The organism is Desulfobacter latus (assembly GCF_013389365.1).
GTDB classification, from domain to species: domain Bacteria; phylum Desulfobacterota; class Desulfobacteria; order Desulfobacterales; family Desulfobacteraceae; genus Desulfobacter; species Desulfobacter latus.
Genome location: NZ_JACADJ010000005.1, coordinates 57,672 through 115,342, shown reverse-complemented (window position 1 = coordinate 115,342; position 57,671 = coordinate 57,672). Strand labels below are relative to the sequence as shown.

46 protein-coding genes and 2 CRISPR repeat arrays (2 of these 48 cut by a window edge) are annotated in these 57,671 nt (G+C 48.1%); of the genes, 41 read left to right on the top strand and 5 right to left on the bottom strand.

Annotation, left to right across the window (positions count from 1 at the left end):
• The 6 genes in view from HXW94_RS02695 to HXW94_RS02670 are tightly spaced (at most 15 nt apart) and all read left to right on the top strand, a layout consistent with a single transcriptional unit that may run on beyond the window.
• Window positions 1–1,293: the 3' portion of a BREX system ATP-binding domain-containing protein gene (locus HXW94_RS02695; protein WP_178365365.1), read on the top strand. The gene continues 21 nt to the left of window position 1, outside the view; the window shows 1,293 of its 1,314 coding nt (coding positions 22–1,314); the start codon falls outside the window, past its left edge; its stop codon occupies window positions 1,291–1,293.
• A gap of 15 nt (window positions 1,294–1,308) precedes the next feature.
• Window positions 1,309–2,565, top strand: coding sequence for a BREX system ATP-binding domain-containing protein (locus HXW94_RS02690; RefSeq protein WP_178365364.1), 1,257 nt, complete (start codon window positions 1,309–1,311; stop codon window positions 2,563–2,565).
• 5 nt (window positions 2,566–2,570) lie between these two features.
• Window positions 2,571–8,390: a DEAD/DEAH box helicase gene (locus tag HXW94_RS02685; RefSeq protein WP_178365363.1), complete on the top strand. Its 5,820-nt coding sequence runs from the start codon at window positions 2,571–2,573 to the stop codon at window positions 8,388–8,390.
• Window positions 8,387–10,537 carry an FAD-dependent oxidoreductase gene (locus tag HXW94_RS02680; protein ID WP_178365362.1) on the top strand — a complete coding sequence of 717 codons (2,151 nt, stop codon included), beginning with the start codon at window positions 8,387–8,389 and terminating at the stop codon, window positions 10,535–10,537. The genes HXW94_RS02685 and HXW94_RS02680 overlap by 4 nt, the downstream gene beginning before the upstream one ends.
• Entirely contained in the window at window positions 10,534–11,202 is a 669-nt protein-coding gene (locus HXW94_RS02675) for a TIGR04282 family arsenosugar biosynthesis glycosyltransferase (protein ID WP_178365361.1), read from the top strand. The genes HXW94_RS02680 and HXW94_RS02675 overlap by 4 nt, the downstream gene beginning before the upstream one ends.
• Window positions 11,199–11,903 carry a TIGR04283 family arsenosugar biosynthesis glycosyltransferase gene (locus HXW94_RS02670; RefSeq protein ID WP_178365360.1) on the top strand — a complete coding sequence of 235 codons (705 nt, stop codon included), beginning with the start codon at window positions 11,199–11,201 and terminating at the stop codon, window positions 11,901–11,903. Before HXW94_RS02675 ends, HXW94_RS02670 begins: the two co-directional genes overlap by 4 nt.
• 205 nt (window positions 11,904–12,108) lie before the next feature.
• Here the strand turns inward: HXW94_RS02670 and HXW94_RS02665 are convergent, their stop codons facing one another.
• Window positions 12,109–12,648, bottom strand: coding sequence for a nitroreductase family protein (locus HXW94_RS02665; RefSeq protein WP_178365359.1), 540 nt, complete (start codon window positions 12,646–12,648; stop codon window positions 12,109–12,111).
• Window positions 12,649–13,027: 379 nt separating this feature from the next.
• Between HXW94_RS02665 and HXW94_RS02660 the strand changes: the two genes are divergently transcribed.
• On the top strand, window positions 13,028–13,645 hold the full coding sequence (locus tag HXW94_RS02660) for a hypothetical protein (RefSeq protein ID WP_178365358.1): 618 nt from the start codon (window positions 13,028–13,030) through the stop codon (window positions 13,643–13,645).
• Between the two features lie 190 nt (window positions 13,646–13,835).
• Window positions 13,836–14,459, top strand: a complete 624-nt coding sequence (locus HXW94_RS02655) for a phosphoesterase (RefSeq protein WP_178365357.1) — start codon at window positions 13,836–13,838, stop codon at window positions 14,457–14,459.
• Here the strand turns inward: HXW94_RS02655 and HXW94_RS02650 are convergent.
• Genes HXW94_RS02650 through purB form a run of 3 tightly spaced genes read right to left on the bottom strand, consistent with a single transcriptional unit; the run spans window position 14,434 to window position 16,709 of the window.
• Complete coding sequence (locus HXW94_RS02650; protein ID WP_178365356.1) at window positions 14,434–14,700, bottom strand: Trp family transcriptional regulator; 267 nt, start codon at window positions 14,698–14,700, stop codon at window positions 14,434–14,436. The two genes, HXW94_RS02655 and HXW94_RS02650, sit on opposite strands and share 26 nt — an antisense overlap.
• Before the next feature lie 32 nt (window positions 14,701–14,732).
• The gene (gene amrA, locus HXW94_RS02645; protein WP_178365355.1) at window positions 14,733–15,296 is read right to left on the bottom strand and encodes an AmmeMemoRadiSam system protein A; all 564 of its coding nucleotides are present in this window, start codon (window positions 15,294–15,296) and stop codon (window positions 14,733–14,735) included.
• Between the two features lie 30 nt (window positions 15,297–15,326).
• Window positions 15,327–16,709, bottom strand: a complete 1,383-nt coding sequence (gene purB, locus HXW94_RS02640; protein ID WP_178365354.1) for an adenylosuccinate lyase — start codon at window positions 16,707–16,709, stop codon at window positions 15,327–15,329.
• Window positions 16,710–16,881: 172 nt separating this feature from the next.
• On the opposite strand from purB, the gene HXW94_RS02635 reads away from it, so the two are divergent.
• The 4 genes from HXW94_RS02635 (at window position 16,882) to HXW94_RS02620 (ending at window position 20,853) form a co-directional block, all read left to right on the top strand.
• Window positions 16,882–17,172 (top strand): integration host factor subunit alpha, encoded by a 291-nt coding sequence (locus HXW94_RS02635; RefSeq protein WP_178365353.1) that lies wholly within the window; start codon window positions 16,882–16,884, stop codon window positions 17,170–17,172.
• Between the two features lie 4 nt (window positions 17,173–17,176).
• Window positions 17,177–18,433: a M48 family metallopeptidase gene (locus HXW94_RS02630; RefSeq protein WP_178365352.1), complete on the top strand. Its 1,257-nt coding sequence runs from the start codon at window positions 17,177–17,179 to the stop codon at window positions 18,431–18,433.
• The gene (locus HXW94_RS02625) at window positions 18,417–18,956 is read left to right on the top strand and encodes a metallophosphoesterase family protein (protein WP_246293703.1); all 540 of its coding nucleotides are present in this window, start codon (window positions 18,417–18,419) and stop codon (window positions 18,954–18,956) included. Before HXW94_RS02630 ends, HXW94_RS02625 begins: the two co-directional genes overlap by 17 nt.
• A 238-nt stretch (window positions 18,957–19,194) precedes the next feature.
• A complete protein-coding gene (locus HXW94_RS02620) occupies window positions 19,195–20,853 on the top strand; it encodes a glutamate synthase-related protein (RefSeq protein WP_281357789.1) in 1,659 nt (552 codons plus the stop codon).
• 107 nt (window positions 20,854–20,960) lie between these two features.
• Here the strand turns inward: HXW94_RS02620 and HXW94_RS02615 are convergent, their stop codons facing one another.
• On the bottom strand, window positions 20,961–22,262 hold the full coding sequence (locus HXW94_RS02615) for a helix-turn-helix domain-containing protein (RefSeq protein ID WP_178365350.1): 1,302 nt from the start codon (window positions 22,260–22,262) through the stop codon (window positions 20,961–20,963).
• 224 nt (window positions 22,263–22,486) lie between these two features.
• On the opposite strand from HXW94_RS02615, the gene HXW94_RS02610 reads away from it, so the two are divergent.
• The 29 genes from HXW94_RS02610 to dnaX form a co-directional block, all read left to right on the top strand.
• Window positions 22,487–24,277, top strand: a complete 1,791-nt coding sequence (locus HXW94_RS02610) for an ARMT1-like domain-containing protein (RefSeq protein ID WP_178365349.1) — start codon at window positions 22,487–22,489, stop codon at window positions 24,275–24,277.
• Window positions 24,278–24,298: 21 nt separating this feature from the next.
• The gene (locus HXW94_RS02605) at window positions 24,299–24,769 is read left to right on the top strand and encodes a PilZ domain-containing protein (protein ID WP_178365348.1); all 471 of its coding nucleotides are present in this window, start codon (window positions 24,299–24,301) and stop codon (window positions 24,767–24,769) included.
• A gap of 14 nt (window positions 24,770–24,783) precedes the next feature.
• Window positions 24,784–26,124, top strand: coding sequence for a M48 family metalloprotease (locus HXW94_RS02600; RefSeq protein WP_178365347.1), 1,341 nt, complete (start codon window positions 24,784–24,786; stop codon window positions 26,122–26,124).
• Between the two features lie 599 nt (window positions 26,125–26,723).
• A CRISPR array of direct repeats spans window positions 26,724–27,942; the repeat unit is 36 nt; unit sequence GTTGGAATGAGCACCGCTTATGAAGGTGATTGAGAC.
• 174 nt (window positions 27,943–28,116) lie between these two features.
• Complete coding sequence (locus tag HXW94_RS02595) at window positions 28,117–30,696, top strand: AAA family ATPase (RefSeq protein ID WP_178365346.1); 2,580 nt, start codon at window positions 28,117–28,119, stop codon at window positions 30,694–30,696.
• A 9-nt stretch (window positions 30,697–30,705) separates the two neighbouring features.
• Window positions 30,706–31,326 (top strand): coiled-coil domain-containing protein, encoded by a 621-nt coding sequence (locus HXW94_RS02590; protein ID WP_178365345.1) that lies wholly within the window; start codon window positions 30,706–30,708, stop codon window positions 31,324–31,326.
• A gap of 7 nt (window positions 31,327–31,333) precedes the next feature.
• On the top strand, window positions 31,334–32,986 hold the full coding sequence (locus tag HXW94_RS02585; protein WP_218576536.1) for a PP2C family protein-serine/threonine phosphatase: 1,653 nt from the start codon (window positions 31,334–31,336) through the stop codon (window positions 32,984–32,986).
• 3 nt (window positions 32,987–32,989) lie between these two features.
• On the top strand, window positions 32,990–34,315 hold the full coding sequence (locus tag HXW94_RS02580; protein ID WP_178365343.1) for a vWA domain-containing protein: 1,326 nt from the start codon (window positions 32,990–32,992) through the stop codon (window positions 34,313–34,315).
• Window positions 34,316–34,332: 17 nt separating this feature from the next.
• A complete protein-coding gene (locus HXW94_RS02575) occupies window positions 34,333–35,214 on the top strand; it encodes a hypothetical protein (protein WP_178365342.1) in 882 nt (293 codons plus the stop codon).
• Between the two features lie 2 nt (window positions 35,215–35,216).
• Window positions 35,217–36,209, top strand: a complete 993-nt coding sequence (locus HXW94_RS02570) for a protein kinase domain-containing protein (RefSeq protein WP_178365341.1) — start codon at window positions 35,217–35,219, stop codon at window positions 36,207–36,209.
• A 27-nt stretch (window positions 36,210–36,236) separates the two neighbouring features.
• The gene (locus HXW94_RS02565) at window positions 36,237–37,220 is read left to right on the top strand and encodes a hypothetical protein (protein WP_178365340.1); all 984 of its coding nucleotides are present in this window, start codon (window positions 36,237–36,239) and stop codon (window positions 37,218–37,220) included.
• A 1-nt stretch (window position 37,221) separates the two neighbouring features.
• Window positions 37,222–38,571 (top strand): ATP-binding protein, encoded by a 1,350-nt coding sequence (locus tag HXW94_RS02560; RefSeq protein ID WP_178365339.1) that lies wholly within the window; start codon window positions 37,222–37,224, stop codon window positions 38,569–38,571.
• Window positions 38,572–38,589: 18 nt separating this feature from the next.
• Complete coding sequence (locus HXW94_RS02555; RefSeq protein ID WP_178365338.1) at window positions 38,590–39,609, top strand: response regulator; 1,020 nt, start codon at window positions 38,590–38,592, stop codon at window positions 39,607–39,609.
• Entirely contained in the window at window positions 39,596–40,297 is a 702-nt protein-coding gene (locus HXW94_RS02550) for a PIN domain-containing protein (protein WP_178365337.1), read from the top strand. Before HXW94_RS02555 ends, HXW94_RS02550 begins: the two co-directional genes overlap by 14 nt.
• Before the next feature lie 29 nt (window positions 40,298–40,326).
• A complete protein-coding gene (locus HXW94_RS02545; RefSeq protein ID WP_178365336.1) occupies window positions 40,327–41,904 on the top strand; it encodes a hypothetical protein in 1,578 nt (525 codons plus the stop codon).
• On the top strand, window positions 41,882–42,541 hold the full coding sequence (locus tag HXW94_RS02540) for a 4Fe-4S single cluster domain-containing protein (RefSeq protein ID WP_178365335.1): 660 nt from the start codon (window positions 41,882–41,884) through the stop codon (window positions 42,539–42,541). The genes HXW94_RS02545 and HXW94_RS02540 overlap by 23 nt, the downstream gene beginning before the upstream one ends.
• Window positions 42,520–43,818: a hypothetical protein gene (locus HXW94_RS02535; protein ID WP_178365334.1), complete on the top strand. Its 1,299-nt coding sequence runs from the start codon at window positions 42,520–42,522 to the stop codon at window positions 43,816–43,818. Before HXW94_RS02540 ends, HXW94_RS02535 begins: the two co-directional genes overlap by 22 nt.
• Window positions 43,819–43,911: 93 nt before the next feature.
• Window positions 43,912–45,333 (top strand): Cas10/Cmr2 second palm domain-containing protein, encoded by a 1,422-nt coding sequence (locus HXW94_RS02530; protein ID WP_178365333.1) that lies wholly within the window; start codon window positions 43,912–43,914, stop codon window positions 45,331–45,333.
• 2 nt (window positions 45,334–45,335) lie between these two features.
• Window positions 45,336–45,908, top strand: coding sequence for an RAMP superfamily CRISPR-associated protein (locus HXW94_RS02525; RefSeq protein WP_178365332.1), 573 nt, complete (start codon window positions 45,336–45,338; stop codon window positions 45,906–45,908).
• Complete coding sequence (locus tag HXW94_RS02520) at window positions 45,905–47,476, top strand: hypothetical protein (RefSeq protein WP_178365331.1); 1,572 nt, start codon at window positions 45,905–45,907, stop codon at window positions 47,474–47,476. The genes HXW94_RS02525 and HXW94_RS02520 overlap by 4 nt, the downstream gene beginning before the upstream one ends.
• Window positions 47,418–48,788, top strand: a complete 1,371-nt coding sequence (locus HXW94_RS02515) for an RAMP superfamily CRISPR-associated protein (RefSeq protein WP_178365330.1) — start codon at window positions 47,418–47,420, stop codon at window positions 48,786–48,788. The genes HXW94_RS02520 and HXW94_RS02515 overlap by 59 nt, the downstream gene beginning before the upstream one ends.
• Complete coding sequence (locus tag HXW94_RS02510; RefSeq protein WP_178365329.1) at window positions 48,788–49,231, top strand: TIGR04423 family type III CRISPR-associated protein; 444 nt, start codon at window positions 48,788–48,790, stop codon at window positions 49,229–49,231. The genes HXW94_RS02515 and HXW94_RS02510 overlap by 1 nt, the downstream gene beginning before the upstream one ends.
• Window positions 49,224–51,476 carry a TIGR03986 family type III CRISPR-associated RAMP protein gene (locus HXW94_RS02505; RefSeq protein ID WP_178365328.1) on the top strand — a complete coding sequence of 751 codons (2,253 nt, stop codon included), beginning with the start codon at window positions 49,224–49,226 and terminating at the stop codon, window positions 51,474–51,476. The genes HXW94_RS02510 and HXW94_RS02505 overlap by 8 nt, the downstream gene beginning before the upstream one ends.
• Window positions 51,473–51,862, top strand: a complete 390-nt coding sequence (gene csx20, locus HXW94_RS02500; RefSeq protein ID WP_178365327.1) for a CRISPR-associated protein Csx20 — start codon at window positions 51,473–51,475, stop codon at window positions 51,860–51,862. Before HXW94_RS02505 ends, csx20 begins: the two co-directional genes overlap by 4 nt.
• A gap of 33 nt (window positions 51,863–51,895) precedes the next feature.
• Window positions 51,896–52,903, top strand: coding sequence for a CRISPR-associated endonuclease Cas1 (gene cas1 / locus HXW94_RS02495; RefSeq protein ID WP_178365326.1), 1,008 nt, complete (start codon window positions 51,896–51,898; stop codon window positions 52,901–52,903).
• Window positions 52,904–53,341: 438 nt separating this feature from the next.
• A CRISPR array of direct repeats spans window positions 53,342–53,796; the repeat unit is 36 nt; unit sequence GTTGGAATGAGCACCGCTTATGAAGGTGATTGAGAC.
• A 53-nt stretch (window positions 53,797–53,849) separates the two neighbouring features.
• Complete coding sequence (gene cas2, locus HXW94_RS02490) at window positions 53,850–54,137, top strand: CRISPR-associated endonuclease Cas2 (protein ID WP_178365325.1); 288 nt, start codon at window positions 53,850–53,852, stop codon at window positions 54,135–54,137.
• Window positions 54,138–54,152: 15 nt separating this feature from the next.
• Window positions 54,153–54,494, top strand: a complete 342-nt coding sequence (gene cas2, locus HXW94_RS02485; RefSeq protein WP_178365324.1) for a CRISPR-associated endonuclease Cas2 — start codon at window positions 54,153–54,155, stop codon at window positions 54,492–54,494.
• A gap of 4 nt (window positions 54,495–54,498) precedes the next feature.
• Window positions 54,499–55,335: a reverse transcriptase domain-containing protein gene (locus tag HXW94_RS02480; protein ID WP_178365323.1), complete on the top strand. Its 837-nt coding sequence runs from the start codon at window positions 54,499–54,501 to the stop codon at window positions 55,333–55,335.
• A gap of 14 nt (window positions 55,336–55,349) precedes the next feature.
• Window positions 55,350–56,372: a CRISPR system precrRNA processing endoribonuclease RAMP protein Cas6 gene (cas6, locus tag HXW94_RS02475; RefSeq protein WP_178365322.1), complete on the top strand. Its 1,023-nt coding sequence runs from the start codon at window positions 55,350–55,352 to the stop codon at window positions 56,370–56,372.
• A gap of 396 nt (window positions 56,373–56,768) precedes the next feature.
• Window positions 56,769–57,671: the 5' portion of a DNA polymerase III subunit gamma/tau gene (gene dnaX / locus HXW94_RS02470; RefSeq protein ID WP_178365321.1), read on the top strand. It continues 867 nt past the right edge of the window; only the first 903 of its 1,770 coding nucleotides appear in the window; its start codon is at window positions 56,769–56,771; its stop codon lies off the right edge, out of view.

The window sequence follows — 57,671 nt, the reverse complement described above, 5'->3', positions numbered from 1 at the left end:
AAAGAACTCAAACCCTTCCAGGCCAGAGCCATCATCGAAGAGCTGCGCAAGGGCAGCGTGCCTGTGGAATATGTGCCGGTATTTACCGTGGGCCGACAGAAATGGCTCGCCTATATCGAAGATGACCTGGAAAACTACATTGCTGAAGGCGGGGCCAAGGTACGGTTCATCAGCGGAGATTACGGAGACGGTAAAACCCATTTCATGTCCGTTATCCGGCATCTGGCCATGGAAAAAGGATTTGGCGTCTCCTTTGTAGTCCTGACCCGGGATGTGCCCATCCACAAATTTGAAACCGTTTACCAGTCCATTGTCCGGCAGCTCCAGGGCAATTTTGACGGTGTGGGCATCCGGAATCTGCTGACCGCCTGGCTGGAGTCCCTGTCACCGGAATTCCAAGACGCCAAAGCAGCGGCCGTCACAGAAAAATGTACAGCCCTGGCCGAAGAACTCAGGGATATCCCGGACATGGATATCAATTTTGCCAATGCCCTGGCCGCCCTGGTAAGCAACCGGTTTGCCCCCCTGGCGGAAGGGGAGGATGAGGAACGCCGCAAGGCGGACCGGGAAATCCTCATGCACTGGTTTGAGGGCGGCAAGGTCACCAAACGGGAACTCAAGCCCTTCCAGATTTACGAATACCTGACCAAGGTCAATGCCCGGCAGCTGATGAATTCCCTGATCCTGTTTTTGCGGCGGTTTGGGCACCAGGGTTTGATCCTGCTTATGGATGAAATGGAGACGGTGGTGGCCATGAGTGCCTCGGTGCGCAATGCGGCTTACGAAAATGTCCGTCTCTTCATCGACAACAGCGAGACCGCCCAATACCTCCACATTTTCTTTTCCATCATCCCGGACGTGCTGGTATCGGAAAAGGGCTTTAAATCCTACGACGCCCTGTGGAGCCGGGTGCGGTCCATCGGGACATCAATGGGCGACGCCAAACGTCTCAATTACCGGGGCGTGCTTGTGGATATCCACCAGACGCCGCTTCAAACCGAAGAGCTGGCAGACCTGGGCCGGTGCCTGCTCTCCCTGCACGGCGTTGCTTACCGCTGGTCCCCGGAAGAGATGGTTACGGATAAGGTCATACAGGATATCTGCGAGAACCAGAAAAGGATGGGTGTCATCAGCGAGGTGCGGCTTTTCATCAAGCAGCTCATCGGTGTCCTGGACCTGGCCGAACAGGGTGAGTCTCCGGAGGAGATGGACATGGCCCGGCAGATGGTCGAGACCCGAAAAGAGATGGAAGCGGAAAAAATGAAGCAGATGGAGCCCACCTGGGATGATTAAATCGGAATAAACACCATGGATGAAAAGGCATTTAACGCACAGATCAACGGCGCCAAAAATTTCCATCTCCGCAGGGCGGTGGAGCGCCTCAGGGAGGGCCTGTTTGATCCCCTGGGGGTCCAATGGCTCACCTCAGGGGAAGACAAGCTCAATCAACTCTTTGACCAGGGGGTTACAGCCCTGGACAAGGGCATGCCTTACCACCTCTGTGTCTGCGGCGCATACGGCCAGGGCAAATCCCACAGCCTCACCTATTTGAAACAGCGGGCCCTGGAAAATAATTTTGTGGTCAGCTATATCAACCTGGACCCCCGGCAAATTCCCTTTCACGACTTTCAAGCGGTTTACCGGGCTTTGATGGGGGCCATGGTTTTTCCCAATGAAGAAAACAACCTGGTAAACGTATGGAAGGAAGCAGCCGCCCAATGGCCGGCCCGGCCGGAAAATAAGAATAAGGTCATCAGTGATTTTATTCCCGGTGACATGCCCCACCGCTTCCGGGCCATCCTGGCGGCCATGGCCCACAAAAACATGGAGATTCCGGCCAACAAGCGACACTTAAAAAAACATGCCCGGTTTCAACCCCGATCCTTTGCCTGGACCCTGAAAAATGCGCTCATGGGCAAAGAGATCCCGGCCCATAAGCTTGCTGCGGCCTTCCATTACCGGGAAGTGCCCTTTTACAAGGGCCACTCCCTGGTCTGCCGGGAACCCAAAGAATATCTGGCCATGGTAAAAGGGCTGGCCCGGTTGATCAAGGAGATGGGATACGGGGGCTGGGTCCTGCTTTTTGACGAAGGGGAATCCATCGGCCAGACCCGCATCACCAGCCGCAGCAAAAGCTATGATCTTCTCCATGAAATCTTCTGCCCGGAACGCCCGGCACAGGGATTTTACCCGGTATTTGCCTTTACTCATGATTTTTTCAGCCTGGTTGAAACCGAGCCCTGGGACCGGACCCGCAAACCCCGCGGACGGCAGAAAACCGACCAGCCGACCGACGACATTCCCTGCTTTGCCCGCAATTACCACAAGGCCTGGAAAAAGATCAATATCCATTCTCTCCAGGACCTGTCATCCGGTGAATGGAAGAGACTCTCGGACAAGCTTAAAATCCTCCATGGCCGGGCTTACGGGTGGGCGCCGGAAAGCCCTGAACTGGACCGGGAAATGAAGCAGGTCCTCTCCCGAAACAAAGGGGCTGAATCCAGGATGAAATTAAGGCTCCTGGTCAACCAGCTGGATCTGGAACAGCAGAAAGCGCCCTGCTGAACTCCATGATCCAGGGCCCCCCCGACCCCCTTTTAAGGCTCCCCAACACCTTCCGCCCCTTTTACGGGGCCTTTGCCGGTCTGCGGCCGATCCAGATTGAGGCCATTGACCCCATCCTTGAAGGCCGGGACCTCATCGTCCAGGCCGCCACCGGATCGGGTAAAAGCGAGGCTGTAATGGCCCCGGCCCTGGAACGGGTCATCACCTCGGGCCGGGCCCACGGCGTGTTATACATCATTCCCACCCGGGCCCTGGCCAAGGATCTCATGCGCCGGTTTGACCCCATCATCACCGAGCGGCTGAACCTGATCCTAGCCATCCGGACCGGGGACATCAAAAAGGGGGGAACCCAGCGGCCGGACATCATGTTCACCACCCCGGAATCCCTGGATGTAATGCTGGGCAGCAGCAACACCAGCCTCAAAGCCTTTTTGGCCCGGGTGGGCACCGTGATTGTCGATGAAATCCATCCCCTGGTCCATCAGTACCGGGGCCGGCACCTGGTCTATCTATTCACCCGCCTGGAACGCAGAACCGGCGCGCCCATACAGAAAATCGCCATGTCCGCGACCATTGCCGGTATCTCCGAAGTCATGGATTTTCTTAATTTCAGGCCTGACGGCACCGCCATCTCGGCCAGTGCGGACCGGCAGATTCAGGCCCGCCTGCTCCATCTGAAAAAAGAAGAGACCGAGCTGCCCGCCCTGCTCAATGATTTGTACCGGGAATGGGGCTATCGAAAAATTCTCATTTTCTGCAACAGCCGGTCGGCCTGCGACCGGCTGTCCGGCATTGTCCGGCGCAACGGGGTGTTCAGGGAAGTCACCGAGCTGCACTACGCCAACCTCAAGGCAAAGGAAAGAAAAAAAGCGGAAGACCGGTTCCGTAAAAATCCCCATGCCCTGTGCATTGCCACCTCTACCCTGGAACTGGGCATTGATGTGGGGGATGTGGATGCGGTACTCCTTTACCAACCCCCGGGATCGGTGTCGGCCTTTCTCCAGCGCATCGGCCGGTCCAACCGCCGGGGGCAGTCCATTAATTTCTGGGGCATCACCGCCGGGGAGTCCGCCGGCAACCAGGTGATCCGCTTTCTTGCCCTGCTGGAACTGGGCCGCCAGGGAAAAATCGAGGCCCCGATCCCCAAAACCCTGCCCAGTGTGTTGAGCCAGCAGGTCATCTCCTGTCTTTACGAAAAAAAAGAAATTTCCCTCAATGCCCTGAAGGCCCTGTTTCCGGCCCACAAAAGCCTGCTGCCGGATATTTTCAAGTCCCTTGAAAAAAAAGGCTGGTTGAGACGGACCAAGCGGCCCGGCCTGCTCCGGGGCGGCTGGCAGTACCGGAACCATTTTATGGAATATAAAATCTGGGGAAACTTTCCGGAAAGCGAAAAGGAATACATCCTTGAAGTGAACATGGAATCCATTGCCGATATCCCCCAGTCCATTGTGGACCAGATGGCGGTGGGGGACCGGGTCTATCTTTCGGGCCGACGTCTTAAAATCCTGAAAATTGAAGAAAATGATCCCGGTAAAGTCACGGCCCGGCCGGCCATGAAAAAGAGTGATAAGGAGCTGGTCTGGGTCGGCTTGGGTGCCCATGTCTCCTGGGAAACGGCCCAGGCCATGGGGCGTATCCTGGAGAGCGGCGCCCTGCCCCGGGACAGCGGCCTCATGAGCCGGACCCAAAAATTATTCCACCATGAACTGTCATATTCTGAAAAGCGGGTGACGCTGGCCAACGGCATTGATGTGGTGCCGGGGACCCGGGCAAGGTTCCATTTCCGTACTTTTCTGGGGTCCGCCGGCAACCTGGTGCTGGAATGGGCTGTCCGGGACCATTTTCAGGATGATGACCTGGCAGTGGCCGCCAGCGAAACCGGTGTGGAATGTGCCTGCTGGATTGACTTTCAAAAACTGAACCTGCCCGTTACAAACAAAGCATTCCACACCTGGGTCTCGGCCCATTTCAGGGTGCTGCGCAACCTGATTCCCTTGAGTATTTTCTGGCGGACCCTGCCCCAAAAACAGATGATGGAAGAGGTGGCGGATTTCCTCTTTGATCAACGGGTGGCAGATACCTTTGCCCGGTATCTGCAATTAGGTTCGGATATTGTTTCCGGGGATATGGCCGACCTTGCCGAACCGTTGCCCATGGCTGCCGATGAATCGCCACGCTTTGAGATGGAAGCCGGCGCAGCGCTCCTGTCCCATGAAAAACAGACCGCAACACCGCCGGAAGATTCCCCTTTTTTATTTCCCGGATGGCAGGCCCCCTGCCTTGAGCCGAACCGGACCGACGCCCGCGCCCTTACCGCCACCATGGTCAGTGATTATATTTTCCACGGCCAGTGTGACCGCAGGTTTTGCCTGTCCTACCTTGGCCTGGCCCATCCTGTGACAGCGCAGGACGATGTCATGGCCCTTGCCCGGGAACAGGGCATCCAACATGAACAGGCGGTGCTGCAAGCCCTTGAACAACAGGGGAACCGCCCGGCAATCCCGGAACCGGCAGCGGCCGGCGAACCCCGGTGGGCCCCTTCCGTTAAGCTGCTGGAAGAAACAATCGCGCAACTGATCGGCCGTGACCCGGACAACGCCCGGCCGGTCTGGCTCTCCCAGTGCTATCTCAAAACAGAGGCGCCCATCCATCAATTCCCCCAAATTACAGGTATCGGCATCCCGGATCTTCTGAAGCTGTTCCCAGGCAAAGGCGGACAGACAATCATTGAAGCCGGGGATATCAAGCGCAGCCGGACACCAGGATACCACCATAAATGGCAGGTGGCCTTCTATGCCCTGGCACTGGAACAATTGATAGACCACTGCAAGCTGCCTGCCCGGGTCTCCGGCAAAGGCTTCATCATTACCCCGCCGCCGTTGGGCGACGTCCGGGAAACAGAACCGTATCAGATTCATGAATTTGATTTAACCCCTTATATGGCGGCCCTGCCCACGCTCCTGCACCATCTTGGCCATGTGCTTTCCGGCCTGCCGGTCCATGCAGATTACAGGCTTCAAAGCCTGTGCACTGCCTGTTCAGGATTCCCCGGCTGCTACCACCAGGCCCTGACCTGTGAGGAGATCCGGTTCCTGCCGAAATTAACCCGGGGCGAACTGGCGGCCCTGCAGCAGATGGGGTGCACCACCCTTGAACAGCTCTCTGGTACTCTTGAGCAAGAGAGTGTTGCGCTCTCTCCGGGACAGCAGAAAAAATTAATGGGATGGGGTGACGCCTTTTTAACCGGCCGCATCAGCTGCCACGAAAAAAAGACCCACCGCTTTCCAGCCAACCTGTCCAGGCGCATTTTCATCCACCTGGAAAAAGATCCCCTGAACGGCCTGCCCCGGGTCCTGGGGTGGCTGGTCTTGGATACAGACGGCCGGAAAACGGTTACATCAAATGTATGGACTATGGAAACCGAGACAGAGCGGCAGGCCGTCCGACAAACGTTCTTAAGTGAATTGGGGCGGTTGTGGGAACAGAGCATCCATGCCGGCCAGGGCCCCCATCTTTTCCATTTCGGCCCCCAGACACCGGCTGCCCTGAATCAATGGCTTGGGGAGGCACAGGACCCCGCCTGGGAATTTCTCCGCCAACCCCAGCCCTCGTCCTGGACGGATATACAAACGGTCCTGACCGCCCACTTTTATATGCCCGCGCCGGGCACAGCATCCCTTTACACCCTGGGCCGCATCTTCAAATGCCAAACCGTCCCTGCCCCGCCACCGACCCTGTTTCACCACAACAGCGGATATATCAGCGATATCGGTCGGGCTGCAACCGAAGTCAAAAAAGGCCTTGCGCTCATGGCTGAGTTGTACCAGACCGCCGTGTCCCAACTGCAAAGCCAGTGGATCAGGGAATGGCCTTCAAGCAACGATACAGATAAAAAAACCCGGGCCTATACAACATTCATCCAGGAGGAACAACGCCTGAAAGCGGCCGATATCATGATGCTCCAGGAACAGCCCCTGGCAGAGCGGATGCTGCGGTTCAGGTCCCTGGGATACCTGAAATTCCACCAGACCCGGCTGGACAGCACCGGGCGTTTTATCAATATTTTCAAAACCACAGACCAGACCCGGCCGGCCAAATTCCGCCAGGGGGATTTTCTCAAACTGGTGCCCCATGGCATGGCCGATCTGCAAAACGGCTTTCCCGTAATCATGGTGGAATATGACAGGCAAGCCGGTGACATCGGGCTCCTTTCCCGGTCCGGCAAGATCAATCTCAATAAAACATTTTTCTACTCCCTTGAAGAAGATATGGATGACTGGAACCGGGAAAAGCTGCACCACGCCGCCCAGACCCTGTTCTCAGAAAAAAAATATTTCCATCTGCGGCAGCTTCTGGCCGGAACAGCCCTGGAAAGGCAGCCACCGGCATCAGCGGCCTGGGTGGACACATGGCTGGCCCGGGATAACCACGGCCTCAACCCCTCCCAGCAGCAGGCGTTAAAACGCCCCTTCCAATACCGCACCGCCATGATCCAGGGCCCGCCCGGCACGGGGAAAACTCATCTGCTGGGATGGATCATCATTGCCCTGATCCGTGAAGCCCATGAAGCGGGAAAGCCCCTGCGCATCGGCATCAGCGCCCTGACCCACCAGGCCATTGACACGGTATTAAAAAAAGTGGTCCAACTGGTCAACCAGTATCTGCCGGGTGATTTTCCGGGTCAATGCGTCAAATGGGGGGAGGACGACACGCCGGCCTCCGAAAGATCCAATCCCGGTGATGCCGCCATGACCGTGGAATATACAAAGGACGCCCGGGATCTGCCCACCCGGTCTTGGCTGATTTTAGGCGCCACCGGATATGGATTTTATTCCCTGTTCAAGAGCAGGGACAAAGGCTTTCCCCTGGCCCTGGACTGGATGATTTTTGACGAAGCCTCCCAGGTCCCGGTGCCCCAGGCCCTGCTCAGTCTCATCTACGGCAGGGGAAATTTTCTTTTCCTGGGCGATGTCCACCAGCTTCCTCCTATTATCATGGGCAATTATGATCCCCATGACCCTGGTGATAATAAAGATGACAATGAAAACGAAATCCGCCTGAACAGATCCATTCTCTCCAATCTCCGGGACCTCTATCCTGAAGAGTGCCAGGTCACCCTGGACACCACCTACCGGATGAACAGAGAAATCTGCGCATTTCCATCCAAAACCTGGTACCACAGCCGGCTTTACCCGGCCCCGTCCGTGGAAAATGCACGGCTTTGCCTGGACGACCCGGATGAAACATACTCCCCAACGGGGGACGACCCGGTACTCAGTGACATCCTGAATCCGGAACAGCCTGTTACCCTGGTATTAACGGATCACCAGGGCTGCACCCAGCAATCGGATCTGGAGGCGGATCTCATGACCGCCCTGGCCGGCCGCCTGATCCTGGCCCACGGCCTATCCCCGGACCGGATGGCCATTATCACCCCCCACCGGGCCCAGAACAACGCCATCCTCCAGCGCTTAGGAAAAATCATGGCAGACCATCACCCCCCTGCCTGTCTCCCTCTTGTGGACACCGTGGAACGAATCCAGGGGGCCGAGCGGGAGGTCATCTTCTTCGGGCTCACCGCCTCGGACCCGGATCATCTGACCAGCGAATTTTTAAACAGCCCCAACCGCCTCAATGTAGCCATGACCCGGGCCGGAAAAAAACTGGTCATCATGGGCAGCCAGGCCTTTTTCTCGCTTATTCCCGATTCAGACACCCTGCTGGCGAGACACCGCTGCTTCAAACAGCTGCTAGCCCATTGCCGGGCCCAAAACGCAGTATTTCATTTTTCTAAACAGATATCCCTGAATAAAGGATTTTTATGAATAACAAAGTCATTAAAATACTTATTATTGGCATTTTTATCCTGGGCTTTGTGTTATTTTTTGCCTTTGACCTTCATCATCTGGTTTCTTTTGAAAATCTTAAAGCCCGACAAGCCTCCCTGGAGAAATTTTATGCCGCAAACACCTTTCTGACCATTGTCATTTATGCTGGGGCATATATCATTATAACAGGACTGTCACTTCCGGGCGCAGCCGTGATGACCCTGGCAGGCGGTGCCTTGTTCGGTCTGCCGGCAGGCACGGTTATTGTCTCATTTGCCAGCAGCATCGGTGCCACCCTGGCATTTCTTGCCGCGCGATTCCTGTTAAAGGACTATATCCAGGACCGATTTGCCGACCGGTTGCGAAAAATTAATGAAGGGATTGAAAATGATGGACCCTTTTATCTTTTCACCCTGCGGCTGGTGCCGGTGTTTCCCTTTTTCGTTATCAATGTGGTCATGGGGCTTACCCCCATTAAGGCGGGCATGTTTTATATCGTCAGCCAGGTGGGGATGCTTCCCGGCACCCTTGTCTACATCAATGCCGGCACCCAGCTGGCCCAGGTCAAAACCCCGTCCGGGATTCTTTCCCCCGCGTTGATCGCCTCTTTTGCGCTTTTAGGCGTTTTTCCCTGGATCGCAAGGGCCTTTACCAACGTTTTAAAAAAACGGCGGGTCATGGCAAAATTTCGTAAGCCCTCTCGATTTGACTATAACCTGGTGGTCATCGGTGCCGGTTCCGCAGGGCTTGTGACCTCGTATATCGCCGCCACGGTGAAAGCCGGTGTGGCATTGATTGAAAAGGACAAGATGGGCGGAGACTGCCTGAACACCGGGTGTGTACCCAGCAAATCATTGATCCGCAGCGCAAAAATGCTTTCCTATGCCAAACGGGCAAAGGAGTTTGGTTTTGAACGTGCCCGGGTTGACTTTCAATTTAGTGACGTGATGGCGCGGGTGGAAAACATCATAAAAAAAATAGCGCCCAATGACTCTGTGGAACGGTATACCCAACTGGGGGTTGACTGCATTTCAGGAGAGGCTCAAATTATCTCCCCATATGAAATTGAAGTAAACGGTAAAACCATAACCACCCGCAGTATTGTGGTGGCCACGGGCGCCGGACCCAGAATCCCGCCCATCCCCGGTCTGGATCAGGTGGCGTACCTGACCTCCGACACGGTCTGGGGCTTGCGGCAACTGCCCCGGCGTCTGCTGGTGGTGGGCGGCGGCCCCATCGGGTGCGAGCTCAGCCAGGCCTTTGCCCGTCTGGGCGCCCAGGTGACCCAGGTGGGCCGGGCGCCCCGGATCATGGGCCGGGAGGATGAGGATGTGGCGGATTTTATTAAAGCGATTTTCACCAAAGAGGGCATCCGGGTCCTCACCGGGCATAAGACCAAGGAAATACGGGTGGACGGGGACCGCAAAACCCTGATCTGCACCCGGAATTCTGACAAGCAGGACGTGGCTGTTGAATTTGACGCGATCCTGCTTGCCACAGGCCGCGCGGCCAATACCCGGGGCATGGGCCTGGAAAAACTGGGGGTGGCACTGAACCCTGACGGCACCATTAAAACCAATAAATGGTTGCAGACCTCCATTCCCAATATGTATGCCGCCGGTGATGTGGCAGGGCCTTATCAATTCACCCATGTGGCCTCCCACCAGGCCTGGTATGCGTGTGTAAACGCCTTGTTCGGGGACTTTAAAAAATTCAAGGCCGACTACCGGGTGATTCCCTGGTCCACCTTTACCGATCCCGAAGTGGCCCGGGTGGGGATGAACGAAACCGATTGCCTGGCCGCCAATATCCCGTATGAGGTTACCCGTTACAACATTGACGACCTGGACCGGGCCATTGCCGACGCTGAAGCCCACGGATTTGTCAAGGTGTTGACCGTCCCCAGAAAAGACAGGATTCTGGGGGTGACCATTGTGGGTGCCCATGCCGGTGATTTGATCCATGAATTTATTCTGGCCATGAAATACAATATCGGATTGAATAAAATTCTTGGCACCATCCATATTTATCCGACCCTGGCAGAGTCCGGCCGCTCTGCCGCCGGGGCCTGGAAAAGGGCCAGGATGCCTGAAACCGCCCTGGGATTTGTGGAACGATATCTGGCCTGGCAGCGCAAAAAATGACAAAAAATAATGCAGTGATTACTTTTATCAAATCCCCGGAAAAAGGCCGGGTCAAGACGCGACTGGCAAAGGGCGTGGGGGAAAAAGCCGCGCTGGCGCTGTATCAATATTTTGTGATGGATGTTCTGGATATGGTTCGATCAACACCCTGGGCGTTAAGGGTGTACTATCATCCTGAAAAGAGCGGTCGTCGCATCCGGTCATGGCTGGGCAACGATTTGGATCTTTTCCCCCAGGCCGGCACCACATTAGGCGATAAAATGCAAAATGCCCTGGCAGAGACCTTTGCCGCCGGGTATGAGCGGGCTGTTCTGATTGGGTCTGATTTGCCCGACCTGCCGCCTGACATCATTGATACCGCCTTTAACGCATTGAACAGCAGCGATGCGGTCATCGGCCCAAGTCCGGATGGCGGATTTTATTTGATCGGATTCACGGCCAAAGGGTTTATTCCCGAAATTTTTAATCATATTCCCTGGGGAACCCACCATGTATTTGACCTGACCCAGAATAATTTTTCGGGCCATGGTGTGTCACCCGTTTGCCTGCCGGTCTGGCGGGATATCGACACCAAAGCGGATTTGCAGCTCCTGGGGATTGATCCGGCAAGTGGGCCTGCCATGCACACCATCCGTTACCTGCAGAAAAAAGGACTGATATTTTGACTGCCCTGATATCCGTCATCATACCGGTATATTGTGAAAGCCATTGCATAAACCTGACCATTGACCGCATAAAATCATCAGCATCGGCATCGGGGATGGTTTCTTTGGTAGAAATCATTGTGGTGGACGGTGATCCGGAAAAAAGCACCCTGAAGGTCATCAATGATCCGGATATTATAAAAAAAGCATCTCCAGCGGGCCGGGGCGTGCAGATGAACACCGGCGCCCACACCGCAACCGCAGGTGTCCTGTTGTTTCTTCACGCAGATACCATTTTGCCTGCCAATGCGTTCAGGACGATTCTGGATGTCTGCCGGGACAAAGATATGGTTGCCGGTGCGTTTGATCTGGTCATTGACGGAGCGCATCCGGGTTTTCGCATCATCGAAAAAACCGCCACCCTTCGTTCCCGGATCACCCGTATTCCTTTTGGGGATCAGGCCATATTCATGAAGGCGGACTGTTTCCGTAAATTGGGGGGATATAAACCGATTGCGCTGATGGAAGATATCGACATTATGCTTAGACTCAGACAAAAGGGATACCGGCTCCGGTTTATTTCAGATCCGGTAATTACATCGGCCCGACGCTGGAAAAAAGAAGGCATGATATACACAACGTTCCGCAACTGGATGCTCCAATTACTGTTTTATATCGGCGTCAGTCCTGAAAAATTAAAAAACTACTATCGCTTTTTATAACAGCCATAGGCTGTTTAGGAATGAGAGCGAAATAAGGCCATGATCATCATTTGGGCCACCGTGTCGGTTGGGTTAAACGAAGTGACACCCAACATTTTGTAATTGTTGGATTTCGTTCCTCAACCCAACCTACCATTGGCCGAAACGATGATCAAGGCCCGCGCTCCCGGATATAGAAAAACGGGCAAATTATTTAAGATTCATGTTAACTATAACTGCGCTGACCGAATTTTTCATAACTGACCTGATTATATAAAAGCGTGTTCGCACCATGACCATCCATTTCACTTGCAGGATGGCCAATGCCGATAATCGCCTCCACCTGAATATGTTCCGGCAGATCAAGAATGCCTGCAATATAATCCGAGGCAGAGGAACCGTCGTCGCGGGTGCGCAGACGCATCTGTGCCCAACAGGACCCCAGTCCCAAATCCGCAGCAGCCAAATGAATAATAATGGCGGCAATGGAGGCGTCCTCAATCCAGACATCGCTTTTTGATGTATCGGCACACACGACCATGGCCAAAGGCGCATTTTTCAAAAAAGCGGCGCCATGGGATTTGGCCTGGGACAATTGTACGATGCGGTTCTTATCTTTGACCACCACAAACTCCCATGGATTAAAGCCTCTGGAACTTGGAGACCGAACTGCAGCTTCGATCAGAATATCGCACTGTTCAGAACTTACGGGTTTATCTTCAAACTGCCGGATGCTTCTTCTTTTACGCAATAATTCAATCAACATGTTTACTCCTGTTTCTTAGTCATTTTGGGGATCGGTTTTAACGTCGACCGCTGTAGGGGCAGCCCCTCGTGCCTGCCCTTAGGATTGCTACCAGTCATTTGTGCAACTCCTTTGGATCATTGAAATTAAAATCTCATTTCCCATGATGTTTTATTGACAAGCCGGAATAAGCTACGATATCATTTTTTATATTTTTCCCAAGTCCCTTATGTGCAGCGTTCAGATAATTATTAACAAAATTGGAGTAAATTGGAATATGCATTTACTGTCAGTACGATTTTGGACTATTTTTTTATCATTTATCCTGGTAGGTTGTGCAACCGGTCCCAAAAAAATATATCAAAAGACAAACAATGAAAATTTAATTTTGGCAAGTCAGGTGAAAATAGCAGAAAATGAATCTAAATGGGTTAAAGGCCCCCATTCAGAAAAAAGCCATCATCGGTTGGGACGATGGGCTGTGGAGTTCGGGGTCGGGGTTCTGTCCACCAACGATACGGTAGGCGACATAACCGGCCAATTTGACACCCTTGCAGGTGAATACGGTGCAGATATCTACAAATTGAGTGTTTATTATACTGTTAAGAAATTTCAATGGGAAATGGGCAATTATGTTTTTTATCCTCAGTTAGACGTGTTTCCTTCCATCACGCGATTCGAAGAAAACAGTGGAGACGGTTATCATAACATGAATTTTGCCGGAACATTGAAATGGACTGATTTTCACTGGAATAAATATCTTTATACAACCCTGGCAATGGGTGTCGGACTAGGCTATTTCGAACAGATCAACAGTTATGATCGGATAAAGCATGCGGACAAAGAACGATCACAATGGAAATTTTACTGGCCGATTCAGCTTACCCTGGCGTTACCGCAGTTCAAACGTCATCAAGTCGTATTGTACAATGACCACTGGTCCGGAGGATTCGGGGTGTTTGATGATGGGGGCTTTGATACTTATGGAATTGCCTACCGATTTATTTTTTATGAATAGGAAAGACACTGCTAGATAGACTCAAGAAAATGATTGCCTACAAAGGGGAAGATTACGGATAAAAAAAAAGAACACCTCTTTGACCAGGAATACCAATATCGCCTGGGATTCCCCAACCATGAAGTCAAAAAAAGCCTGACAGGCTCAATTCTCCACTTGCTTGCAAATGGGAAAAATTTAGGAAATAATAATGAGCAAGGAACAAGAACAGGTATTGTGCATCAACCGTAAACGCCTTCCCCAGTCCTGGGTAAGCCGGAGAACCGTCCTTCCAATGCATTTTTACACATTTGCCGACACATGCACCAAGGCTGGATTTTCTTTTGTTCGCCGGGGTATTGCTGAAGAAGACAGACAAAAAAAACAGATCATCCCGTATATTCTTCTGCAGACAGCCGATGGAAGCATGACTGCGGCCTACAACAGGCAGGGCAGCGAAAAACGGCTTCATGAGCTGTGGTCCATCGGGATCGGCGGCCATATCAACCCGGAAGACACCGCCATGGAGACAGACAGTTTTAAAAACATTTTAGAAACCGGCATGCAAAGGGAACTGGATGAAGAACTGATCCAGCGCGTTACAGGTGATCCCATTGAATTTATAGGGATTATCAGTGAAGATATCACGCCGGTGGGCAGCGTTCACATGGGGGCGGTATTTCTGATCAGGACACAAACCCCGGAAGGCTATCTGCCTGGGGATGAATTGCATCGCTTTACCTGGCATGCAACACAAACGCTTTGCCAACTGGATCTGGAGTTATGGTCCGAACTGGCCCTGGAACTTACTAATTCATTGAATCCAGCACTTTAAGTGCAACAGAACCATCTTTTTTAAGCACCTTTGACCCCCTTGTAATTTTACACAGGCTGATGCCGTATTTTTCAGCGATTTTCCGCTGGGTCATGCCCGCATGCAGTTCTTTTAAAAGCTTCCAGCGCAAAGAAAGGTCTGAAAGCTCCGCCGGTGTAAAAAGTTCTTCAAAAAAACAGTCCAGTTCATCTTTATTTTTTATGGATAAAATGACTTCCAGTAATTCCTGATCTATACGCATAAATTTAGTACCCGGCATTATTTTTTACTCGATCATCGAGTTTCACAAAACGAATGCACCCTGTAAGTATGGACGATTAGGTCTCCTTTGGTCCATTCATCGGCATCAAGCCCGGCTTTGATGCACAAATGGGATAAAAAGGAAGCAGCGTCAGGCAATTGTTCCCAGACCTGGGGAAGAAAGACCGCCTGTTTGCTTCCTTTTTTAATAATCACGCCATCCTTGAACGGCACAAGCCCTTGGACCAGCTCTTTTGCCGTACTGTATTCAAATTTTTCAGGCAATGACAAAAGACTGATTTCCAAGTCTACCTGGTCAAATTCATCCCCGCCAAGGGGTGCAAAACGGGAATCTTTAAACGCAGCAAGCTTTGCGGTTTTCCCAACCCCTGTCTTCAGAGATTCAACCGGTTCGATGACACCGATACATCCCCTTAAAGCACCGTTTTTATGCAGGGTTACAAACAGGCCCTGTTTGGCTTGCAAAAAGGGTTGATTCAAATCAACTTGTGTTGAATCCACAGGAATACCAAGTTCTTCGGCAATACCGGCGCGCGCCATTTGCAGCAGTATCTGCCCTTGTTTGTCACTAATCATCTGAAAACACCAGTAATAATTGATTTTGGGTTATGATTTTTTTTCCTTAAAATACAGATCCACCAGGGATTCGGCCAACCCCAGGTATGTCCGGGGGGAAAGCGCCCGCATGCGTTTCTTAACCTCCGGCGGCACCTTTTCAAGTTTGTCCACAAACCGGGCCAGATCCGCTTTCTGAATTTTTCGGCCCCGGGTCAGGTCTTTGAGCCGTTCATATGGATTGTCCTCACCATATACCCGCATCACGGTTTGAAACGGTTCGGCCAGAAGTTCGGGGTTATCATCAAGATCCCTTTCAAGCACCTCATGGTTTAAATCCACTTTTGACAGGCCCTTCAAGGCATTTTTCATCCCAATGGTAAAATACCCGAACACGGTACCGAGGCTGCGCAGCACGGTACTGTCGCTCAAGTCCCTCTGGAACCGGGATTTCTGTAGTTTAACCGCCAGGTGTTCCATCATGGAAATTGCAAGCCCCATATTACCTTCACTGTTCTCAAAATCAATGGGATTGACTTTATGGGGCATTGTGGATGATCCGGTTTCGCCTTCCTTAACCCGCTGTTTGAAGTATCCTAAACTGATATACCCCCACATATCACGGTCAAAATCAATCATCACCGCCGCCGCCCGGACCATGGCATGAAGCACCCTGGACAGGGAAGTGTTGGGATTTATCTGGGTGGTGAATAACATGGGTTCAAGCCCCAGGTGATCCCGGATAAACCGTTCAGACGCCGCCATCCAGTCAATTTCGGGGAACGCAAACACATGGGCGTTGTAATTGCCTGTGGCCCCGTTTATTTTTACCTGGATTTTAGTGTTTTCCAGCACCTGAATTTCCTGGTTCAAGCGCCAGGCAAAATTGATAAACTCTTTTCCCGGGGTCGTGGGGGTCGCAGCCTGCCCATGGGTGCGAGACATCATTGGAACATGTTTATAAAGCAGGGCTTTTTTTTCAATTTCCGCCACAAAATTTTTAAGCAGCTCAACCACAAGCTCCTTGCCTTTTTTGAGCATAAGCCCGTATGCCGTATTGTTGATATCTTCAGACGTGCATGCAAAATGCACCCATTCCCGTATTGGGGCCAGCCCTGCCGCATCCAACGCGTCTTTAATAAAATACTCCACGGCTTTTACATCATGGTTGGTCCGGGATTCTATCTCCTTGACCCTGAGCGCATCATCCGCATTAAAGTCATTTATTAAAACATCCAGCTTCGATAAATCCAAGGGCTGATCAGCCGGTAGAATTTCATGGACCTTTAAATCCGTTATCAAAAATTTGAGCCACTTAAGTTCAACCTGAACCCTGTGGTGAATCAGTCCGGATTCACTGAAAATATTTGAAAGAACACCGGTAAGACGGGCATAACGTCCGTCTATGGGTGTGATGCATGACACGTGTTTCATTTTTTCTCCATTAAATAAATCATTGTGGTGATTTTGTAATAAATTACAATAACAGATCAACCTTATCTTGACAATCCTGAAGGATTTAAAGTATTTTACGAACCTGTTTTTATTAATCTTTCAAGAAGCGAGCTTTGTGTGCCGCTGGCGTAAACTGGAGTAAATAGGTATTATGGCACTGACCAAAACCATTATTGCAGAAAAAATACAAAATGAACTGGATCTCTCAAGAAACGTTGCTTATGAGGTCATGGAAGAATTTCTTGAAATCATAAAAGAGACCATTTCAAGTGGTGAGGATATTATGATTTCCGGTTTCGGTAAATTTTGTGTTAATGAAAAAAAGGCAAGAAAAGGACGCAACCCTGCAACGGACGAAGAAATGACGCTTCCGGCCAGACGGGTTGTCACCTTTAAATGTTCCGGAAAACTTCGGGACTTGATCAATTCCGACACCCAGTAGAGCAATGTTTTTATCTGATTCGACGATCACCAATATTGTTCTTGTTACACTCATTGTTGATTTTACAATGAATTATGTGGCTGATCGTCTGAATATCGGCAGTCTCACAACACATCTGCCTGAAAAATTTTCAGATGTCTATGACCGGAAACGGTATGAACAGTCCCAGCATTATCTTAAGGCCACCACCCGGCTGGGTACGATCACGTCGACCATTGATCTTGGTATTCTTTTACTCTTCTGGTTTCTGGGCGGGTTCGGTGCCCTGGATCATTTTGTCAGGGGAACCGGATGGTCTTCCATGGGTTGCGGACTTTTATTCATTGGTATCCTTGCAGGATGCAAATTCATTATATCCCTGCCCTTTTCCATCTATGCCACCTTTGTCATAGAAGAAAAGTTTGGTTTTAACAAAACCACACCCAGGCTTTTTGTGCTGGACCTGCTGAAATCCATGATTTTATCCCTGGCATTCGGCATCCCTTTGCTGTCTGCCATATTCTGGTTTCTGGAAAGCACAGGGCCCTGGGCCTGGATAATCTGCTGGGGTGTGACCACAGCGTTCATGCTGACGCTTCAATACATCATACCCACATGGATCATGCCTTTGTTCAATAAATTCACCCCCCTTGAAGACGGTGAATTAAAAGACAAACTTTTGGCTTATGCGAAAACCATTGATTTTCCTTTGACTCAAATATTTGTCATGGACGGTTCCAAACGCAGCACCAAGTCCAATGCCTTTTTCACAGGTTTTGGTAAAAACAAACGCATTGTGCTGTTTGACACCCTGATCAACGCCCATACCCCGGATGAACTTCTGGCCGTACTTGCCCATGAAATGGGGCATTTCAAGAAAAAACACATCCAGCGGCGCCTGATTTTCGGCATTCTTCAGATGGGGGTTATTTTTTACCTGTTGTCTTTATTCATCACCCACCAAAGCCTGTTTACGGCATTTTATGTGGATACGCCCTCCATATATGCCGGCCTTGTTTTTTTCAGTATTCTTTTTTCCCCGGTTGACCTGGTCATCTCCATTATCATGCAGTTCTTCTCAAGAAAAGATGAGTACGAAGCCGACCGCTTTGCCGCGTTAACAACAAAAAAGGCCGGGGCCTTGATAACGGCGTTAAAAAAACTCAGTGCGGATAATCTTGCCAACCTTACCCCACACCCCTTTTATGTATTTTTAAATTACTCCCATCCGCCACTGACCCAGCGCATTGCGGCCATGGAAGAAATTGAGCGTACGGTCTGATATCATGAATATGAAACGGCTTTTGGTATTTGCGGATCTTCACGGCTATTTACCGGCCTGGCTCACGGTAAAAGCGTTGGCAGGCCCCGGTGATGCCGTTGCCATTGCAGGGGATCTGTTTGATACAAGGTATGGCAGCTACAATGATCCTGATTTTGCCCCGGAACAGATCCGGTCAACAATTGCCGACCTGGATTTTAAACTCTTTTATATTTACGGCAATTGTGATGTGGAAGGCTTCTGCAAAGGATTTTCCCATGAACTGAGCTTTCAGGTCTTTGATAAAACCATTTTCATGCATCATGGGCATAAAGATCCCCTGATAATTCCCCAGGGTACGGATATTGTTATTCAGGGGCACACCCACCTGCCTCAGTTAGAAAAAATTCAAAATCGCATCCACCTGAATCCAGGCTCCATCGCAGTTCCCCGGAACGAGACCCCCTCCTTCGCCGTCATTGGCAGCAACAGTATAAATGTGATGGCACTGTCCGGCAAAAAGCTGGCATCTCTGAATTTTTAGATTTTTTGTATACCAATCTCATACACGCCTTATGATTAATTTAAAATTAACTTTATTTTAATTTTTATATTAAAAATAAAATTATTGATTAATAAGCCACCTATGTTTATTTTAATCAACAATTTTAATCGATCATTCAGTTTCTTTTATTTTTAAAGAACCTGTTAATGGTTTACTGCCTGTATCTTTTACAGAGGGTTCATAAATAGAGAATAATTTTAGAAAGGAGTTGCAGATTATGGATATGAGATTTTCAAAAAGCAATGATGCACTGGGAACCAAAAACAGAGGAGATGCTTGTGAATCAAGCCTGTGTACCCTGTGCCGGGCGGAATGCGTCGGAAAATGCGAAACCTGGCTGTCCAGCATGGTGGGCCGCAAACTGCTGTACCCCCGCAGCTTTGGCCTGGTAACAGCCGGAGCCAACAACACCAGCCATGTGGGGGTTTCTTACAACAGCCTGAGAGTCCAGGGATATGCCTATGGGGCCAGCGGTATGGCAGACGAACTGACCAACAGCCCGGATGACTGTATTTTTCCCAATGTGTCTCTGGAAACCGAATTTGGCAAAAAACAAAAAACCAAGGTAAAAATGCCTTTGATGACCGGTGCCTTAGGCTCCACCTTCATCGCAGAAAAATACTGGGATTCCTTTGCCATTGGCGGCGCACTTGTGGGCATCCCCGTGGTCATCGGAGAAAACGTGGTCGGTGTTGACCGCAACTCTGAGATTTCAGACATCGAAACCAAACAGGGAAAAATAAAAAAAGCACCGGAGCTGGACCGCCGTATTGATACGTACCTGCGGTATCATGACGGCTACGGCGCCATCATTGTTCAGCTCAATGTGGAAGACACCCGCAACGGCGTGGCCGAATACGTGGTGGACAAATATGGTGACAAATGTATCATCGAGTTGAAATGGGGACAGGGGGCTAAAAATATCGGCGGAGAAATCCAGGTGCGTTCCCTGGACTATGCGACCTTTCTGAAAGACCGCGGCTATGTCGTAGACCCGGATCCCTCAAAAGCGGATGTCCGTCAAGGGTTTGAACAAGGCGCCATCAAGTCTTTTGCCCGCCACAGCCGGCTGGGCGCCACCAATCTCTCCTCTGTGGACCAAGTCCAGGAGGATTTCATGAACAGTGTGGCATACCTGCGAAGCATCGGATTTGAGCGGATCACCCTGAAAACAGGTTCCTACGGCATGGAAGAATTGGCCATGGCCATCAAGTTTGCCACAGATGCGGAACTGGATCTGCTCACCATTGACGGTTCCGGCGGCGGCACGGGCATGAGTCCCTGGAATATGATGCAGAGCTGGGGCGTTCCTTCCGTCATCCTCCATGCAAAGGCCTATGAATACGCAAGTATTCTGTCTGCCAAAGGAAAAAGCGTCGTAGACATGTCCTTTGCCGGTGGATTTGCACTGGAAGATCATATTTTTAAAGCCTTGGCCGTAGGCGCGCCTTACACCAAGATGGTGTGCATGGGCCGGGCGGTTATGATTCCGGGCTTTTTAGGTGCCAACATTGAAGGGGCGATCTACCCGGAACGCCGGGCTGAGGTCAATGGAAACTGGAATGAACTGCCAAAGAATGTTCTGGAAATAGGCAAGACTGCAGATGAAATTTTTGCGTGCTACCATGATCTGGCAGATAAGCTCGGCAAGGATGAAGTCGGTAAAATCCCCTATGGCGCGATTGCCTTCTACACCCTGGCGGATAAGCTGGGATGCGGCCTGCAGCAGCTCATGGCCGGCGCCAGAAAGTTCTCACTGGACAAAATCACCCGGCATGAAATTTTTTCCGGGAACCGGGAGACTGCCAAGGAAACAGGAATTCCGCATGTGGCAGACATTAACGATGAAAGTGCCAGAAAAATTCTGAATTCTTAACTTGCGTCTAAACGAAAATCCCGTTTGAGGACGAAAAGTCACCCAAATGCAACGCTGCAAATGGGTGACTTTTCGTTTAAACGGCGATCATCGAGTCAAATAATAATCTATTGGGCTTTCATATTGATCCAGAACAAGGTGGCAGGCTCTGTCAGGGGATTGACCCACTGACTTGGAAAATCTTTACCCAGAAAAATGGTGTCCCCCGCTGACATGTCCTCAGCCCTGTTATCCAGAACCAGCTCAAGGCGACCGGACACCAGGTGTCCCAGTTCAGGACCTTTGTAAACCATGAAATGGGCGTTGAGCCGTTTTTCCGGCAAAAAGGTTATCAAAAAGGCATCCATGGGCAAATCCAGGTCCGGAGGGGTCAACTGGGCGATTTCAATACTGTTTTTATCCAGATCCGATCGGATGATGCGCACGGCTTCATCACTTGAAAAGATGTCCCTGGGACCGGGTATCCGGGGCTTGAAAAACGAGGCCACGTCCACGGATAGATTTTCTGCAATACGGTAAAGCGCCGGTAAAGACGGAAACACATGATTGCTTTCGATCTGTGAAATGGTGGAGGGGGTAACCCCGGCCAGGCGGGCCAGCTCTCTCTGGGACATTCCCTGGTGGCTGCGGAACGCCTTGACGGCCTGGCCCAGATCCAGGATAACCGCTTTTTTTGTTTCAGCTTTCCGAAGCTGGATCTCCCCGTTTTTACAAAAATAGGGAACCGGGATACCCAAATCGGCAGGGTAGCGTTTGTCTGCCTTAAGAAGCTTAATGCAGGATCGGCCCTGGGTCATGGTTAAATCCACCGCGACCTGGGCGATTTGATTGATATGCGCCCTGATCCGGCTCGAATGGGCATTTTTTTCGACAATCCAATAAGCAATGGTATCCATTTCATAGAGCCTGGGACAGGAGTGGGAATAAAATTTCAGGATCTGATCTTCTCCTTCCCATAGATCCTGCATTCCCGTAAGGCTTTCCATGACAAACCGCACATCTCCGGAAAGCGTGCGGTGCAGGGCATCAATGGCACCAAGCACCGTATCCGGTTTCCAGGGATCATTCACCCGGATAACCTGACAAGGCCACTGGGCGCCGTCTTTTTCATAAAATTTATTGAACACGTCGGCCTTGTCACCCTTGCCGTTGGTAAAGCAGTCCAGAATGCTGAGCCGGGGGTTATCCGCCAGAGGGCCCAGGGTCTGGATAAGATTTTTCGGTGACCTGTCAAAGGAAACATATACAATGGGTTTGCTCTGCTGGTGGGACGCCTGGATGAATTTCAAGCAAAAAGGATAGGCCAGACTGCCGGCGTCATCATACCAGACCACGTTGTCACCGATAAACAGTCCGTTGAGCAGCCGGTCCAATCCGGGGATTCCTGAAGACACCTTTTTTTTAATCATAAATAATAATTCCAATTTTTTTAATTAACTATTCCGTACCAGGACATCATATCAGAAACAATTTCATAAAACCATTTTCATGCGTTACAGACCCAGGGTAATCTCTGATCATTGGTTTGAAAAAAAGCGTCCGGCATGGTAGTATTCATTCGCTGCCACAGGGCCCCAAGCGGTTCTGAAAGGCTTTTGTGACGGCTGGATTCGTTATTATTTAAGGAGAAAAAATGGCACCCTGTGAAGCTGAACCGAAACCCGTCAATATAGATCCGGACCAGGACGCATGGTTTACGGCATTTTTCCTTGAAAACCATATTGATCCATTTGCCTATCCCATAGAGGTCGGATCCCGGGAGCAAGTGGAATTTATGGTATATCCGGAAAATAATGAACGCTTCTATCCCTGTTCCGATACCATGTTTAATGCAATCATGTCCCGGAAAAGGCCAAGGTTCCTGACGAACCGTTACCGTGACGTACTTGACAAAATTTTTGCCATTATCAAAGCGTTCATTGATTCGGAATATGACCGGGCATTTTTATCCCGACTGATAAAAATAAAATATGATAACGAAATTCAAAGCCGCCTGCTCATACCCTCCCGGCTTGAAAAACGCCTGTATAAAATTTTCTTAACCCGCACCCAGATCGAAGACCCATATAAAAGCCAGAAAAAAAAGGAAAATGACAGGGCATACACGTTCATGGCCTCGGAATCCTTTAAAGAAGCGTTAAACGAAGTTGACGGTGCCATTGACACCATGAAGGGATTCACCCTCGAACAGGTTAAAGCCCAAATCAATGAGATAGAGTTCACACGACGGCTCTCCCTTTTAACGGCCTCCGCCCTATGGCAGGATGACAACTTCAAGATGCCCTCGACTTCGGCCATAAAAACCCTGTTAAACGCCAGAATTACAGGCAACGGCATGAAGCGGCTCCTTGAACTGGTGAATGCGCCAAAATCAAAAATTCTATGGCTTACCGGGGAGTCCGGGGAGGTGGTGGCGGACATTGCCATTGCTCAATTCCTTGCAAACATCGGCCACGTTGTAATCCTTGCGGTCAAGGAAAAACCATTTTTTAAAAAAGTCTGTCTGAACGACACCCGGACAGACCCGGTCCTTGTCAAGGCCCTGGAACAGGCCCACTTCATCCACGACAAAGCCATCAGTAAAAACAAGCTGCTCCAGCGCCTGAAACAGGATGAACATCTATATGTGATCTCCGACGGCACCCAGGAAGCACTGAATCTTCTGTTGGTCTCCACCACCTTTTCACGGGTTTTCAAGGAGGTGGACTGCGTGGTGACAAGGGGGCCGAAACAAAGAAGCCGGATGATCCAAACCCATTTCAGGTTTACCCGGGATGTAATCAATATCTGCGCAAAAGAAAACAGGCTGGACATTGTCTTTAAGCCCAGGCATCCTGACTTTATTAATTTCAGCCATATGGATCTTGAAGGGAAAGCCAATAAAATTATTTCTGAAATGACGCAGGCCAAAAATGAAAACATGACCGTGATGTTCTATTCGGGTATTATCGGTTCCATCCCCGGCAAAATTGATGTGGCCAAAAAAATAATGAACCGTTTTATTGAACATTTAAAAAACCAGTCCGACAATCTGTTTATCATTAATCCTTCTTCATATTATGAGCCGGGAATGGATGCCGATGACCTGATGTATATGTGGGAAATTGTTCAACGAAGCGGATATATTGATATCTGGCGTTTCCAGACCTCTGATGATATTTCCCGAAGTTTTGCAATCATGGGACAGAAGGTCCCGCCGGAATGGATTGGAAAGGATGCCACCTATTCCACCGGCTGCACCAAGGAGATGCGCATTGCCCAGGAGGTCCAGAAAGAGAACCCGGAAATGCAGCTTATAGGACCTGCGGTGGATAAATTCATGCGCAGGGATGAATATGGGGTGGGCTCCATGTATGATCGACGCCTGGCCTGGATGCCGGAAAGACGCAAGTCGGATCGACGGAAGAGTGGACGCCATGCATGATCAACAGGCTGTCAATAAAGGATGACAATACCAACAGTTTATGTAACCTCCGAACTTAACGCAAGCTTTACCTGTGAATCATGCGGAAAGTCTTACACCAAGGATGTGTCCAAGTTTGTCAGGCACAAGGCCCGGGTCCGGTTGAAATACAAATGCAAGTGCGGGCATATTTTCAGCGTGATATTAGAACGACGGCGGACCATCCGCAAGGACGTCTGCCTTAAAGGCGTACTCATGCAGAACGAGAAGCAGTACCCCGGTGAGATCACGGATATCTCCCCCAACGGCCTTCGGTTTAAAACCCTGAGAAAGGCCTTGATCAAAGAGGACAGCACGGCTGAGATCAAGTTTACCCTGGATAATCCGAACTGTTCCGAAGTTCGCAGGTTTATAAAGGTCCGAAAAGTCCTTTCCGAATACAGCTTTGGCTGCGAATTCGAGAGCAGCGAGCATTTTGATGATCTGGGAAAATATTTTTTGTTTTATTTTTGAGAGAAAAGAGGCTTATGGAACAGAATGAATGCACCGGGATGACCCGGCGGGAATTTTTGCAGGGCTGTACAGCAACGGCCATAACCCTGGCAGGGGCCGGACTTTTCCAGGGGTGTGCCATTGATCCGGTTACCGGACAAAAGCAGTTGATGCTCATGAGCCGGGATCAGGAAATATCCGTGGATAAACAGCAGTCACCTTTCCAGTTTTCTTCGGACTATGGTGTGACCCAGGATAAAGAACTGAACCGGTATGTTGCCGGCGTGGGCCAATCCATGCTGCCCCAGGTCCATCGCCCCGACATGCCCTATAATTTCCAGGTGGTCAATGCCACGTATATAAACGCCTATGCTTTTCCCGGCGGGTCCATTGCCGTGACCCGGGGGATTTTACTGGCGCTTGACAATGAGGCGGAACTGGCCTCACTTCTGGGGCACGAACTGGGGCATGTCAATGCACGGCATACGGCCGAACAGATGTCCAAAGGACAGATATCATCCATTCTGATCGCAGGTCTGTCAGCGGCAGCAGAGACCCAGGGTGCCGGATTGGGCGATTGGACCCAGAAACTTGGAAGCCTGGGACAGGGGCTGTTCCTTTCCAAATACTCACGGGATAACGAACGTGAGGCCGATACCCTGGGGCACCGGTACATGGCCCGGTCCGGATACAATTCCAAAGGGTTTACCGGGCTTATGGAAATGCTCAACGAAATGAATACCACAAAGCCCAATTCAACCCAGATGCTGTTTGCCACCCATCCCATGAGCCGGGAACGGCTGGATTCCGCCAGAGACAGAGACCGCGGCATATACCGGGAAACCCATTCCCTGAGCCTGTACCGTGACCGGTATATGGACCACACAGCAAATTTAAGATCACAGAAAACCCTGATCGCCAAACTCCAGGAAGCGGATAAATTCCTGGCCAAAGCGCAGTATGACCAGGCCGAGGGGGCATTAATGTCTGCACTCAGATTAAATGACAATGATTATACCGCCCAGGTGATGACAGCCAAATGCATGCTGATCAGGAAAAAGAATAAGAACGCCGCCTACCATGCCGGCCTTGCCAAACAGCTTTTCCCCCGGGAAAACCAGGGACATTATATTTCCGGGCTCTCCAATCTGGCTTTAAAAAAACCCATGCAGGCCCATGCGGATTTTACTGCATGCAGCAGGCTGCTGCCGGGAAATCCCCAGACAACCTTTTACCAGGGGTACGCCCTTGACATGGCCGGCAGAAAACAGGCGGCCGCCCGGGAATATGTGGCATATCTTAAAGCGGTCAATTATGCGTCAAATCAGTACAGCCAACATGCGTATAAGCGGCTTAAGGCATGGAATTATAAATAGTGCCTGACCGAAAATCGTAAATTTGGCCTTGGTCATATTTCAGGCCATACGGATTTCCGGTAGGTTGGGTTTATGGCATGGCCAAGTCAACAGACTGTAACTTAATAGTATAGGAATTTCCATTCCCAGCACCCAGCACCTAACAGTCCACCCAAAGGGCGATAGTGGAATCATCGAGTGTAAATTAAAAACAGCCTTGACCAGTAGGCAAAACCATGGCAGAACTAATAAAAATTTATTGAAGTGATGTCTGGGAATATTCAAAACCATGTAAGAATTAAAGCTCTTTGAAAATTTATTACAAATTGCATCAAAGCTGGAAAAAAATCCGTTTCAGGCAAATCCCTTGCTGCTGTAGCGATCAGCTATTTTTTTTCGTGTCTGAATTTCGGGATAAAAGTTACATTTTGGAATAATAGAAAAAACAGACTACACGGTTTATATTTCATTTTATTTCAGGTGGTTAACATAGAAAATAGATGTATGCATTTTTTGTACCATAAATCATCAAAATAAGCTAAATCATTTTTTGATTTTTTATGAAAATTTTTACACATCACAACCAATTGAATTTAAATATATTTTTATCTACGGTAAGGGTTGGAATGAGCACCGCTTATGAAGGTGATTGAGACTAAATTAGCAGCAGATATTAGCCCAGCACCTGGTTGGAATGAGCACCGCTTATGAAGGTGATTGAGACCATGGTTCATGTGGCCAATGAGATCCAGCTCGGGTTGGAATGAGCACCGCTTATGAAGGTGATTGAGACCCCATCAAAATTATACCAAGAAAATTCTCCAGTGGTTGGAATGAGCACCGCTTATGAAGGTGATTGAGACAGTTTGCATTTCTTCCACCACAACACCAAAGATCTGTTGGAATGAGCACCGCTTATGAAGGTGATTGAGACAGTTCTTCTTCGTACTCCATTATTATTTTAAGTTCGGTTGGAATGAGCACCGCTTATGAAGGTGATTGAGACACTTCTCCGCCAACTACACCTTTGTGTGCAAGAGTTGGAATGAGCACCGCTTATGAAGGTGATTGAGACCTATAACTATCATCAAGGTATTCTTCAAGGGTAGGTTGGAATGAGCACCGCTTATGAAGGTGATTGAGACAATGAATTTAATGGGATAGCAACAATAATAAGTTGGAATGAGCACCGCTTATGAAGGTGATTGAGACGCCATTCCTTATATCAAGAATCTCTATTTTTTTGTTGGAATGAGCACCGCTTATGAAGGTGATTGAGACTGCAGCAATCGCCGCTGAAGTTAATAATCTTGCTATTGTTGGAATGAGCACCGCTTATGAAGGTGATTGAGACAATAGGCAGTATACCCGTACCGCACACGAATACCGTTGGAATGAGCACCGCTTATGAAGGTGATTGAGACTGATTTTAATTATCCATCCAATAAGTCTTTTGTTGGAATGAGCACCGCTTATGAAGGTGATTGAGACGGGTTGTTAGAAATGAATATTTCAGTCATATTGTTGGAATGAGCACCGCTTATGAAGGTGATTGAGACATTGAACTTATTACATACAAAGCTAAAACTAAAATGTTGGAATGAGCACCGCTTATGAAGGTGATTGAGACCTTCGTGGTTTGGTCTGAACCACGAAGAACACTCGTTGGAATGAGCACCGCTTATGAAGGTGATTGAGACTGATGTCTGTCACTGGCTTGGAGCGCACAAAAGTTGGAATGAGCACCGCTTATGAAGGTGATTGAGACAAATATAGGGTAATGATATAGTCTAGTCTATATAGGTTGGAATGAGCACCGCTTATGAAGGTGATTGAGACACATTTTGTTTTACAGCTTCCATTTGAATTGGGTCTAAAAATTCCCTATCAGCTTCATTTTCATTTTTTAACTCTTTATTTTGACCGTGAGACTGCTGTTTTCAGCAGCATCACATTGCTGCGATTTGGAATGAACACCGCTGAAATGGTAACATACAGGAGGATATCAACGAGATGCTGTTAAGGGACACTCCATTTAAGCTGGACAAAGGGCGTGTGCATTTGATGGTGGGTAATGTGGCCAGAAGGTTTTGTCTTCCAAATGGCGTTGAGGTGGATTTCAAAGGGATGATGAATGATCATCTTAAACGGATTGGCTATGAGATAATTTTTTTTGCCGATGCCGACGGTGTCTATTTTTTAGAAGAGGATTCAGTGCGCAGAGCTTTTGAAAAACGCACTCAAACCATAGAACAGCGTAAACCGGTTACAGGGAAGGGACGTGATAAATTATTAGGTTCTCCCCTGCAACGTCAAAGAACACTTGCGAATGCAGCACAAACACCGTCTAATTCCAATTCTTCGCAGGAAATTCAATATCGCTATCCGGGTATGAATACCCTTGAAAGTCTGACCCCTTTTGTGAAGCGGCTATTGTATCAAGAACAATATGCTTGTGCATTCGTATGTGACGATGTCCTTTTTCATCTGGGAAGCGGAGATTCAACCTATCCCAACAGTTTTCGACAAATGATCGAAGGGTTGTCAGGGAGTTTGTCTTCGAATTCAAAGAATATTGCCATATTCAAATTAATGCTGAACAATAAAGAAGGTATCAGGGAAAACGATCCCATGTATCAATTTTGGCAATTTCTTTTTAAACATCCATCCGTTTCCGTGGCACCCCTCGGGCAGGACGAAATTTCAAATTTCTTTTTCAGCGGCTACCTGGAAAGGAAAAACAACATTAAAATAAAGTGGTCGGCGTTTGCTGATACAACCAGGGATGCCGCACAACATATGAAGTCTTGTGAAGAGACCAGGGAGGGATTGGTCTTATTGCACGCCGTACTTAAAAAGGGGATTATCGATCGATCAGCCGTTGCAACTGCGCTAAACGGCGATATTTCCAGACAATCGGCACTGGAAAAACTGAATTCGATGATCGGCCTTGAAAATGTAAAAACATTTATCAGCAATAAACGCGAAGCATTTAAAGAAATGCTGAAAAAGCATCCCCCATCTCATGTTTTTCGGCGTGAACTCGAATGCCTCGTCCCCCCACCGCCTCCGGCCTGGACAAAAGATCTGGATTTGAATATCGTTTTGAAAGGAAACCCAGGTACCGGCAAGACCACCGTGGCAAAATTGATTGGCGAACTATACCGGGAAGCAGGGATTCTGCCATTGGGCCATACCTTTGAAGTAGAACGCAAAGATCTGGTTGCCCAGTTTTACGGGGCGACCGCTCCCAAAACCCATGAGGCAATCTGCCGGGCTATGGGTGGTATCTTGTTTATTGATGAGGCTTACACCCTGTTGAAGAAAAATGATGACAGGGATCCCGGTGTGGAAGCAATTGATACGCTGGTGAAAGCGATGACGGATTACAAAGGGCAATTCGCAGTCATCCTGGCCGGCTATCCGGCTCAAATGGATGAGATGCTGGAAAATGCGAACCCGGGTTTCAAAGAACGGTTTACCAATACGTTAATACTCGATGACTACACACCTGATGAGCTGCAACGGATACTGAAACAATTCTTGAATAACAGGGGATATACGATTGAAGAAAATACCATAAAAATCCTGAAACGTATTTGTACAGCCATGTATGATACGCGAGACCAAAAGTTCAGTAATGCGCGGGCCATGGAAACGCTCAGCACCAAAATGCAGGAAAAAGCCGACCTTCAAAAAACAACCACGATTTCGTCCACTTGCATTCCGCAGGCATACAAGCAGTATGCCGATTCTGTCGAACTAAATGAACGTGGCGTCATGGAAGATCTTGACCAAATGGTCGGGCTGCACAATGTCAAGCAAACGATCCGCCAATTTTTCGATTGGATTGAGGTGGAAAAAATTCGACATGATGATCAAGCGGACCATAAAATTGTTCCGGGGCATTTCATATTTTCAGGCAATCCGGGAACCGGGAAAACAACGGTAGCAAACAAAATGGCCAGACAATTTCATGCGTTGGGTCTGGTTAAACACCCAAAGATTCATGAGACGACGGCCTCATCGCTCATCAAGGGGTATATTGGGTCCTCCAAAGCACATATGACTGAATTTCTTGAACAAGGAATCGGGCATGTCATATTTATTGATGAAGCACATCAACTCAATGATGCCGGACAGACAGGAAACTATAGCAAAGATGTGGTGGATGCGCTTGTTCCTTTCTCGGAAAATCATATGAGTGATTGCATCATTATCTTAGCGGGATATACCGATCCGATTCTCAAACTGCTGGGGTGTGACCCGGGATTGGCTGATCGATTCAGTAACCATATCCCTTTCGAGGATTACTCGGCAGAAGCGCTTTTATCAATATTTCAGTCAATGATTAAAGCGGATAAGCTGCATCTCGAAAACAAGTTACTTGAAACGCAGCTGGTTGATTTTTTCAACGACGCCAGGCAACAATATGAACACGCCGGAGAACATTTCGGCAACGCCCGTTTTGTTCGTGAATATTTAAAAAAATGCAAAATGCGCCAGGCCAGTCGAATATCTTCGATTGTTATAGAGAAAGAAGAAAAAAAACAGCAGGCGTTTATACTAACGGGTGAAGACTTGAATTTATAGGAATCCAAGATGAATGATGATATTGAAAATGTTGCAACAGCGTTGGTGGAAAATTGTAAAAACATTCCTCAGGATACTGCCGGACAGATGCTCTATATTTTGCAGGCATTCAAGGACTTGATGTTGCAAATTGACGTCCTTGATTTTCGCGGGATGGACGATGCCATCCGACAAAATCTTTATCGGGAGGCTGATCAGATGTTGGGAGCGCTTGGTTTTCATCTGGACAATGATGACGATTTGAACAAAGAGATGAGTAAGTTGACATCACTTCTGGATAAACGTCAGGCGGAATTCAATCGCCAAAAGGCCCGGCGTGACAATGTTCGGAATCAGCTTGGAAATTATCAAGAAGATATCGAACAATTGAAAATTGAAGTTGATTTGCTGGAAAAAATAGATAAATACAAAGAGTTGTATCATCAGCTCCGGGACGTTTATGCATCAGGTATTTCACGGATAGAGATCTATAAGCGTCTGGAAGGACGCATCACGCAGAAAAAAAATGAATTTGCGACGCTCCAACAGGAACTGGAAGAAAAAATGACCGATATGGAGGCTTTATTTAAAGAAGAATATACCCATAACCATGATAACTGGACAAAAATAAACAAAATAATACATGGGTAATAGATCAATGAACACTTTAATCGATGAAGTTACAGAAAAAATGGTACAAGGGATGAAGCCATATAATGACAAGGAAAAGGAATTATTAACAAATCATGTCAAGAAAAAAGTAAAAAAAATTATTCAAATTGATCAATCCGCACTGCCTGGGGAAATTGCTGAGATGTTTTCAAATGAACCGGGTGAAAATCCTGTGCCGTTAATCGAATTCTGCACAGCCAAAGAGGGCGTTCTCAATGATCGTGCCGTAAATATTTTATCCACTTTGGCACGCTGGTTTGACTTTCTGGCGGGAAACAGGCGTCCGTTGTTCTGTATTCTTCCTGAATGTTTCAAGATTACGGCGGAGGGCCGTCTGTTCGTGAACAAACCGATCTTTGAACAATGTCATCCGGATGAACATGGTTGTATCAATAGAGCTTTCATTCAAAACAACCGCTCACGCATTCACAAAGATCTGGTTCGAAAACCTGAAGCCATATTGAAAGCACCTGGGTATTATAATCGATATACATTTATCCGGGTACTCGCGGAAATATTGGCAAATGTAAAAAAAAATACGTTGGCGGAAGTTATCGGAGAACTTAAAAGATGCCGCCACAAGCAACCGGCATTGTCGCCAATGCTGCCTGACTTTCTGATTGAAATGCTGGAAGCCGTTTCAAATGATGAAACGCTGCCTGATACGTGTGAAGGGTCGCTTGAAAAAGCCCTGCATATTGTACGAAAAAATCCTTTGGTCTGTAATGCCCATACAGAACTGACACAGACGCATGAAATGTTTGCGTACACGGTCACAGGGGTGAATAAATCTGGAAATGATCATGAGGATTGTTTTTTTTGGTCAAAGGTGGATTCTTTTTCATCCTTATTGCTTGTTGCCGACGGTGTGTCCACGGCCAGCATTGGCAGCGGATATTTGGCCGCAAACAATCTCCGCAGAAGCTGTGAACTGATTTATCTTGATCAATTTAAACAATTGGCTGAAGAAACTGCAAAAAAAATTAATTCCGGAAACCAGGGCGTTACTCCTGAATCATGGATGCACAGTGCCGAAAATTTATTCTCGGCACTTGCCGATGACGCCAACCAGCGTATCACAGATGATATGAATATACTGACACAGGATGGCATACCAAGTGAAAAGGATCGTCAATATCCCATGTGCAGTACGTTGACGGCCGCATTTGTGATGGGTGACCAGGCGCTTCTCACAAGCGCAGGTGACTCCCCGGCACTGCTCTACAGTCCGTCGCGTGATATTTTTTCTGTTTTAACTGTGGAAGACACGGTGAACAGCCGGAAAGAATTTTCATTACAGGAAACCAGCGGTGGAGAAGCATTGATGCGTGTAATCGGTGCCGCAGCATATGATGAGAAAACCCGTCGTTTTGTAGCCGAAAGTGCAAAATTGACATTTTATCGTGTGCAGTTACAGCCGGGAGATCTGTTGATTATAGCCAGCGACGGCATTATAAACGGCATTCAATCCTCCATTCAGGAAGAACGTCCGGCATTCCTGAAAAAAACGGTAAAAAAAAAATGTGGAGAAGGTTCATCCTTGAAAGAGATTGTTCGTGCTATTGTGAATTTGGCCGAAAAAGGATTGAGCAATGATAACATAACAGCCGCAGCATTATTGCTGAAAGAAAGGAAATAAATCATGGCCGAGGAAATTGGTGTCCGTTACGAACTGCATAGAGATTGGCTGAAACGAGGTTCACTGAATCAGGAAATTATCGCAGAAATCATTTTACAGACCTCTGATGATTTTACGAATCATCACCCTCAAACGTATTGTGATGTGATACTTTTAGTGGATACGAGCGGCTCGATGAATCAAGCGGTATCCCCGGATTCATCTGTGACAAAACGGAACATGGTGATGCAGGCAATTGAACGTATTGCGAGTCAGCTTGATCCCCAGGATACCTTGAGTCTTGTTTGCTATGATACAAATGCCTACACGGAATTGAACCGAAAACCAGGCTCGGAAAGTGCGTTAATCGCAGCAGCCATCCCCAAAATTGCCAACCACAGCGGCATGACCAATTTCGAGGCCGCGTTTAAAACCGCTTTGAGTCTTGTCAAACAATGCACAAACGGGTCCCGCAAAGTGATATTTCTGACAGATGGCCATAACACAACCGGCAGCATAAAAAAAGCACGTCAGTATAATCAAGAGATCGCCAACCTGGGATGTGTTGTAGACTGCATGGGCGTCGGGAGTGATTTCAACTTCAAGGATATGCAAACCTATACGTCCGTATCAGGCGGCAGAACCGAAATGCTGACGGATCCGAATCAGGCCGCGGATCTTTTTACGGACCTGCTGGGTTCCGCACAGCGTTCGCTTATTTCCAATGCCGTCTTGCAACTTTCGTTACCAACCGGTTCTCGGGATGTTGAAATTTTTCAATACTCACCCGAAGTCCGTTATTACGACAATGTTAAAATCGAACGGGACGGCTCGGTTTATCATCGTATTAACATTCATTCATTCGATAATCAGGCGGCCTATGCTTATGTCGTGCATGCCAGATGCGACATGCCGTCCGGCACGGATGATACGACGGCTCTGTTTGCAAAATCACGTCTTGATTATGATATTCCTGTCTTGAACCTCAAAGGAGAACACATTGAAACCGATGTGGTTGTAAATCTTGCGGATGATGACGTCAGCGAGATGCGTGATTCACAAATCGAAAGCGATTATGTTGAATGCAGTCTCGAACTGCTTGACCGTGAATTCAATATAGCTGCGAATAAAAAGGATTGGAATGAAGCCGGAAAACTACTTGAACAAATGGCTGCAAAAGCCCATCATATCAGGCTGACCGATAAGGAAAGAGCATACCGGGACCGGTTGCAGAAACTGGTGGACAATGGTCACCTCACACAAGATGACTTGAATACCATATCAAACCGAACAAGCAAATCGTCACGTCAATTGCGACAAGATGCCGGGGCTGAAAATGTCATTTATTAAAGACGGGGAGGACGTTTATGTGTGAGAATTGGAATCATACACTGCCCACCAAAAAAGACCTGGTGCCCGGAGAGCAACTCTGCCTTTCTCTTTCGGGAATTCCTGGTGATGCCTCAGTGCGTTGGGAATGCGCATTCATGTTTCCCAAGGAAAGTGATCATGGTCGAACCGTGGTATTTGATGTCCCGCAACATGCGGATGTCGCTTTTGGAAGCATTAAATGCACGGTATCGACATCCGATGGAAAAAATGATTCACACACCATATCATGCCGGGTCAAGCCTGTTTCAGTCAAGAGACCTGTAAAGCCGTCTGAAACCGCCACCCCCCATAATCGGACTGACCCTCCCGATCTTTTGGAACCGGAAGTGGTTGAGCCTGCAGATTCGATAAAAAATCCGGCACCGCAAACGTATCAGGGGCAGCCCATAGCAGCAGATCCAAATGTAACATCACCAACGCCGGCTGCCCCGCTCGGTGAGTCTGCCGTCCCGTCTCCAACGCCCCCGGCCGATCCGCCCGTATCCTTGCCGGCCGGTGATTATTATATTCAAGTGCTGCGGAGAGACCAACCCATTCCGGAATTGAAGACGGCTGTTCCGGTAAATAAAACCATCAGGATTGGTAAACGGTCCGCCACCTATGGGGTACCTGAACTGGACTTAAAGGGGCGCTTTGAAACGCCGGATATGGAAAAGATGTGTTCTCGGTCCCAAGCCGATGTATTCTGGAAAAATGGTGCCATCACTGTTGTGAAAACAGGTTACCATGATATAAAACGCCTACAGACCAATGGCGATCTGGAAACAATGCCCTCACCGCATTACTGGCAACCTGATGAAGTCATCGCCTTGCCGGGCAGACTGAGATTGAAACTTAAACGAGAGGAACCGTGTTAATCATGGAGGTTTTCAAGGGCAACAACCATACCCGAATACGCAACTTCACCCACAAAGGGAAAACATATACGTTCCCGGCTGTGCTGGCAAAACGCTACGAACTGAAAAAAATATTATTTTCAGGAGGTCATGGCCTGATTCTTGAGGCTTATGACAAAAAAATTTTCAACAGACGCGTTCTGGTTAAAGCCCCCCTGATACCGGATAGTGCATTACGTTTTCCCAATGACCGGCAACTTGTGACGGCCGTTGCCAATGCAAGGGAAGGTGCAAAAATGGAACGAAAAATGTTCATGCATGCCCAGTTGCGCGGTGTGAGCGATGTTCCCATGCTCATTGATTGGGTGGATGATGTGAATCCGACGATATATGGACCCCACAAAGCCGAAAACGGGCAGGAATTCACAGTTACGGATGCCGATTTATGGGATAATTTTTCCTATTTGATTATTGGTTATGTCAACGGAAAACCACTGAGCGAGGCTTTTGCCCAACAGAAGCGCATTAAGGGCAATTTATTGGGTTCCCTCACATCTTTGACCTATTATCTGGCCAATACGCTCAAGCGGTTCCACAAGCCGGAAAATTTTGGTGGCAATGAATTACATTTCATTTATCAGGATCTGAAACCGGATAACCTTCTGTACACGGATGACAAACGGTTTGTACTTATCGACCTGGGGAGTTTTGCCATTGTCCATCCAGGGGGCGTCGCCCATGGCGGGGTTGTAACCGATGGGTATACCCCGCCGGAATTCGATCATGCAAGAACCAACAATAAAGATATGTTTACCCCTCAATTCGACGTGTATTCTTTTGGAAAAACGCTTTCCGTCTGCATTCAACATGCCACGGATGTTGCCGTTCCCAGTCCTGATAAAGAGATTGCTTCGCTCAATATCAATGATAAATGGAAAACACTGATACAAAAATGCACCGAAGACCGCCTCAATAAGCGTTTGTCGGACTTTAACAAGGTTCTCAGCGCATTGTGACGACATAGAACACAAAAGAGGTTTTGAATGATATTCAACAAAGGACAAAAGATCAGGGACTGGACGGGAAATCAGACACGATGGACCATAGATGATAAGCCGTTGCATTCCCATAATTTGACGTTCTGCAAATTGCGTGACAATGACCCGGGGGTTGAGCGACCCATGGTTCGCCCTGCAGTGGGAGTTTGTCTCAATCTGTTTAAAAAAGGATTTGACGAATGGACCATTAAAAATTTGCGCATTCAGTTTGAAACGGCTTGCCGGTGTGCTGCCGGAAATCACGCAGGCCTGCCCGAACCTGTTGATTATTTCACAATCAAAAACACAGACCGGGATTGCCCGGATACGTTACGGGCAAACGAACCATTTATGGTATATATGTATGGTACGTTCACGGAAGCAAAAATAGGGCATTGGCTCAAAAAGGGGCAATTTATCGGATCGCTGAAAAATTACATTCGTGATCTAGGATTGGTTCTTCGCTCATTGCACCAGAAAAAAGTAGCCATCCGACAACTCCCGCCGTATACCTTACGCCGTATGGCCTCGACCAACAAGATCAATATCGGTGAATTCATGTCTCTGTGCAGGTTTGGCGAATCCAATTATAACGCCAATATCCCTTTTCTATCACTGGACCCTGCCTATAGCGCCCCGGAATGTTTTGAGCCTTCCGGGGAAATCAATGCCGCCACGGATATATATGCGTTGGCCAAATCCGCCCTGGCCGCTTCGGGAGCTTATTTTGACAGAAAGTTACCGTTTCATGTCGATATCGAAAAGTTGCTTTCCGATATCGAAAAAAAAAGAGACGTGACCTTGCCGGATCATTTTAAACGATTTTTCCGTACCGCAATGAATCTCAATCAGAATCAGAGATTCCAAAGCGTTGAAGAAACGCTGGCCATGATCGCCGGACGTAAATATAAGCCCGTGAAGCCTCAAGGTAAGAAACAAACAACGAATAAAGGGCCGAAAAAACCGTCCCGCCCCAGAAAGAGGTTCTGATATGGATATGGAAAAAAAAGAGCAATATAATAACTGTCTGAAATTTTTCCGCGAAACAAAATATGCGGAAGCCCTGCCGCTTTTCAATGACTATTTGCAAAGAAACGACCTGACAACCATTGAGCAAAGCCGAACGAGATACTGTGTGGCTGCCTGCCTTTTGAACCTGGAAGGAAACGACACCATTGATGCATTCAATACCAATCTTGAGCAGTATATCGAGGCGCTTTCCCAAACGGATCAAAAGGATATTGCACCGCCGCCATCACTGGATTGTTTCGGCATTTCCATCCGTTATTCCCTAAAACACATCCCCTTGGATAAACTTGCAGAGACCATAGAAAACCGGCTGAAAAAATTTGTCAAAGCGACCGAGCCGAAAATCACATTAAAAGACTATCTTGACAAATGGAAACAGGAACTGGATGCCGAACGCCGTAATTACAGCGACCCTAACTATAATTTAAAGACGATAGAACTGGCAAACGGATTGCTGAAGCAAATGAAAGACAACCCTGAGTTTACGCAAGATCGAGCGGTTGTCTATAATATACTTGCTGATATTTACTATTTTTCTCCCCCTCCAGAATATCAAAACGCATCAACACCCAATGCCAAACTGGACAAAGTCAGGGAATGTCTGGATAATGCGCTTCAAGAGGTGCCGAACGACCTGTACGCCAAGACAATGAAACAAAATGTCGATGACCTTTCGTCGACAGCACTTCAAATTCGACGCTTTCAACATGATACCAATACACGACTGGGCAATATCGGAACGATTGCCGGTGAACTGCTCAAAAAAACAGAAGTCGGCAGCGAGTGGGAAAGTGACATACTTACCCTTAAAAGAGAACTTGAGGGTGTCAATGCCATTGGTCGACTGATTAAACGTCAAAAACCCGGCCCGGATGACTGGAGCGAAATAGATATGGCCGATCTGGTTACATCCCTGCTCAAAGAACGCAGGTGGCCTCCGGCATGCAGTGAGATCGAATCACCTGCCGAGGAAGAGATATGGCCGGAAATGATGACATTGGCCCTTGACAATCTCATGCGAAACACCGAGGAAGCCTATACACGACAAGGACGTCCCTTACCGGATCATCCATGCAATATCCGCTGGATTCCGGAAACCAGGCAACTGGTTTATACTGATTTTGCCGGCGGAATTGATCCAGCGTTGGGAGATATTTTTGAACCCTACAACTCTTCAAAAGGGGTATATGATAACGTGGGACTTGGCCTTACGCAAACACGCGAAGCGTTGAGAATCCAGGGGTTTGACATTGCATTGTCCAAGACACAGCCTGACGGCGGGGCAGAATTCATAATCACTTTACAAGCATAAAAGAATCAGGAGATCATAATGAAAGAGGATAAAATTTCGATTTTGTTCATGGATGACCAGATCAGCGACGGTACGGCTAAATTAGTCGAAAACGCAATCGCCGCACTGGAAGATAAAGGCTATCTTGTCACACAAACCGACAAAATGTCCGAGGCCATAGATGCGTTTTACCAAAGTTTTTATGATGTCTTTATCCTGGATATAGACATGGCCAAGGTCAAGGATATTCTCTCTGAACGTGGAGAGAGAGGAACCCGTGTTGCGGAGATCTATCAGTCTCTGGATAATGGTGCCTACGTTATCATGTATTCGGCGGCCGGTACGGTGGACGACTGGTTTTTTGCCGCCAATCATCACGCCTTTGGTTATATTTTCAAAAATGAAAACAATGCCGTTGACAAATTACTGACAATGGTGGAAAGCGCACTGAATACGCCCAAAAAGCAAATTGTACTTCCCCGGAAATATAGAGAAGGCAAGGTGTTGCTCAGCGTATCGGAACAATCGCCGCTTAAATTGGATATCGCACGGTCCGCCATTGAAAGTAAAAGGGATGGTGCCTTTTCCGTAGAGGTGTGTCCGTTGTTGGATGTTCCTGAGAAGTTGAAAAACAATGAATATGTCTGCGTCGTTGTATTGGATGATGTGTTTGATACGCGAAAAAAGACCTATTCGATTTTAAAGGCAATTGCAGCGGAACAGCCCACGCCCCATGTGATTTTCGGATGCTCGGGAGTCGATGAGAATATGTCCCCTATTCTTTCCTTAGTCAATCTTCGCCCCTTCCGTCTGCTGAACCTGTCAGTACCCAATGCGGAAACCCGGTTGGCCGATGATGTGGTCCGGGCAGCAAACTGGTATGGCGGCAATGAAATATTTAAAGCAGATGTAGAGTATGTGCGTCGTGCCGCCGAGGACATTGATTGGGATGCGCTTGACGACGCCTTGGCCTACGAGGATGAGCCGTTTGATGAAGCGCAGATGGATGAGATGAACGATTCAAATTCAACCGGAGGCAACACCAATGAGTCCGCATAATCCCCGGAACACTCACCGACCGGTTCAGCGTCCCATTTTTATTTTGGATACTTGTATTTTGTATGAAATGCTAAAAGTGAAAACTGAAGGATTTGATAATAAGAATCAAAAAAATGCAACTAACCATGTTAGACATATTGAGAACTTGTTTAAGACTCAGACGATTTATATACCCATGGCTACCATGATTGAAATCATGTCACTATACTTTCACACGACTGTAGATACATATACATACAATAAATGGTATCGAGATCGAATCCGTGTGTTCAATCAACAGGTGCTGCGCAAGGTTTATGACGAAAATTACGATGTAACCGTTCCGGAATCCATGATTACGGATTCAAATAAAATTTTGAATCGTCTATGGCAGGAAATACCTGTGAACGTTGTACAGGCGATGCAAAGAAAATTTGAAAACAAGCGTGAGAATTATCCAAGGGAGCCTAAACTTTTTGATGGAAATGACGCAGTAATATTGGAGGAAGCGATCTCTATTGCCGAGAAGCATTCAAAGGATATCTGTTATTTGCTTACTAAGGATACATGGCTCACATTGGGAATTAAAGAACTCAAAAAATATCCTCATAATTCCCAATATATGTCGATTCCGGACAATCTGATTCCCAAAAGTATTTGGGACTATGTCAACTCCCAAAAAAAATACGGTAACAGAAAAAAATATTAAAACTCGTGTAGAAATCAGGAGAAGACATTATGAGTGGCGAAGGGGGTATTGAAATTCCACTGATGGTGATCGGCGGTGCTGTTTATTTGGCATATAAGGGAACGGAACTCGCTGTGCGCGGTGCCTATGCGGGCATAAAAGGTACGGCGCGCATGGTGCAGGATGCCAATATTTCCCGCAAGCTGAATCAGGCCGTAAAAAATGGGGATGCCGATGCTGTCCGCCGAATGCAGCATTACTATCAAAGGCGTGGCTTGCGGGACAGGGATTATGATTTGCTGATACGCAACGCCCATGAAAACTTTCAGCAACTGCTTGCAGGGGTTGAAAATACCATGCGCAAGGATCGCCGGCAGTTTGAACAGGCCATTGACAAAGCGCGCACGGCGCATCATCATTTTTTGCAAAAGCGGGTAGACGCGTTTCAAAATGTACTGGATCAAACTGAGAAAACATTCAGCGATAACATCGCCGAAGTCTCCCAGGGGATTGACCGGCAGTTCGATCAAGAACGCCAGGCGGTTGAAAATGCCATATCAATGCAGGATCAAACATTCCAAACGGCGATGAATCAACAGCAGGACCAATTGCAGGATCAAATCAACCAGTTTCAAACACAGATTGTTGATCAGCAGCAAAGTGCAGCGGGGTTAATGAATCTGGTTCAGGATGAGATTCGTTTTGTTGACACCCATTACAGACATGATTTTTTTGCGCCAAGGGCACTGGCCGGTATCCAGCAGGCCAGTCAGATGGCGGTTGATACGTTTAATGCAGGTAACTTTCAAGCATCACTGGCAGCCGCTCAAAACAGGGTCGTTGACATTTTACAACTGAAAAACCGTCTTGAGACAATGACGCAGACATGGGAAACACAGCGCGCCATGACATTGGAAACACTCCATTTAGCGGAATCCGCTCTAAATGCGGTAAAAACCATTGACGTGGCCGAAATAGACGTCGGGGGCCAGGAAATCAGCGATCCGCAGCAGATTACAACCGTTGAAACCGATCACTGGACAAAGGGGGAATGGAAAAAAAATGTGGATCGCATTGTGAGTAACAAAAAGCATCTGGAAACGGATGATTGCAGTCTGAGCATTGACGAACTTGCCCGTTTAAGTGAGGAAGCACACCAGGCAATAAACCAGGCATCCATTCTTGCCACCCAAGCGAAACTGGCCGTTGTGGGGGCATCCATGCGGGCACATGTTCAGGAAACATTTGCTGAGCAGATGATCGAAGCGGGGTATACGATTGAGGACAATGTATATGCGGGAAACGACGACCGCAATGCAAATCACTTGATTCTATGCGGCCCCAATGGGGAACAGCTTGCCATCGCCCTTGCGCCGGAAGAACAAATGGGGATTCTGTCCCAAAGCATTGAAGTCAACTTTCATGATGAAAACATCAACGCCCGGGAACGTGAACGGATTGTCCAGGAAATGCGACAGCGCCTTGCCGGAATTTATGGACTTGACCCCCAAAGTCTGCCCTATACCTGCAAGGCGGGGACCGATTTTTCGACAAATGCCGCCCCCCATGCATTCAATCCACAAACGATAAAACAAAACCAGCCCAATGCCGGAAGAACAATATCTTAATCTGGCGGCGTATGCCGCCAATGTTCACTGTCTGGGACCCGGCCCGCGGGTCGTATTCTGGGTACAGGGCTGCTGTTTCAGATGCCCCGGGTGTGTGGCGCCGGATTGGAGACCCTGTACGCCGGCCCATATTGTCACGGTCGATGCATTGATTGCGTTTTGCCGTTTATTAACCGACCATCGTGGTATTACCTTCAGTGGTGGCGAGCCCATGTTACAGGCAATGGGCTTGCACAAACTCTGGCGGGGAATATCCGACATTCATCCAAGCTGGGATTTGATCATTTTTACGGGTTTTACGCCCCAAATGCTTGCAAAAGATGAGCGCCGACAAAAATTTGCACGGGATGCCGATGCGTTAATTGCGGGACCTTATATTCAAGCGCACCATACTGAAACGGGTTTGCGGGGGTCGTCCAACCAGATGATCCGGTTCAAACCCGGCGGTCGATTTACCGAAAACGAACGTCTCGACATCATTTCCGGTACCCGCAGTCAGGAGGTGCATATTAATAAGGATATGGCCGTTATCGCGGGCATTCCACCTCGTTCGGGAGCTGTACATAAAGACATGATTGAGCATGCGTTGCAAAAAAACACAAAAAAGGTGAAAGGATGGCAAAAAACAGTTCCATAGACGAGTTGCGCAGTGAAATCAAGCGTAATAAGAAGCAACACGCCAGAGATCTGGAAAATCTGCGGCGTGAACAGCAAAAATCCGCCAAACAACATTTCAATGCGTTGAATCAGCAGGTCCATGATATTGGTGTCCGTTTTGACAGCGATCTCAGGCAACTTGAAACCCAAGTCGGCAAAGACTTCGAGCAATTCAACAAAGAGGTCACAGGGCGTTTAACCGCCCAGCGAAAACAATTCCAAAAAGAAATGGAAAAAAATCGGAATGTATTACAAGGCCAGATTGATGAACTCACAAATAGAATTGCTGGTCAGTATGATGCAGCCGGACAATGGATTCAAGCCGTCGAAGATGAAATGGATGAAATGCGCCGGAACAATGACAGAGTGGATTTTTTCTTTCCCGGTGAACTCCGGCAGATTGAACAGAACCTCCAGTTGGCAAAAAAAAATCTAAGCAGTAACAGCCCGGAAGCCGCTCTGGCAACGGCCCAGGAACGCTTTCTCGAACTGCAGGAACTTCGCGAGAATGTCGAAGCAATGACACGCGAATGGCATTACAGGTTAACAGTTGTATCGGATTTGCTGAAACGGCAACAGCAGATATTGGATGACAATAGATCTATCGAAGTTGAATCAATTTCTTATTTGGGGATTGACCTTTCAGGGTATGACCATCAGGAAACCGACTATTGGTCTAATGGACAGTGGTCAACGCTTCAGAACGAGATCAAGAAAAACCAAAGTAAACTTAACAATAACGATATCTCCATTGATGATCTAAAAAAAATGCAGGAACGGGTCGAAGAAAATCTTCAGCAAAGTCTGCTGCTGGTGGGTAAAGCGGCCCGGTTATGTTTTGCCTGTGAAATATCATCCCGGCTGCAACATGCCATATATGATGAGATGAAAAACAAGGGGTTTGAGCAGATTTTTAATTCTTATCGTGAAAATGATAACCGGCAAGACAACTATTTAGTATTGGCCGGACCGATTGGAGAGAAACTTTCGGTCGTACTCTCGCCTGACATGAAAGGGGATTCACCATTGCCGGAAATTCATATTTTTTATCAAAACAGCAATCTCACCCGTAAACAAGAAGATCAAGAAAAACAAAAGTATAGTGAAAAAATTAATACATGTGTAAAACACCTGATCCATCGGGACATACGCCAAGGGGTCAGCATAAAACAACTTTCCGAAGCTGATCGGGGTAAGGTTTTCGATGCCGGCGCAATCGAATCAGGTCGTCTGAAATGTCTTGGCAATTCTGTTTAGAAATCTTCTTCTAAGCTCAAAAGTCATGAGTTCTCATCACACATTGCAATCATTAAAAAAAAGAAAACTGTTTGATGGACTGGAGGTGATATCATGGGATATTTATATGGTGCCGCAGTGCAAGCAATTCAGGGATTTATCTTTGAAACTGACCGTTTAAAAGAGATCATCGGGGCAAGCGAGCTGGTGGAAAATATCTCTACCCAGCTTTTTAAAGACTATATTAACCAAGAAAATGTAAAAATCATTCTAAGCGCTGCCGGCAATATAAAGCTGTTTTCCAAAGAAAAAGAATATTTTGAAAAGCTGGTTCACGAATTTCCCAAAGCGGTCATGGAAACAGCGCCCGGAGTTACCATTTCCCAGGCCCTGGTGCATATAGCGGGTGTGGAAACAGAAAAAGAGATCAAAGGCGACCATATCAATTGTCTTGAGGATAGACTCAAGTGTGAAAGAAACCGGATCATTCCCCAGATGGATGTTTCCGGATTGGCCGTCAAAAGACTTCCCAGGACTGGAAAGTCTGCTGTGGGCGAGGATATGGACAACAGCATCCAGGCCAAACTCAACTCAGCGGGAAAAACAACCCTGATAAAGAAACTTGCCAAGGCACCTGAAAATAAATTGTTCTCAAAAGAGATGAAAGACATTGCAGGCTATAACGCATGGGTGGCGGTCATCCACGCAGACGGCAACAGCCTGGGCAGAACAATTCAGCGATTAAACAATCAGGCGTCGGGAATGACCGTTACCCAGTTCAAGGCGTTCTCGGAAAAACTTGAAACCGCAACCATTGGTGCGGCCCAGGCCGCCTTTGATGGGGTGATTGAAACTGATTTTAAAAATAATAAAAGAAAAGAGTATCAGATTCGCCCGGTCATCCTTGGCGGAGACGACCTGACAGTTATCTGCCGCGCGGATCTGGCACTGGATTTTACCATAAGTTATTTAGAAGAATTCCAGCGTCTGACCGCCTTTCATTTTGGCACGGACAATAAAATAACGGCTTGCGCCGGTATTGCCTTTATCAAGGAAAGCTTTCCGTTTCATTACGGCATTCATCTGGCCGAACAACTCACCAGTGTTGCCAAACATAAATCCAAAGGGTTATGTCAGGACCAAGTGCCTGCAAGCCTTGCTTTCCACAAGGTGCAGTCCAGCTTTGTGGATGCCTATGACACCATTATTGAAAGGGAACTGACGGCGGACAAAGTTTGTTTTCAATACGGTCCCTACGGGATTGATGACAGCCTGCCCGAAGGGCTTGCATCTGTTAAAGAACTCAAGCGTAAAGTAGAACTGATCAAAGAACCCAATGCCCCTAAATCAGGCCTGCGTAAGTGGTTGTCAGCGCTTTACGACAATCCCCGACGCGCAGATTTTTTACTCAAACGCATCAGACAGGTCACACCGGGAACATACGTCAAAGGGCTGGGCCTTGAATCGCCTGTGAACACAGAAGGCAAAACCATTTTTCATGATGTACTGGCCATTTGTTCCATGAAAGGAGCGTAGGTATGACAACAATGAACTGCAAAATTGATTTTTTTTCAAACTGGCATGCCGGCTCCGGCATGAGTGCGGGAATGGATATCGACACCCTTGTTTTAAAAGACCGGGATAATTTGCCGTATATCCCAGGTAAAACCATTAAGGGACTGCTTAAAGACAGTGCCCTGACCTTGAAGGCGTTTGCCACGGATACGGCCACCTGGGCTGCTTTTGTTAAAACCTGCTTTGGCGGGGAAAATTCTTCCGGAGAAACCCGCTCCGGCCTCTGCCGGTTTTCCAATGCCGAACTGACGCTGCACCTGAAACAGGCCATTATCAAGGATCAAACCACCGGATTTTTATATCAAAAAATCGCCGCCACAGCCATAGACGACAATGGTATTGCCAAAGAAAAGAGCTTAAGAAAAATTGAGACCACCATTCCACTGTCACTTTTTTTTACCATCACGAATCTGCCCGATGACTATCTGGAAAACATAAAGGACTGCCTTGCCTTTACCAGGCGTATGGGACTTGGCAGGAACAGGGGACTTGGCAGGTGCAGGTGTTCCATTCAAGACAAGGGAGGTGAAAATTGATCCAAAGACATTACAGTGTAACATTATTATCGGATATCATCATCAGTGCCCGTACAGCCACCCAGGGGCATTCAACCTGCCTGGACTATATTCCGGGCAGCAATTTCATGGGGATTGCCGCCCGGGCCTATGCCGGGTTTGACAAAAACACAGCCTATGAGATCTTCCATTCCGGAGAGGTCAGGTTCGGGGATGCCCACCTGGCGGTAAACGGAAAAAGAAGCCTTAAAATCCCCTGTTCATGGTACCACCCCAAAGGGACGGGCATGGATACGGTTTATGTCCACCATGCCGTCTCCCAACAGACGCGGCAAATGATGCGGACGGCGGGTGATCAGCTCAAACAGATCCGAACCGGTTTTTTTATTCAGGACAAAGATGATCAGGATAAAAATCAATTATACAAGGTCAGCGCGTCCCATTTTTTTTCAATTAAATCCGCTTATGACAGAGACCGCAGACGCTCAAAAGATGAACAGATGTTTGGGTATGATGCCCTGGTCCGGGGCAGTCAGTGGATCTTCACCATTTCCGGCCCCAGCCGGGAAATCCTGGAAAAGATTCATGAAAAAATCATCGGGCGTCAATATATCGGCCGCTCCAAGTCAGCGCAGTACGGCAGCGTTGAGATAGAAGAGGTGCCCGATTACCATCCGCCTCAACCGGACTGCGCCGCACCGCAGAAAAACGGGCCGCTGATACTCTATTTTGAAAGTCCGGCGGCCTTTCTTCTGGACTGTGCCGGGAACTTTACCCTTCAGCCCTGCATTAAAGATCTTGGATTGGAAACAGGCCGGATAGACTGGGCCGGGTCCCAGGTCCGACATCGAAGCTATGCCCCCTGGAACGGCAAACGCAGAGGACGGGATCAGGACCGCGAATTTATCGACAAAGGCAGTGTACTCCTGATCAGGGATTATGCACCGGATATGGACATGAATCAATGGGCCAAAACAATAGAAAACGGCATTGGCCTGTTCAAAACCGAAGGATTTGGTGCGATCCTCATCAATCCATACTTTCTGAATGTTCAGGAAGATGAAATCCTTCAGGTATCAGAATATGAACGTTCCAGATATGAACCTTCCAACACCTCCCATGCCGCCGCACCCCGGGATCAATCTGATGACCATACCATTGCGTGGCTGACACGCAAAAAGCAGGAGATGGAAAATCATCATGAGATCATGACCCATGTTCACAAATTCATAGATGACTATAAAATAAAATTTCAGCGTATCACAGCCAGTCAATGGGGTGCGGTTCGGGAACGCGCACAGCGGCACACCGATTATGACAGCTTGATGCTCCAACTGTTTAATCCGAAAGATCCCAAAGGGTTCTTATACCACGGGAAGAGCGAAAAGTTCTGGCGCAGCAACAGGGACACCCTTGAAAATAAAATGCGGGAACTGAATGATACATTGCCCAATGGACCGGCCCGTCTGTTCCTGATCAAAACGGCAACGGAAATGACTAAAATCATAGAGAAGAAAGGTGATACACAGAATGGAAACCATAAAATTCGAGACCTATCCCTTACGTTATCTGGCCCAGATCACATTTGAAGCCCGCACCCCCCTGTCCCTGTCTTCCGGAGAAAATGATATTGAGACCGATTCCGTCATTTTAAAAGATGTCAATGGACTGCCGGTCATACCGGGCACGTCCATTGCCGGGGTATTCAGAGCCGCGTTCAACGAGCCGGAAAAAAATGAGGTAAAAAATATGTTCGGTTTTCAAGATCAAGAAAATGATGACGGGATCGGCTCCCGGCTTATTTTCAGTGATGCCGTTTTTGTCGGCAAAACAGGAGAGGCCGTTGAGGGTCTGGTCTCCCTTAACTGGGAAGATCCATTTTACAATAAATTCCTCAGCCTGCCGATAAGGCAGCATGTCAGAATTTCCCATACCGGCGGCATTAATCCCAACCAGCGGGGAAAATTCGACGAGCAGGTGGTCTATTCCGGCACACGGTTCAGGTGCGAAATTGAACTTATCGGCAATGAAGACGATACCTCGCAGTGGGAAAAGATCAAACAGATCGGATTTGGATCGGAACTGAGAATCGGCGGCGGAACATGCCGGGGATTTGGTGATCTTGCCGTGTTTTCCTGGCTTGAAAACGTATTTGACCTGACAGACCCGGAACAACGCCGGCGCTATCTGACAAAAACCGCATCCATGAACGATGCAACAGGACTTGCCCCGGTGTCGGATATATCAGATCAAATCAACCGGGACGCATGGACGGAATACCGCCTTGAGCTGACCCCGGAAAATTTCTGGTACTTTGGTTCCGGTTTTGGTGATGATGAAGCGGACATCACCCCCGTATATGAAGAACAGATTTTATGGGAAAACGACCAGCCTTCATTTACCCAGAAAAAATTACTTATCCCGGCATCTTCTGTTAAAGGGGCTGTTTCCCACCGGGTGGCCTTTCATTACAACCGCTTGAAAGAAAACTTTGCCGATGACATGGATACCAACGATATGGCACAGCATGCCGGGGGAAACAATACAGCGGTCAGAATGTTGTTCGGATGTGATCTGGATGACCAGATACAGAAGGGAAGTGTGATTTTTTCGGATCTTTATATGGATGCTGCGTCTACAAAAATATTCAACCATGTATCCATTGACCGGTTTACCGGAGGAAGCCTTGACAGTGCGCTGTTTGAGGAAAAAGTGCCGTATGGTGCATTGCCCCTTCCCAGTATGCACATCCTGGTTAAAACAGATGTGCTGGCAGATAGGCAAATCAAATCCGCCCTGGAAAATACATTTGACGATCTTACCAAAGGCTATCTTCCCCTTGGGGGAGGCGTCATGAGAGGCCACGGGGCATTTACCGGAACCTGGCAGGAGGTGAAATAATGGCAAATACGGTTTGTAAAAAGATTGACACCCTGGCCCCGATTTTATCCAAAGCATATACCGGTTACTATTGGCTGTCCGATGCGGACCACCCGGTCATCCTGGAAAACCGGACAATCCAATATCAACCGGTATTAAATCCCTTTATTATTGAAGGCCGGCTGTTTTGTGATCAAGAGAATACAAGCATCTCCATCCGGCACATTGACGGGCAATATCTCATCTATCAGATTTTCTGGGATCAGGTTGCATCTGAAAATGAAATTTCCGAAGATCAGCTTTCGTATCTGGCAGCATCCGGACTCGCTGCCGCAGGTATCAAGCGGCTCAAATTCAGGAGACTCTGGCAGGATCAAAAAGAAAAAAACTGTGAAGACATGCGTGTTCTTTTGCCCGGCCCTGTCGGGTTCATCGGGTTTGAAATGGAGGAAAACCATGATTAAAGCGCCTTATAATTTTGTACCGATCCATGAAAAGGTCTATTTCCCTGACTGGGCAGAAAAGATCTCCTATGATATCCCTTTTTCAGACGGTGAGAGCGCCACGATTCACCTGACCCTGACCGCCCATTCCCCTGTGTTTGTCCGAAACGGTTCCACCGCTGACAAGGAGACACGCTTTTCCAATATTGACGGGCGCTTTTTTATCCCGGGCACCGCCATCAAAGGCATGATCCGTTCCGTACTGGAAATCATGAGTTTTGGAAAATTAGGAAACGTTACGGAATGGACACCGACCTATAGGGATTTATCAAAGTCTGCTACAGGCAAAAAATATAAAAACGCAATGCAAGGGGTTCATTGCGGGTGGCTGAGCATTGATCCCAATGACCCTGAAAAATATACCATACAAGACTGCGGTAAACCCAAACGAATCCGTCATCAAAACATAGATGATAAATGGGGGACCGATTTTGCGGCGTTATTTAAGACAAATCCTGCTGACGCATATAAATCGGCCAAAGGCAAAATCAAAGACCTTGAAGGTAAAGGCTGGGATCTTCACACCGTGTACGAGTTCAGTCAAATTAGCGGGGCTGATCCTGAACAATACGAATTTTGCGCTGAGGGACCTGTCCAAGGGACGTTGGTTGTCACCGGACAGCCCGGTAAAAGAGATGCCGCCAAAGGTTACGGCAAGTACCTCGAATTTATCTTTGAAGATACAGGGACGACAAACAGTATCCCTGTACCCAAAGCGGTAGTAGATAATTTTAAATTTGCCTATTACGATGGCGATCCAAATAACGAATCCAAGGACTGGGCCTATTGGAAAACAAAATTATATGCCGGGGAATCCATTCCTGTATTTTTTAAAACAAGCGGGGGGAAGATTCAACACTTCGGTCTCTCTTATTTATACAAACTGCCTTATCCCCATGGTATCCGGGAGGCCATCGACAACCTGGGGCAGGCCCATCGTTCTGAAGCCCTTGACCTTGCCCAATCCATATTCGGCGCATCCAGTGACAAAAAGGCGTTAAAGGGGCGGGTATTCTTCTCCCCGGCATTTGCCGGAGTGGATACAGCAAGAGAACTTAATCCAATAACGACGGTCCTGGGGTCACCTAAACCCTCTTACTACCCGACTTATATACAGAACCCGGAAGGATATAACGCCGGAAGTCTGCAACTTTCAGGCAGAAAACGTTACCCGGTTCATACCAATGTACCCAATAATTTAAACCCCGGCACTGAAAAGGTCAGCACGACCTTTGCCCCCCTTGATACCGGCGTTGTGTTTGAGTCTAAAATCAGGTGCCATAATCTGAGAACCATTGAGATTGGGGCGCTGCTTTCGGCACTCACATTCCACGGCAACAATGATCAGCTATTCCATTCCATTGGTATGGCCAAACCCCTTGGATTTGGAAAAATCAGGCTGGATATTGTTCCTGAAGGTTTAAAGAACGACCCTGAAACCTATATGACCGCATTTGTTAAAGCCATGGAAGCGCAACTGCATATAGACTGGAAAACATCCGATCAAATCGTTGAACTGTTCACAATGGCCAAAGAACAGACCAACACCGGAAATTCAAAACTTGAATATATGGAATTGGATGAATTTTCAGAAGAGAGGGGCAGTACCCTGAAACTGTATTCCCAGTTAAATCAAATAATACCATTTTCAATGGCCTCCAGTGACGATTATCTGGAAAATATTAAAGGTAAGAGTGGGGATGAATTAACAGCATATATTAACGAAAATAAAAATATTGATAATTTCAACATCGCTCTTCGAGCGCATCTCGCAAACGAACCATACAAGAAGGAATTCAAAGGATATTACCAGCAATTCAGCGCCGACCCGCGTATTGCCGCCAAATATATCAATGGGCTTGCAAAGCTGAACAGACAAATCATTGAACCGTGTATCAACAGAATGCAAGGCAATATTGACCGGTCCAAGCCGGAATACCAGGCACTGTTTGATACCATTTTCAAAAAAAAGTACGATGCTAAAATCCCTGAGCAGGGATTTCCGAACTACCTTGACCCCCTGAAATACACATGCGAGGATCTATGGGGGGAGACCGGTATTACCGAAGATAACTGCCTCGACCTTTTAGAAGATTTTAAATCCAGGATATGGCCGCCCATAGACGATTTTATCCGTGCAGTTAAAAACGCTGACCGCCTGGAGCAGGAGATTAAAGAGCTTATCTGGGAGGAGCTTGGGGCATGAAAAAACTATACCTTATGTTTAATCACACCCTTCAACCGGAGCAAAAAGCATGGGCTGATGATCATTTCGGCCCATGCCGGGTGATTGAGATGCCGGATCATCTGAAAGCATCCTGGGGACAGATCCCGTCGGATTGCGAAACACTTTTTTCCCGGCTGGCCCCTTTCCGGGACTGGCTGGACCAGTATGGGAAAGCCAATGACCTGGTGCTGATCCAGGGAGATTTCGGGGCAACGTATCTTATGGTCGCGCATGCGGTTGAAAAGGGCCTTGTGCCGGTCTATGCCACCACTGAACGAAAGGCATTGGAGACCCGGATGCCGGATGGCACGGTAAAAATGGAACATCAGTTCCGGTTTTGCCGTTTCCGCAAATACGGGGAATGATTCAGCAACTATAATTTGGGAGTTATCAGCAATATGGACAAATTAAGTGTGGTGCTGGACAGAAAAAACATGGATCTCACCATGGATGGTAAGTCCCTTCGGATTGATATTCCCGGTGAAAAATGCCAACGAATTCCCCTGGGCATGGTGGGCCAGGTGATTGTTTACGGAAATCCCCGGGTGGCATGCAATGTATGGCGCAAGCTGGCCGAATACGGGATACCTTCTCTCTTGCTTCCGGCCAGGGGTAAAGGAGACGGGGCCTGGGTCACACCGGGTACGTCCACGTCCGTAAACGTCAGGATTGCTCAGTTCAAAGCCTGGGCAGATCCTGGGACGCGGAAAAAGGCCGCTGCCTGGGCGGTTCGAGAAAAGCTTAACGGTGTCCAGGAAATGGCCCGGCGTCTGGAATTGACATGCCCTTTTGTTAGATCCGCTCTGGAACATTTAGACAAGGCCGATTCCATAGATGAAATCAGGGGAATTGAGGGGAATGCAGCCAGGGAATGGTTTGGCTTTATGGGCGGCCTTTTATCCCCCAAATGGGCGTTTACCGAACGAAACCGCAGACCGCCAAAGGACCCGGTCAATGCCCTGCTGTCTCTGGGATACACCCTGCTTTTTGGTGAGGTACACAGGGGGGTGATGGCCCGGGGGCTGGATCCCGGGATTGGATTTCTCCATTCTCCATATCCTGGAAGGCATTCCCTGGCGCTTGACCTGATGGAACCCCTTCGCCCCGGCGTGGATTTATTTTCCCTGGCCCTGACTCAAAATAGCCTGGCACCCACTGATTTTACGACTGGAAATACAGACGGTTGCCGAATCTCTAAAAACGCCAGGCGTATGTTCTATGCTTCATGGGAGGAGTTTAAGGCGGACTGGCCCATAGGGGGCGGCGGGTCTTCGGGAGAGGCGGGAACCGATAAAGACCCGCCAAACCTGGCGCTTACCGTCCGGCATTTGGTTAATCGCTTTGTCCGTACCTGGGGAATCGATGATTTGGACGAACCTATAATTATAGATGGTGTGGCCAAATAAACAGACTGTAAATTAAAAACAGCCTTGACCAGTAGGCAAAACCATGGGAAAACTAATAAAAATTTGTTGACGTGATGACTGGCTGGAACTCAATTGTCAAATTTTTCATGTAAAAGTTACAGATCTTTGAAAATTTATTACAAATTGCATCAAGCCTGAAAAAAGAGGCATTTCAGGCAAAACCCTTGCTGCTGTAGCGATCAGCTATTTTTTTTCGTGTCTGAATTTCAGGATAAAAGTTACATTTTGGAATAATATAAAAAATGAATCACATAGATTATATTTCTTTTTATTTCAAATAGTTAATACACACAACAAAGATATGCATTTTTTGTACCATGAAATATCAAAATAAGCTAAAACATTTTTTGATTTTTTATGAATTTTTTTACACACTATAACCAATCGAATTTAAAGATTTTTTTAACCAAGGTTAGGGTTGGAATGAGCACCGCTTATGAAGGTGATTGAGACGAAAGTAATGATACGATTCATCTTGGTGCAGATGTTGGAATGAGCACCGCTTATGAAGGTGATTGAGACATTAATATGATTCAGTAATGGAGAACACTTCACGTTGGAATGAGCACCGCTTATGAAGGTGATTGAGACAATACTCTCAGCTGCATATGCAGCCATTTTTCGTACGTTGGAATGAGCACCGCTTATGAAGGTGATTGAGACCCCCCAACGTATATCCATACCTTTCCTATTGCAGCGTTGGAATGAGCACCGCTTATGAAGGTGATTGAGACAAAGATTTTGACTATAAGAAATCCCACGCCAAGTTGGAATGAGCACCGCTTATGAAGGTGATTGAGACTTGTAGACTTCTTGCGGATTAAAATTAAATTTTGGTTGGAATGAGTACCGCTTATGAAGGTGATTGAGGTTGACAGAACATGTGAAGAATTTATTCAATGCCCAAAGACACAGGGGAGACATAATGGCAAAAGTCCGTCCCATTGTAGTGGCTTACGACATATCTAAAAACAAGATCCGTTCCCGGGTGAGAAAAATTCTGCGGGAGTGGAACCTGAGCAATCAGAAATCCGTGTATGAATGCCGCCTGACCCGGGCACAGGCTGAAGAATTATTTTTACAGCTTTCCCATGAAATTGATAACAAAACCGATAATCTGCTCATGGCCTGGCTGGAACCGAGGCGTCAGATCTTGACCCGGGGCCTGGGAAAAGCAACATCCATGGGAAAAAAACTGTTTTATGTTCCATGAAAGGAGACGTCACAAGTGGCGAAACCAGGGTGGTACATGGTCTGTTATGATATCGCCGATCCCAGGCGATTAGGGCAAATCCATCGTTTTTTAAAGAAAAAAGGGCTGGGGGTTCAAAAATCCGTATTTTTCATCCAGCGATCTGAAAAGGGGATGGTCCGTCTTCTGGATGAACTGGGGGGGATCATCCACAAGAAAGAAGACGATATCCGGGCTTATCCTGTGGAAAGCCCCCAGGCCGTCTGGACCACTGGCGGAATTCTGGAAGCATTCCCTCTGGTGATGCCGGGCCGGCAGACGGTTATAAAGCAGGAAAAAAAGAAAAAATCATTGTGGCAGCGGATTCTGGGGAGGTGATGCGATGGGAGATCTTCTAAAAAAAGCCGCATCTCCGGCTGTGCTGAATCAGGCATGGAAGCGGCTGAAAAACGATAAAACCGTCTGGGACCAGGGCATATCCAAAAAAGAAATGGAGCGGGATTTTGTCCTGCACATCACCCGGCTGGCCAAGGATCTGGAAAGCGGACAATACCGGCCGGCCCAGATCCGGATGTTTCCGGTACTCAAGGGCGACGGCAAAAAACGGATCATCTCGGCACTGACCCTGCGGGACAAACTGGCACAACGGGCTGTGCTGTCCGTACTCAACCCGATTGGAGAGGCCATGTTCCATCACGACTCCTATGGCTATCGTCCGGGCCGCTCCATTGATACGGTGATGCGGCGCATCAAAGAGCAGGTGGACTGTGGATTTTGCTGGCTGGTGGATGCTGATATCAAATCCTTTTTTGACAGAATTCCCCACCGTCCCTTGAAAAAAAAGCTGAAAAAAAAACTGGCAGACCACGAACTGCTGGATCTTATCTTTCAATGGCTGGATATCGGGGCACCGCGGACCGGCATTCTGGCCGGACGACGGGGCATTCCCCAGGGCGGTGTTATCTCTCCTTTTCTGTGCAACTTCTACCTGACCGAATTCGACCTGTTTCTGACACGCCATAACCTGCCCTTTGTCCGATTTGCCGATGATTTCCTGGTCTTCACCCCGGCCAGGAAAAATGCAGAGGCAGCCCTGGACTGCGTAACCAAAGGGCTGAAACGTCTGGATCTGGAACTGAATTCCCGGAAAACAAGAATTGTTCTCTCTGGACCCAAGGTTGTGTTCCTGGGGCGTAAACTTCCCGGAAAAAAAAGATAGTAAAGGAACCTTCAATGCCCGAACTCTCACCCAATTTACCTTACGATATATCACCTTTGCTGGATCTTAAAATCGCCCGGTTCCGCCTGCCGTTCAGGACTGAGATAGCCGGAGAAGCACTGGATATCATACCGCATTTCAGAAGCCGGCTGGGGTTGATTCTCAAACAGCGGTTTTGTCCCCATATGGATTTTACCCAGATTGACTGCGAATACTGTGACAGGAGAATGGTCTGCTGCTATTCATTGATGTTTACCCCGACCTGCGCCGTGATTGAGACGGCGGGTTCAAGCCGAAAACGGTGTCATGCCGATCCCCCAAGACCATACACACTGAATCTGTCCCTGCCGACCAGGGACCGGCCTGCAAGCCTGGTGTTGACATTGATCGGAGAACAGGCCATCAATTTCTCCAGGCCCATGCTGGAATCACTTTCCCAGGCAAGTGCAGTCCCGGCATCATCCATTAAGACGACACCCTCGCACTGGCAGGCCCTTCTGCCGCTGAAGGATGCCCTGGGCAGAGGTCTTGCCGTAACTGAAGGAAGCGTTGCACCAGAGGAAAACCGTGGCGACTTCCTGAAAAACTGGATAAGGGCACTACCCGATCCCGGCCTGGGAAAAAGCCGTTCCGGCAAGGATTTGATGGAACTTATCTTCACCTCTCCGGTTCAGGACAAGCGGCTGGAAAGGGGAATTGGTCTCAGTCCCCTGCTGAAGTCTATTGTGGGTCGCCTGAGGGATCTTAAACGCATCTATCATCCGGATAACGCAATGGGCACTTTGCCGGAATCTTTTTTCAAATCCGCCCGGGAAGTGACGGTTTTCACTCACCTCTCCCTTAAAAAGGCAACATGGTTTTCCAAACATCGCAACCGCCCTATTTCCCTCGGGGGATTCACAGGAGAAATGATGCTGAAAGGAGATCTGTCTCCTTATATCCCAATTCTGGCGGTCGGCTATTTCCTAGGCATTGGCTCCAAAACAGTGTACGGTCTAGGACGATTCATCACAGACGGATGGAATGGCAGCGAATAAGGTTTAATTTTAAATATTATTTTTGGCCTTGATCATTAGTTTCGGCCAATGCGTGGAAGGTCGGTTGGGTTGAGGAACGAAACCCAACAAATACAAAATGTTGGGTTTCACTTCGTTCAACCCAACCTACTCGGTGGTCCAAATGATGATCAAGGCCTTATTTTTTATCAAATCAATGGTTATCTAAAAACAAAGATTTTAGGGGTAAGATACTTATTTTATTGCAAAATAGGTGGTCGATACCAACACCCTTCTGTAAAACAGAATCCCCCCGACATTGACCCGTAACATCCCCTCTGGTATAAAGCCTTGTACTTTTTAGAAGGAAACGTCAACAACCCCTCGGCTAAAGACCGAGTGGCTTGAGAGATAAAAATCATTTAGAAACAACACACCATGTCTTACCAGGTTCTGGCATTAAAATACCGGCCCCAAACATTTTCGGACGTTGTTGGACAGGATCATGTCACCACGACCCTGACCAACGCCATTTCCGGAAACAGGGTCCCCCATGCGCTTCTGCTGGCAGGCCCCAGGGGCACCGGCAAAACCACCATTGCCCGCATCATGGCCAAGGCCATGACATGTCAGACCGGACCAACCCCGTCGCCGTGCAACGAATGCAGAATTTGCAAAGATATTATCAGTGGTCATTGTGCAGATGTGTTTGAAATTGACGGGGCCTCCAACAACAGCGTGGAGCAGATCCGTGAACTGAGGGACAATGTCGCCTACATGCCCTCTGCCGCCAGGTACAAAATCTATATCATTGATGAAGTCCACATGCTTTCGGTGGCCGCCTTTAATGCCCTGCTCAAGACCCTTGAAGAACCCCCGGACCATGTTCTTTTCATCTTTGCCACCACGGAAGTCCATAAAATTCCGGCCACCATCCTGTCCCGGTGCCAGCGCCATGACCTGTCCCGAATTGCCCTGGACAAGATCAGCGATCATCTTGAGTCCCTGTGCCGAAAAGAAGGCTACACGGTTGAACGAGAGGGGCTGGAGCTGATTGCTTTAGAGGCGGACGGTTCCATCCGGGACGGTTTAAGCCTTCTGGACAGAATTCTTTCAGCCGGGCCTGAAAAAGAGATTGACCGGCAAATGATTGCCCAAAGGCTTCGGAGTACGGACCGAAAAATTCTTTTTTCCATAGCTTCGGCCGTACTGGAAAGAGACGGGGCGCAACTCATTGACCTTGTCAGCAAAATTAATGATGCCGGTATGGACTTGAAAGAATTTTATTCCGGTATCATTGCCCAGTTCAGAAATCTCAATATCATCCGGCTGTGCGGCAAA

Bases quoted from the DNA above. Each gene is read 5' to 3' on its own strand.
- HXW94_RS02525 (WP_178365332.1), top strand. From the start codon at position 45,336: ATGACAACAATGAACTGCAAAATTGATTTTTTTTCAAACTGGCATGCC.
- HXW94_RS02505 (WP_178365328.1), top strand. From the start codon at position 49,224: ATGATTAAAGCGCCTTATAATTTTGTACCGATCCATGAAAAGGTCTAT.
- HXW94_RS02680 (WP_178365362.1), top strand. From the start codon at position 8,387: ATGAATAACAAAGTCATTAAAATACTTATTATTGGCATTTTTATCCTG.
- HXW94_RS02685 (WP_178365363.1), top strand. From the start codon at position 2,571: ATGATCCAGGGCCCCCCCGACCCCCTTTTAAGGCTCCCCAACACCTTC.
- HXW94_RS02590 (WP_178365345.1), top strand. From the start codon at position 30,706: ATGAATGATGATATTGAAAATGTTGCAACAGCGTTGGTGGAAAATTGT.
- HXW94_RS02610 (WP_178365349.1), top strand. From the start codon at position 22,487: ATGGCACCCTGTGAAGCTGAACCGAAACCCGTCAATATAGATCCGGAC.
- HXW94_RS02655 (WP_178365357.1), top strand. From the start codon at position 13,836: ATGAGCAAGGAACAAGAACAGGTATTGTGCATCAACCGTAAACGCCTT.
- HXW94_RS02605 (WP_178365348.1), top strand. From the start codon at position 24,299: ATGACAATACCAACAGTTTATGTAACCTCCGAACTTAACGCAAGCTTT.
- HXW94_RS02545 (WP_178365336.1), top strand. From the start codon at position 40,327: ATGAGTGGCGAAGGGGGTATTGAAATTCCACTGATGGTGATCGGCGGT.
- HXW94_RS02570 (WP_178365341.1), top strand. From the start codon at position 35,217: ATGGAGGTTTTCAAGGGCAACAACCATACCCGAATACGCAACTTCACC.
- purB (WP_178365354.1), bottom strand. From the start codon at position 16,709: ATGAAACACGTGTCATGCATCACACCCATAGACGGACGTTATGCCCGT.
- HXW94_RS02575 (WP_178365342.1), top strand. From the start codon at position 34,333: ATGTGTGAGAATTGGAATCATACACTGCCCACCAAAAAAGACCTGGTG.
- HXW94_RS02635 (WP_178365353.1), top strand. From the start codon at position 16,882: ATGGCACTGACCAAAACCATTATTGCAGAAAAAATACAAAATGAACTG.
- cas2 (WP_178365325.1), top strand. From the start codon at position 53,850: ATGGCAAAAGTCCGTCCCATTGTAGTGGCTTACGACATATCTAAAAAC.
- HXW94_RS02535 (WP_178365334.1), top strand. From the start codon at position 42,520: ATGGCAAAAAACAGTTCCATAGACGAGTTGCGCAGTGAAATCAAGCGT.
- HXW94_RS02565 (WP_178365340.1), top strand. From the start codon at position 36,237: ATGATATTCAACAAAGGACAAAAGATCAGGGACTGGACGGGAAATCAG.
- HXW94_RS02690 (WP_178365364.1), top strand. From the start codon at position 1,309: ATGGATGAAAAGGCATTTAACGCACAGATCAACGGCGCCAAAAATTTC.
- HXW94_RS02540 (WP_178365335.1), top strand. From the start codon at position 41,882: ATGCCGGAAGAACAATATCTTAATCTGGCGGCGTATGCCGCCAATGTT.
- HXW94_RS02595 (WP_178365346.1), top strand. From the start codon at position 28,117: ATGCTGTTAAGGGACACTCCATTTAAGCTGGACAAAGGGCGTGTGCAT.
- HXW94_RS02665 (WP_178365359.1), bottom strand. From the start codon at position 12,648: ATGTTGATTGAATTATTGCGTAAAAGAAGAAGCATCCGGCAGTTTGAA.
- HXW94_RS02580 (WP_178365343.1), top strand. From the start codon at position 32,990: ATGGCCGAGGAAATTGGTGTCCGTTACGAACTGCATAGAGATTGGCTG.
- HXW94_RS02515 (WP_178365330.1), top strand. From the start codon at position 47,418: ATGGAAACCATAAAATTCGAGACCTATCCCTTACGTTATCTGGCCCAG.
- HXW94_RS02560 (WP_178365339.1), top strand. From the start codon at position 37,222: ATGGATATGGAAAAAAAAGAGCAATATAATAACTGTCTGAAATTTTTC.
- HXW94_RS02480 (WP_178365323.1), top strand. From the start codon at position 54,499: ATGGGAGATCTTCTAAAAAAAGCCGCATCTCCGGCTGTGCTGAATCAG.
- HXW94_RS02585 (WP_218576536.1), top strand. From the start codon at position 31,334: ATGAACACTTTAATCGATGAAGTTACAGAAAAAATGGTACAAGGGATG.
- amrA (WP_178365355.1), bottom strand. From the start codon at position 15,296: ATGATTAGTGACAAACAAGGGCAGATACTGCTGCAAATGGCGCGCGCC.
- HXW94_RS02550 (WP_178365337.1), top strand. From the start codon at position 39,596: ATGAGTCCGCATAATCCCCGGAACACTCACCGACCGGTTCAGCGTCCC.
- HXW94_RS02650 (WP_178365356.1), bottom strand. From the start codon at position 14,700: ATGCGTATAGATCAGGAATTACTGGAAGTCATTTTATCCATAAAAAAT.
- cas6 (WP_178365322.1), top strand. From the start codon at position 55,350: ATGCCCGAACTCTCACCCAATTTACCTTACGATATATCACCTTTGCTG.
- HXW94_RS02530 (WP_178365333.1), top strand. From the start codon at position 43,912: ATGGGATATTTATATGGTGCCGCAGTGCAAGCAATTCAGGGATTTATC.
- cas1 (WP_178365326.1), top strand. From the start codon at position 51,896: ATGGACAAATTAAGTGTGGTGCTGGACAGAAAAAACATGGATCTCACC.
- HXW94_RS02675 (WP_178365361.1), top strand. From the start codon at position 10,534: ATGACAAAAAATAATGCAGTGATTACTTTTATCAAATCCCCGGAAAAA.
- HXW94_RS02510 (WP_178365329.1), top strand. From the start codon at position 48,788: ATGGCAAATACGGTTTGTAAAAAGATTGACACCCTGGCCCCGATTTTA.
- csx20 (WP_178365327.1), top strand. From the start codon at position 51,473: ATGAAAAAACTATACCTTATGTTTAATCACACCCTTCAACCGGAGCAA.
- HXW94_RS02630 (WP_178365352.1), top strand. From the start codon at position 17,177: ATGTTTTTATCTGATTCGACGATCACCAATATTGTTCTTGTTACACTC.
- HXW94_RS02600 (WP_178365347.1), top strand. From the start codon at position 24,784: ATGGAACAGAATGAATGCACCGGGATGACCCGGCGGGAATTTTTGCAG.
- HXW94_RS02615 (WP_178365350.1), bottom strand. From the start codon at position 22,262: ATGATTAAAAAAAAGGTGTCTTCAGGAATCCCCGGATTGGACCGGCTG.
- HXW94_RS02555 (WP_178365338.1), top strand. From the start codon at position 38,590: ATGAAAGAGGATAAAATTTCGATTTTGTTCATGGATGACCAGATCAGC.
- HXW94_RS02620 (WP_281357789.1), top strand. From the start codon at position 19,195: ATGGATATGAGATTTTCAAAAAGCAATGATGCACTGGGAACCAAAAAC.